Annotated in this window: 52 protein-coding genes (1 of these 52 cut by a window edge); 26 read left to right on the top strand and 26 right to left on the bottom strand. The window is 59.8% G+C overall.

From position 1 onward, the window contains the following. The 4 genes from rlmD to AOA60_RS08660 all read right to left on the bottom strand — a co-directional run. Positions 1-730, bottom strand: partial view of a 23S rRNA (uracil(1939)-C(5))-methyltransferase RlmD gene (rlmD, locus tag AOA60_RS08675; RefSeq protein ID WP_099584065.1) — the 5' portion only. The gene continues 623 nt to the left of window position 1, outside the view; 730 of the gene's 1353 nt are visible here — the first part of the coding sequence; its start codon is at positions 728-730; its stop codon lies beyond the left edge, outside the window. Continuing rightward, positions 730-1632: a cysteine synthase CysM gene (gene cysM / locus AOA60_RS08670; protein WP_099584064.1), complete on the bottom strand. Its 903-nt coding sequence runs from the start codon at positions 1630-1632 to the stop codon at positions 730-732. Before cysM ends, rlmD begins: the two co-directional genes overlap by 1 nt. Positions 1633-1839: 207 nt before the next feature. Further along, the gene (locus tag AOA60_RS08665; RefSeq protein ID WP_099584063.1) at positions 1840-2445 is read right to left on the bottom strand and encodes a tRNA-uridine aminocarboxypropyltransferase; all 606 of its coding nucleotides are present in this window, start codon (positions 2443-2445) and stop codon (positions 1840-1842) included. A gap of 6 nt (positions 2446-2451) precedes the next feature. Next, on the bottom strand, positions 2452-3345 hold the full coding sequence (locus AOA60_RS08660; RefSeq protein ID WP_003175387.1) for a LysR family transcriptional regulator: 894 nt from the start codon (positions 3343-3345) through the stop codon (positions 2452-2454). A 185-nt stretch (positions 3346-3530) separates the two neighbouring features. Between AOA60_RS08660 and speB the strand changes: the two genes are divergently transcribed. Genes speB through AOA60_RS08640 form a run of 4 tightly spaced genes read left to right on the top strand, consistent with a single transcriptional unit; the run spans position 3531 to position 7845 of the window. After that, on the top strand, positions 3531-4481 hold the full coding sequence (gene speB / locus AOA60_RS08655) for an agmatinase (RefSeq protein WP_083357426.1): 951 nt from the start codon (positions 3531-3533) through the stop codon (positions 4479-4481). After that, a complete protein-coding gene (locus AOA60_RS08650) occupies positions 4481-4903 on the top strand; it encodes a nuclear transport factor 2 family protein (RefSeq protein WP_099584062.1) in 423 nt (140 codons plus the stop codon). Before speB ends, AOA60_RS08650 begins: the two co-directional genes overlap by 1 nt. A gap of 21 nt (positions 4904-4924) precedes the next feature. Then, positions 4925-6439 (top strand): cytosine permease, encoded by a 1515-nt coding sequence (locus AOA60_RS08645; RefSeq protein WP_099584061.1) that lies wholly within the window; start codon positions 4925-4927, stop codon positions 6437-6439. A 23-nt stretch (positions 6440-6462) separates the two neighbouring features. Beyond that, positions 6463-7845, top strand: a complete 1383-nt coding sequence (locus AOA60_RS08640; RefSeq protein ID WP_099584060.1) for a sodium:solute symporter — start codon at positions 6463-6465, stop codon at positions 7843-7845. A 62-nt stretch (positions 7846-7907) separates the two neighbouring features. On the opposite strand, the gene AOA60_RS08635 is transcribed toward AOA60_RS08640, so the two are convergent. The 3 genes from AOA60_RS08635 to AOA60_RS08630 all read right to left on the bottom strand — a co-directional run bounded on the left by AOA60_RS08635 (position 7908) and on the right by AOA60_RS08630 (position 11558). Beyond that, positions 7908-10001 (bottom strand): FAD-dependent oxidoreductase, encoded by a 2094-nt coding sequence (locus AOA60_RS08635; RefSeq protein WP_099584059.1) that lies wholly within the window; start codon positions 9999-10001, stop codon positions 7908-7910. Positions 10002-10398: 397 nt separating this feature from the next. Continuing rightward, complete coding sequence (locus tag AOA60_RS33835; protein WP_003193089.1) at positions 10399-10521, bottom strand: PA1414 family protein; 123 nt, start codon at positions 10519-10521, stop codon at positions 10399-10401. A gap of 143 nt (positions 10522-10664) precedes the next feature. Beyond that, on the bottom strand, positions 10665-11558 hold the full coding sequence (locus tag AOA60_RS08630) for a LysR family transcriptional regulator (protein ID WP_099584058.1): 894 nt from the start codon (positions 11556-11558) through the stop codon (positions 10665-10667). Between the two features lie 104 nt (positions 11559-11662). Here AOA60_RS08630 and AOA60_RS08625 point away from each other — a divergent pair, with 104 nt between their 5' ends. Beyond that, on the top strand, positions 11663-12868 hold the full coding sequence (locus tag AOA60_RS08625; RefSeq protein ID WP_099584057.1) for an MFS transporter: 1206 nt from the start codon (positions 11663-11665) through the stop codon (positions 12866-12868). Here AOA60_RS08625 and AOA60_RS08620 read toward each other — a convergent pair. The 3 genes from AOA60_RS08620 to AOA60_RS08610 all read right to left on the bottom strand — a co-directional run bounded on the left by AOA60_RS08620 (position 12780) and on the right by AOA60_RS08610 (position 15707). Then, positions 12780-14222, bottom strand: coding sequence for an NCS1 family nucleobase:cation symporter-1 (locus tag AOA60_RS08620; protein ID WP_099584056.1), 1443 nt, complete (start codon positions 14220-14222; stop codon positions 12780-12782). The genes AOA60_RS08625 and AOA60_RS08620 overlap by 89 nt on opposite strands. 199 nt (positions 14223-14421) lie before the next feature. Further along, positions 14422-14820: a DUF2177 family protein gene (locus tag AOA60_RS08615; RefSeq protein WP_099584055.1), complete on the bottom strand. Its 399-nt coding sequence runs from the start codon at positions 14818-14820 to the stop codon at positions 14422-14424. Between the two features lie 50 nt (positions 14821-14870). Beyond that, positions 14871-15707, bottom strand: coding sequence for a S1 RNA-binding domain-containing protein (locus AOA60_RS08610; protein WP_099584054.1), 837 nt, complete (start codon positions 15705-15707; stop codon positions 14871-14873). Between the two features lie 322 nt (positions 15708-16029). On the opposite strand from AOA60_RS08610, the gene AOA60_RS08605 reads away from it, so the two are divergent. The 3 genes from AOA60_RS08605 (at position 16030) to AOA60_RS08595 (ending at position 18071) form a co-directional block, all read left to right on the top strand. Beyond that, on the top strand, positions 16030-16209 hold the full coding sequence (locus tag AOA60_RS08605; RefSeq protein ID WP_003193095.1) for a hypothetical protein: 180 nt from the start codon (positions 16030-16032) through the stop codon (positions 16207-16209). Between the two features lie 206 nt (positions 16210-16415). After that, entirely contained in the window at positions 16416-17138 is a 723-nt protein-coding gene (locus AOA60_RS08600; protein WP_099584053.1) for a TorF family putative porin, read from the top strand. Positions 17139-17204: 66 nt separating this feature from the next. Beyond that, positions 17205-18071 carry a DUF6279 family lipoprotein gene (locus tag AOA60_RS08595; protein ID WP_099584052.1) on the top strand — a complete coding sequence of 289 codons (867 nt, stop codon included), beginning with the start codon at positions 17205-17207 and terminating at the stop codon, positions 18069-18071. On the opposite strand, the gene copD is transcribed toward AOA60_RS08595, so the two are convergent. The 5 genes from copD to AOA60_RS08570 all read right to left on the bottom strand — a co-directional run bounded on the left by copD (position 18068) and on the right by AOA60_RS08570 (position 22440). After that, positions 18068-18946: a copper homeostasis membrane protein CopD gene (copD, locus tag AOA60_RS08590; RefSeq protein WP_099584051.1), complete on the bottom strand. Its 879-nt coding sequence runs from the start codon at positions 18944-18946 to the stop codon at positions 18068-18070. The two genes, AOA60_RS08595 and copD, sit on opposite strands and share 4 nt — an antisense overlap. After that, positions 18943-19329, bottom strand: coding sequence for a copper homeostasis periplasmic binding protein CopC (gene copC, locus AOA60_RS08585; protein WP_099584050.1), 387 nt, complete (start codon positions 19327-19329; stop codon positions 18943-18945). Before copC ends, copD begins: the two co-directional genes overlap by 4 nt. 50 nt (positions 19330-19379) lie before the next feature. After that, entirely contained in the window at positions 19380-20198 is an 819-nt protein-coding gene (locus AOA60_RS08580; RefSeq protein ID WP_099584049.1) for a copper resistance protein B, read from the bottom strand. 10 nt (positions 20199-20208) lie between these two features. Then, on the bottom strand, positions 20209-21924 hold the full coding sequence (locus tag AOA60_RS08575; protein WP_099584048.1) for a copper resistance system multicopper oxidase: 1716 nt from the start codon (positions 21922-21924) through the stop codon (positions 20209-20211). Between the two features lie 126 nt (positions 21925-22050). Then, positions 22051-22440: a transcriptional regulator gene (locus AOA60_RS08570; RefSeq protein ID WP_099584047.1), complete on the bottom strand. Its 390-nt coding sequence runs from the start codon at positions 22438-22440 to the stop codon at positions 22051-22053. Positions 22441-22594: 154 nt separating this feature from the next. Between AOA60_RS08570 and AOA60_RS08565 the strand changes: the two genes are divergently transcribed. Continuing rightward, positions 22595-22870 carry a hypothetical protein gene (locus tag AOA60_RS08565; RefSeq protein ID WP_099584046.1) on the top strand — a complete coding sequence of 92 codons (276 nt, stop codon included), beginning with the start codon at positions 22595-22597 and terminating at the stop codon, positions 22868-22870. A 49-nt stretch (positions 22871-22919) separates the two neighbouring features. On the opposite strand, the gene AOA60_RS08560 is transcribed toward AOA60_RS08565, so the two are convergent. Next, positions 22920-24266 carry a DEAD/DEAH box helicase gene (locus tag AOA60_RS08560; protein ID WP_099584045.1) on the bottom strand — a complete coding sequence of 449 codons (1347 nt, stop codon included), beginning with the start codon at positions 24264-24266 and terminating at the stop codon, positions 22920-22922. A 193-nt stretch (positions 24267-24459) separates the two neighbouring features. Here AOA60_RS08560 and AOA60_RS08555 point away from each other — a divergent pair, with 193 nt between their 5' ends. The 6 genes from AOA60_RS08555 to AOA60_RS08530 all read left to right on the top strand — a co-directional run bounded on the left by AOA60_RS08555 (position 24460) and on the right by AOA60_RS08530 (position 30786). After that, a complete protein-coding gene (locus AOA60_RS08555) occupies positions 24460-25746 on the top strand; it encodes a mechanosensitive ion channel family protein (RefSeq protein ID WP_099584044.1) in 1287 nt (428 codons plus the stop codon). A gap of 387 nt (positions 25747-26133) precedes the next feature. After that, positions 26134-27357, top strand: a complete 1224-nt coding sequence (locus AOA60_RS08550) for an iron-containing redox enzyme family protein (RefSeq protein WP_256592815.1) — start codon at positions 26134-26136, stop codon at positions 27355-27357. After that, positions 27358-27687 carry a Rieske 2Fe-2S domain-containing protein gene (locus tag AOA60_RS08545; RefSeq protein ID WP_256592814.1) on the top strand — a complete coding sequence of 110 codons (330 nt, stop codon included), beginning with the start codon at positions 27358-27360 and terminating at the stop codon, positions 27685-27687. Positions 27688-27692: 5 nt separating this feature from the next. Continuing rightward, complete coding sequence (locus AOA60_RS08540) at positions 27693-28874, top strand: hypothetical protein (protein ID WP_099584042.1); 1182 nt, start codon at positions 27693-27695, stop codon at positions 28872-28874. A gap of 12 nt (positions 28875-28886) precedes the next feature. After that, the gene (locus AOA60_RS08535) at positions 28887-30104 is read left to right on the top strand and encodes an ATP-grasp domain-containing protein (RefSeq protein ID WP_099584041.1); all 1218 of its coding nucleotides are present in this window, start codon (positions 28887-28889) and stop codon (positions 30102-30104) included. A 4-nt stretch (positions 30105-30108) separates the two neighbouring features. Beyond that, positions 30109-30786 (top strand): phenylalanine--tRNA ligase beta subunit-related protein, encoded by a 678-nt coding sequence (locus AOA60_RS08530; RefSeq protein WP_099584040.1) that lies wholly within the window; start codon positions 30109-30111, stop codon positions 30784-30786. Here AOA60_RS08530 and AOA60_RS08525 read toward each other — a convergent pair. The 4 genes from AOA60_RS08525 to AOA60_RS08510 form a co-directional block, all read right to left on the bottom strand. Then, positions 30783-31199, bottom strand: a complete 417-nt coding sequence (locus AOA60_RS08525; RefSeq protein ID WP_099584039.1) for an Lrp/AsnC family transcriptional regulator — start codon at positions 31197-31199, stop codon at positions 30783-30785. The genes AOA60_RS08530 and AOA60_RS08525 overlap by 4 nt on opposite strands. Before the next feature lie 68 nt (positions 31200-31267). Further along, the gene (locus AOA60_RS08520; RefSeq protein ID WP_099584038.1) at positions 31268-32143 is read right to left on the bottom strand and encodes a carboxylate/amino acid/amine transporter; all 876 of its coding nucleotides are present in this window, start codon (positions 32141-32143) and stop codon (positions 31268-31270) included. Between the two features lie 211 nt (positions 32144-32354). Further along, positions 32355-32957, bottom strand: coding sequence for an FMN-dependent NADH-azoreductase (locus AOA60_RS08515; protein WP_099584037.1), 603 nt, complete (start codon positions 32955-32957; stop codon positions 32355-32357). A gap of 151 nt (positions 32958-33108) precedes the next feature. Next, complete coding sequence (locus AOA60_RS08510) at positions 33109-33423, bottom strand: 3-phosphoglycerate kinase (protein WP_099584036.1); 315 nt, start codon at positions 33421-33423, stop codon at positions 33109-33111. Positions 33424-33472: 49 nt separating this feature from the next. Here AOA60_RS08510 and AOA60_RS08505 point away from each other — a divergent pair, with 49 nt between their 5' ends. From AOA60_RS08505 to aqpZ, 5 genes are all read left to right on the top strand, one after another. After that, entirely contained in the window at positions 33473-34396 is a 924-nt protein-coding gene (locus tag AOA60_RS08505) for a LysR family transcriptional regulator (RefSeq protein WP_099584035.1), read from the top strand. A 14-nt stretch (positions 34397-34410) separates the two neighbouring features. Then, positions 34411-35214: an alpha/beta fold hydrolase gene (locus AOA60_RS08500; protein ID WP_099584034.1), complete on the top strand. Its 804-nt coding sequence runs from the start codon at positions 34411-34413 to the stop codon at positions 35212-35214. A gap of 3 nt (positions 35215-35217) precedes the next feature. Beyond that, on the top strand, positions 35218-35781 hold the full coding sequence (locus AOA60_RS08495; protein ID WP_078825643.1) for a peptidylprolyl isomerase: 564 nt from the start codon (positions 35218-35220) through the stop codon (positions 35779-35781). A gap of 82 nt (positions 35782-35863) precedes the next feature. After that, a complete protein-coding gene (locus AOA60_RS08490) occupies positions 35864-37696 on the top strand; it encodes an ABC transporter ATP-binding protein (RefSeq protein WP_099584033.1) in 1833 nt (610 codons plus the stop codon). Between the two features lie 139 nt (positions 37697-37835). Continuing rightward, entirely contained in the window at positions 37836-38537 is a 702-nt protein-coding gene (gene aqpZ, locus AOA60_RS08485) for an aquaporin Z (protein WP_099584032.1), read from the top strand. Positions 38538-38669: 132 nt separating this feature from the next. Here the strand turns inward: aqpZ and AOA60_RS08480 are convergent, their stop codons facing one another. After that, positions 38670-39794, bottom strand: a complete 1125-nt coding sequence (locus tag AOA60_RS08480) for a GNAT family N-acetyltransferase (RefSeq protein ID WP_099584031.1) — start codon at positions 39792-39794, stop codon at positions 38670-38672. A 283-nt stretch (positions 39795-40077) separates the two neighbouring features. Between AOA60_RS08480 and AOA60_RS08475 the strand changes: the two genes are divergently transcribed. Further along, complete coding sequence (locus tag AOA60_RS08475) at positions 40078-41424, top strand: putative porin (protein ID WP_099584030.1); 1347 nt, start codon at positions 40078-40080, stop codon at positions 41422-41424. A gap of 120 nt (positions 41425-41544) precedes the next feature. Here the strand turns inward: AOA60_RS08475 and AOA60_RS08470 are convergent, their stop codons facing one another. From AOA60_RS08470 to hrpA, 4 genes are all read right to left on the bottom strand, one after another. After that, positions 41545-41778 carry an anti-sigma factor gene (locus tag AOA60_RS08470; protein WP_032887702.1) on the bottom strand — a complete coding sequence of 78 codons (234 nt, stop codon included), beginning with the start codon at positions 41776-41778 and terminating at the stop codon, positions 41545-41547. Beyond that, positions 41772-42386 carry an RNA polymerase sigma factor gene (locus tag AOA60_RS08465; protein ID WP_099584029.1) on the bottom strand — a complete coding sequence of 205 codons (615 nt, stop codon included), beginning with the start codon at positions 42384-42386 and terminating at the stop codon, positions 41772-41774. The genes AOA60_RS08470 and AOA60_RS08465 overlap by 7 nt, the downstream gene beginning before the upstream one ends. Before the next feature lie 16 nt (positions 42387-42402). Continuing rightward, a complete protein-coding gene (locus tag AOA60_RS08460) occupies positions 42403-43524 on the bottom strand; it encodes a beta-ketoacyl-ACP synthase III (RefSeq protein ID WP_099584028.1) in 1122 nt (373 codons plus the stop codon). Between the two features lie 219 nt (positions 43525-43743). Continuing rightward, positions 43744-47655: an ATP-dependent RNA helicase HrpA gene (gene hrpA / locus AOA60_RS08455; RefSeq protein ID WP_099584027.1), complete on the bottom strand. Its 3912-nt coding sequence runs from the start codon at positions 47653-47655 to the stop codon at positions 43744-43746. A gap of 618 nt (positions 47656-48273) precedes the next feature. Between hrpA and AOA60_RS32215 the strand changes: the two genes are divergently transcribed. Beyond that, positions 48274-48675 carry a hypothetical protein gene (locus AOA60_RS32215; RefSeq protein ID WP_143522407.1) on the top strand — a complete coding sequence of 134 codons (402 nt, stop codon included), beginning with the start codon at positions 48274-48276 and terminating at the stop codon, positions 48673-48675. A 456-nt stretch (positions 48676-49131) separates the two neighbouring features. Then, on the top strand, positions 49132-50988 hold the full coding sequence (locus AOA60_RS08450) for a restriction endonuclease (RefSeq protein WP_099584026.1): 1857 nt from the start codon (positions 49132-49134) through the stop codon (positions 50986-50988). A 52-nt stretch (positions 50989-51040) separates the two neighbouring features. On the opposite strand, the gene aceK is transcribed toward AOA60_RS08450, so the two are convergent. Beyond that, on the bottom strand, positions 51041-52753 hold the full coding sequence (aceK, locus tag AOA60_RS08445) for a bifunctional isocitrate dehydrogenase kinase/phosphatase (protein WP_099584025.1): 1713 nt from the start codon (positions 52751-52753) through the stop codon (positions 51041-51043). A 389-nt stretch (positions 52754-53142) separates the two neighbouring features. Between aceK and AOA60_RS08440 the strand changes: the two genes are divergently transcribed. The 3 genes from AOA60_RS08440 (at position 53143) to AOA60_RS08430 (ending at position 57385) form a co-directional block, all read left to right on the top strand. After that, the gene (locus AOA60_RS08440; protein ID WP_099584024.1) at positions 53143-54768 is read left to right on the top strand and encodes a methyl-accepting chemotaxis protein; all 1626 of its coding nucleotides are present in this window, start codon (positions 53143-53145) and stop codon (positions 54766-54768) included. Between the two features lie 52 nt (positions 54769-54820). Then, positions 54821-55717, top strand: a complete 897-nt coding sequence (locus AOA60_RS08435; RefSeq protein WP_099584023.1) for a DMT family transporter — start codon at positions 54821-54823, stop codon at positions 55715-55717. A gap of 102 nt (positions 55718-55819) precedes the next feature. Next, entirely contained in the window at positions 55820-57385 is a 1566-nt protein-coding gene (locus AOA60_RS08430) for a PAS domain-containing methyl-accepting chemotaxis protein (RefSeq protein WP_099584022.1), read from the top strand. The last annotated feature ends 168 nt before the right edge of the window (positions 57386-57553 follow it).

Genomic DNA, 57553 nt, shown 5'->3' with positions numbered 1-57553 from the left:
CTTCATGGAAACTGCAGAATTCTTTCAGGATCAGCAGGTCCGCTTCCGACAACGGCGCCATGTGCCGCAGCAACACGGCGACGGACGAGCCACTGAACAACTCCACATGCCCCAGTGCCTGAGGCTTGCTCAGACGCCGCAGCATGTTCGGCAGACGCTGCATGATCGGTTGCAAGGCCTGTACCAGCACCGGGCAATCGTCGATGGCGACGATGTCCTGGCTGGCCACTGCGCGGAAACCCACCTCGAGTTTTTTCGCCTTGGCATCCCAGCGCACGGCCACGCGGGCACGGCGTCGGTAACCGAACTCGGGGCCGCTTAACGGCGCGGCCCACTCTTGCGGTTCGACACCGGCCACACGGGACAGTTGCTCGGCGAGCATGCGCTGTTTCAGGGCAAGTTGTTCGTTGTGGGGCAAGTGCTGCACGCTGCAACCGCCGCAGCGGCCAACGTGGGCGCAGGGCGCCGGGCGGCGCAGTTCGCTGGCCTTGAACACCCGCTCGGTGCGGGCCTCGACCACTTTGCCGTGGGCGCCCAGCACCCGCGCTTCGACTTCTTCGCCAGCCAGCGCGCCATTGACGAACCAGGTGCGGCCTTCAAAGAACACGATGCCACGGCCGTCATTGGCCAGGCGCTCGATGGTCAGGCGCTGCTTCTTGCCCACGGGGATCTGTGGGGCCCGGCTGCCGCCCGTCGGTTGGAAGCGCAGGCCTCTCTCGTGCTTGGCCATCAGTTGGGTTCGTCGAAAATGCCGGTCGACAGGTAACGGTCGCCTCGGTCACAGATGATCGCGACGATCACCGCGTTTTCCACTTCCTTGGACAAACGCAACATACCGGCCACGGCGCCGCCGGAGGACACGCCGCAGAAGATGCCTTCTTCACGGGCCAGGCGGCGGGTGGTGTCTTCGGCTTCGCGCTGGGCCATGTCGATGATGCGATCCACGCGCGTGGCGTTGTAGATCTTCGGCAGATACTCTTCGGGCCAGCGGCGAATGCCAGGGATAGCCGAGCCTTCCATCGGTTGCAGGCCGACGATCTGGATCGCCGGGTTCTGCTCCTTGAGGTAGCGCGAGTTGCCCATGATGGTGCCGGTGGTGCCCATGGAGCTGACGAAATGGGTAATGGTGCCTTGGGTCTGGCGCCAGATCTCCGGGCCGGTGCTGGTGTAGTGCGCCTCGGGGTTGTCGCCATTGGCGAACTGGTCCAGCACCTGGCCACGGCCTTCGGCGGCCATGCGCTCAGCAAGATCGCGAGCGCCTTCCATGCCTTCTTCCTGGGTCACCAGCACCAGCTCGGCGCCATAGGCGGTCATGGCCGCCTTGCGCTCGGCACTGCCGTTGTCGGGCATGATCAACACCATCTTGTAACCCTTGATCGCAGCGGCCATGGCCAGGGCGATCCCGGTGTTACCCGAGGTGGCTTCGATCAGGGTGTCGCCAGGCTTGATCTGCCCGCGCAATTCGGCACGGGTGATCATCGACAGCGCCGGGCGGTCCTTGACCGAGCCTGCGGGGTTGTTCCCTTCGAGCTTGAGCAACAGGGTATTGCTGGTTTCACCCGCCATGCGTTGCAAGCGGACCAGGGGCGTGTTGCCGACGCAATCGGCGATTGTAGGGTACTGCAAGGTCATGGCGTATTCGCAATCCAGACTGCGGGGCGCACATCATACCGGGAAAGGCCGGCGGGCCATATCACGCAAAGTGCGGTGCTTATGGCTTAAAGGAATAAGGTGACTGGGGGGGCCTATCGGGGGCAAGCCCCCTCCCACATTTGACTGTATTCACAATTCAAGGGTGGGAGGGGGCTTGCCCCCGATGGCCGCACCTCGATGAACCTGCTAGCCAAGCCGACCGTCGCCATGATTTTTATGGAAGACCTCATCCCCCATCGCCGCAATCTGCCCTTCGATCAACGCTTCAAAGGGTTTGAGCAACAACTCGAATGACAATGGCGCTTCCAATACCTGCAACGCCTGCACGATGGCTTCAATGGTCGACAAGGCCCCCGGCCCGGGTGCCTTGCGCAGCCGATAGCGCGATACACCGCCGTCGGCCAAGGTCACCCGTGGCAACGCCGCCAGTAACGGATTGAGGTGCAGCAACTTGCGCGCCTTGCGCCAGGTGCCATCGGGTACCACCAACAACAGAGGCTGCTCCCCGGGCACATAGGCTTGCAGCGGCTGCGCGTCGTCGGCGGGGAACAGCAGGCGCGCCTGATAACCCGGCGGGTTCAATAATGTCGCCAAATCATCAAACACCTCACCCACCACCAACTGTGCATTGTTCAAGCCCAACGCCGCCAACCGCGCCGTGTTGAGCGCATGGTTGACCTCGCTCGGGTGCTGCAACAGCAATACGCGGGTGCGGCTGTCGAGGCTGGGGATCAGCGGGCACAGGCAATGGGTGACGGGCCTGAGGCAACGGGAACATTGGGGTCTGGACATGGTTTATCAGGCCTGGTTGAGCTGGGCTTTGAGCAAATCGCGGAAGGTCTGGATCAGCGGCTCGCGGCTGCGGCCACGGCGCATGATCATCGAGAACGGCGCCTGGTAACCAAAGGTGGCCGGTAGCAGCACGCGCAGATCGCCCTTGTCGGCCCAGGCCTGGGCGTAATGCTCCGGCAGGTAGCCGATATAGGCGCCGGAGAGCACGAGGATCAGTTGCGCCTCCATACTTTCCACCGTGGCGGCACTGTGCTTGAAACCGTGGCGCGCCAGTTCCGCCTGGCTCCAGTAGCCGCGTCCAACCATGCGTTGCTGGGTGATCACTTGTTCGGGAATGCGTCGTTCATTAAACAAAGGATGCCGCGTACTGCAATACAGCCAGTGCTGCTCGCGGTACAGCGGCATGTAGATCAGCCCGCTCATGCGATTGGAGAAGGCGCCGATGGCCAGGTCCAGGCGATTGTCCTGCACACCTAGCTGCAGCTCGTAAGGGCTCATCACCGATAAATGAAGGTGCACCGCCGGGTGTTCCAGGCTGTAGGCGCCAATCACTTCGGCGAACGGCAAGGCCTTGTCGCTGACGGTGGAGTCGAGCACGCCGAGCTTGAGGGTGCCGCGCAGCTCGCCTTTGAGTGCGGCGGCGTATTGCTCGAAGCCTTCCAGCTCGGCTAATAGACGCAGGGTTTCCTGATGGAACAACTCGCCCTTGCTGGTGAGACTGAAGCCACCACGCCCGCGATGGCACAGCACCAGGCCCAACGCCGACTCCAACTGGCTCATATACGTGCTGATGGCCGACGTGGACAGGTTGAGTTCGTGCTGCGCATTGGCGAACCCCTGATGCCGCACGACACTGACGAAGATGCGCAGGAGTTTCAGGTCGGGCAAGGCGTTGGCCATGAGGTCTCCAGAGGCATACACAAAATCCTGTGGGAGGGGGCTTGCCCTCCCACATTTGAACGCAGTTTACCCCAGGCATTAGTTTAGAAAAATCTGAACTAAGTATTTGCCCCTGCCGATTCTTCCCGCCACGGGCTTTTCGCAGAATCGGCCTCTAATAAACAAAACAACGATGAGGCAATCCCGTGGACAAGATTTTCCACCAACCACTGGGCGGCAACGAAATGCCGCGCTTCGCCGGCATCGCCACCATGATGCGTCTTCCCCACCTGCAATCGGCCAAGGGCCTGGACGCCGCCTTTGTCGGCGTGCCCCTGGACATCGGCACCTCGCTGCGCGCCGGCACCCGCTTCGGGCCGCGTGAGATCCGCGCCGAGTCGGTGATGATCCGCCCGTACAACATGGCCACCGGCGCCGCACCGTTCGACTCGCTGTCGGTGGCCGACATCGGCGACGTGGCGATCAATACCTTCAACCTGCTCGACGCCGTGCGCATCATCGAAGAAGCCTACGACGAGATCCTCGAACACAACGTGGTCCCCATGACCCTGGGCGGTGACCACACCATCACCCTGCCGATCCTGCGGGCGATCCACAAGAAACACGGCAAAGTCGGGCTCGTGCACATCGATGCCCACGCTGACGTCAACGACCATATGTTCGGCGAGAAAATCGCCCACGGCACCACCTTCCGCCGCGCCGTGGAAGAAGGCCTGCTCGATTGCGACCGCGTGGTGCAGATTGGCCTGCGCGCTCAGGGCTACACCGCCGAAGACTTCAACTGGAGCCGCAAACAGGGTTTCCGTGTGGTCCAGGCTGAAGAATGCTGGCATCACTCCCTCGCGCCATTGATGGCCGAAGTGCGTGAGAAAGTCGGTGGCGGCCCGGTTTACCTGAGCTTCGACATCGACGGCATCGACCCGGCGTGGGCACCCGGCACCGGTACCCCGGAAATCGGCGGGCTGACCACCATCCAGGCGATCGAGATCATCCGGGGCTGCCAGGGCCTCGACCTGATTGGTTGTGATCTGGTAGAAGTTTCACCGCCCTATGACACCACCGGCAACACCTCACTGCTCGGCGCCAACCTGCTGTACGAGATGCTCTGCGTACTGCCCGGCGTGGCGCACCGCTGATGAGCACGCAAGCGGTGTTGCAAGCCGCCGCCGAGCTGGTGGCGGCCTTCGCCCGCAATGATCGCGCCGCCTATTTCGGCGCGTTCACGGCCGACGCCAGCTTTGTGTTCTACACCCTCCCCCAGCCGCTGCTCAGTCGCGATACCTACCAGGCGTTGTGGGACAGCTGGCGCGCGGACGAGGGATTCGAGGTGCTGTCGTGTACGTCGAGTAATGCCTTTGTCAGCCAGCAGGGTGACGTGGCGATATTTGTGCATGACGTGGCCACCGAGCTGCGCATGAACGGGGAGCAATTCTCTAGCCAGGAACGCGAGACCATTGTCTTCAAAAGGCAAGGGCTACGCACAGAACAACAAGAAGGCCTGTGGCTGGCCTGTCACGAACATTTGTCCGCTGTGCCGGAAGGGCTGCCGCCCCCTTAGCCAATGTGATCGGAGCTGATCATGAATAATAAAAACAACCAAAACAGTATTCGCAAGATTGAAACCAACGGGGTCGAACAGATCCCCGACCACGAGCGTACCGCCAGCCCCAAGGATCTGTTCCGCCTGATCTTCGGCGGTGCCAACACCTTTGCCACTGCCGTACTGGGCTCGTTCCCGGTGCTGTTTGGCTTGTCGTTCCAGGCCGGTGTCTGGGCGATTGTGCTGGGCGTGCTGGTGGGTGCTGTGATCCTGGCGCCCATGGGCCTGTTCGGGCCGATCAATGGCACTAACAACGCGGTGTCTTCCGGGGCGCACTTTGGCGTGCACGGGCGGATTGTCGGTTCGTTTCTGTCATTGCTGACGGCGATTGCCTTCTTCTCACTGTCGGTGTGGAGTTCAGGCGATGCGTTGGTAGGTGGTGCGAAACGTCTGATAGGCCTGCCGGAAACTGACCTGACCCTGGGCTTGGCCTATGGCCTGTTCGCCCTGCTCGTCCTGACGGTGTGCATCTACGGTTTTCGTTTCATGCTGTGGGTCAATCGCATTGCGGTGTGGGCGGCCAGCCTGCTGTTTTTGCTGGGGATCTTCGCGTTCGCGCCAGCCTTCGACAGCCACTTCGCGGGCAGCGTCGCCATGGGCCAGACCGGCTTCTGGGCGGCGTTTATCGGCGCAGCGCTGGTAGCCATGAGCAACCCGATTTCCTTCGGCGCATTCCTCGGCGACTGGTCGCGCTACATTCCACGTGAGACGCCGAAAATGCGCATCATGCTGGCGGTGGTCGCGGCTCAGATCGCCACCCTGATCCCGTTCCTGTTCGGCCTGGCCACCGCGACCATCGTGGCGATCAAGGCACCGGACTATATCGCGGCCAACAACTACGTCGGCGGCTTGCTGGCGGTGGCGCCGACCTGGTTCTTCCTGCCGGTGTGCCTGATCGCGGTGATCGGCGGCATGTCCACCGGCACCACCTCGCTGTATGGCACGGGGCTGGACATGTCCAGCGTGTTCCCGCGCTTGCTCTCACGGGTTAAGGCGACGTTGCTGATTGGGGTGATGTCGATTGCCTTCATCTTTATCGGACGTTTCGCCGCCAACCTGGTGCAGAGCGTGTCGACCTTCGCCGTGCTGATCATCACCTGCACCACACCGTGGATGGTGATGATGATCATCGGCCTGATCGTGCGTCGCGGTTTCTACTGCCCGGATGACCTGCAAGTGTTCACCCGCGGTGAAACCGGCGGGCGCTACTGGTTCAGCCATGGCTGGAACTGGCGCGGGCTGGGGGCATGGATTCCGAGTGCGCTGGTGGGGCTGTGCTTCGTCAATTTGCCAGGGCAGTTTGTGGGGCCGCTGGGCAATTTGGCGGAGGGCATTGATATCAGCTTGCCGGTGACGTTGGGGTTGGCGTCGGTGGTGTACCTGACGTTGCTGCGGCTGTTTCCGGAACCGGCGGCCGTCTATGGCCCCTCGCCGCAGCAAGCGCCCTCGCCGCTGCAAGCTCCTTCTGCACTGCAAGTGCCTTCAGCACAATAAAAAATAATCGGAGACTCGCCGTCATGGCTTTGGATTTATTCGTCGTACTCATCTACGCCGCCGGCATGCTCGTGCTCGGCTATTACGGCATGCGCCGCGCCAAGACCCACGAAGACTACCTGGTGGCCGGTCGCAACCTGGGCCCGACGCTGTACATGGGCACCATGGCCGCCACGGTATTGGGCGGTGCGTCCACCGTCGGCACCGTGCGCCTGGGCTACGTGCATGGCATCTCCGGCTTCTGGCTGTGTGCCGCGCTGGGCATGGGGATCATTGCGCTGAACCTGTTCCTGGCCAAGCCGCTGCTCAAGTTGAAGATCTTCACCGTCACCCAGGTCCTGGAAAAACGCTACAACCCCATGGCCCGCCAGGCCAGCGCGGTGATCATGTTGGCCTACGCGCTGATGATTGGCGTGACTTCGATCCTGGCCATCGGCACCGTGCTGCAAGTGCTGTTCGGCCTGCCGTTCTGGATCTCGGTGCTGCTGGGCGGTGGCGTGGTGGTGGTGTATTCGACCATCGGCGGCATGTGGTCGCTGACCCTTACCGATATCGTGCAATTCGTGATCAAGACCGTCGGCCTGATGTTTATCCTGCTGCCGATCTGCCTGTACCGCGTCGGCGGCTGGGATGAACTGGTGGCCAAGTTGCCGGCATCCAGTTTCAGCTTCACCGCGATTGGCTGGGACACCATCATCACCTACTTCATGATCTACTTCTTCGGCATCCTGATCGGCCAGGACATCTGGCAGCGGGTGTTCACCGCCCGCGACGAAAAGGTCGCCAAGTACGCGGGCACCTTCGCCGGTTTCTACTGCATCCTCTATGGCCTGGCCTGTGCGCTGATCGGCATGGCGGCCCATGTGTTGATTCCGGACCTGGACAACGTCAACAACGCATTTGCCGCCATCGTTAAAATGTCGTTGCCGGACGGGATTCGTGGCCTCGTGATTGCCGCAGCACTGGCGGCGATGATGTCCACCGCCAGCGCTGGCTTGCTGGCTGCCTCCACCGTACTGACCGAAGACGTGCTGCCGCGTTTGCGTGGCGGAAAACAGTCGAGCCTCAACATCAACCGCCTGTTCACGATGCTGACCGGTATCGCAGTGCTGGGTATCGCACTGGTGGTGAGCGATGTGATCAGCGCGCTGACCCTGGCCTACAACCTGTTGGTCGGCGGCATGTTGATCCCGTTGATCGGGGCGATCTTCTGGAAGCGCGCCACCACGGCGGGGGCAATTACCTCCATGACATTGGGTTTTGTGACGGCGTTGGTGTTCATGTTCAAGGATGGGCTGGATGCGAACACGCCGATTTACTACAGCCTGGCGGTTGGGTTGGTGAGTTTTGTGCTGGTGAGCTTGCTGTCGCGTCGGCCGGAGGCGGTGGCGACTCGGGTGGCTTGACGTCCAACAGCATTGAAACGGTTTCTTCAGCGGGCGCGACGTCGGATGTCGCGCCCGTTTTTTTATCGCTCAACGGACAGGTTTTGGTTTGCCTGAATGATTTCCTGGACCAGGGAGGCCCAGACCAATCCTTGGGTTGTGCCCGCGGCATAGGTGCCACCGGCGGCGATTTGATGGTGGGCGGCCCAATAAACAATCGATAGTCCATCTGAGGTACCAGGCCTGGCACATTCGACTATGCGCAAATCGCCATTTTCGATTGCGCTGCGGTAAGACATTGGAAAGTGCAAAGAAACAGCGGCCAAACACGCTGCCAGGATTTGCTCCTTGTACTCCGGCGTAGAATCAGGCGGAACCTGACCACCGGAGACAAGAATACAGTCACCGTCCAAGCGGCAGTTCATGACGCCAATTGGCAGATCGTATTGCAGCTTGAGACCACGCATTTCGGCACCTTCATTACCCACAGCGCGCAGCTTGAAAAACCAGCCGATGATCGGAATAACTTCTGGTTCCTCTACGCCCATAGCAGTGATGACGAAGTGTTCTCTGCTCAGCTCAGCAATCTCGACTGAACTCAGATGCTGAATATGGAACTGAACCCCCGAGCGCTGCAGCAGCGCCTCTATTTCATCCATTAGATGGATAAATTCGACATCGTAGCCTGATACCTCAATTGCTCGACTTATTCCTGGGACGCCATAACGCGCCAGAAACTGTTGCTGACTGATTTCTGCGAATTCACCCTTAGTTTTGCCACTAGGCCACGGCCTGTTTTCGATGTCGCGTTGCTCACATATCGCAGCAGCTACGTCACTCGCGTCCTCCCTGTAACAGCGTACAACCCGCGCTCGCGCGAATTGCGCCAGCGACGGGTTGTCAGCCAGGAGCTTTTCAAACAACTCAATGCCGGCGCGGTTGCACTCAACTGCAAGACATTGATTTCCGGAAAGTAGATAGTCGTTATGTAGCGGCTTTGCAGTCGTCTCCGTCGCTGACAGATGGCGCATGTTCACACGCTTATGACTGGCACCATCACTCTCCCGACTTCTCCCATAGACGGTGACCTGATAATTCGCCAAACGACAAATCACAGCCTGGAGCAGACCGTTAATCCCTCTGCCGATAATCGATACATGCGGCGCATCGGTATTTGCATGCAGGGAAGGAATCGCCAATGAGTGTGCAAGTTTACGCCTGACAAGGCCGCGCAAGGTCATCAAACTCAGTTGAACAGAAACAGCATAATCAAGGTCGCAATGGCAGTCTTCGCCGGTTGCCGCCTGCACAGTCAGCGTCGCTGGTCTGCGCCAAGTGGTGACACTACAACCGAGCGCATGGGTACGCATGCGAAACGCGTCCAATGTTGTAGGCCCGTAATCCAAGACCAATTGGATGTCTTCAGCCATTGACAGGGCCTGTAAAGCATCGTCGCTGAACACGTCCGGTTTGGCGACGCATATCAGACGGGCATCTCTACGCATACAACGAATGAGGGCTTGGTCGATACGATGGGTGGACTCATCATTCAGGGATAAACAGATGGCGACAGCACTGGCACCCTGCAGCGCCTCGAACCAGTCCGTCACAAATGACACTCGACCATCGGTAGACGCTATTCCGGTAGGATCCGGCGCGCGGCCGCGTGGACTCAACACTTTAATCCGAACATCCCGGTCTCGATCAAGTAACCGCTTGACCAACTCTTTGCCCACATTGCCGTATCCCAGCACACTGATGTCATGGGGGACGGAACCATTGGCCAGTGTCAGCCAGTACAGAATATAAGCTGCAACATGCGGTGCGTTGACCCCGGGCGTATTGACCACTCGGATACCGTTGGATTCGCATAGATCTATCCGTATCTTATCCAGGCTTGTACCTCTTCGGATCAAACAGAGGTCTCCAAATGGGTGGGATACACGCCATTGCTCGATAACATCTCCATCAATGGATTGGTCGCCGACTATGAGGATTGACGGACGCAGTAATGCGATCTGTATGAGCAGAGCTTGCTTGGTTAATGATGGGGGAATAAAAACAACATTGCTGGGTGCGGTTGCCTTCCAGGCTCTCGATACAGGTGCGATATGCAAAACATGTTCAGCAATGGCGATAAGTGAGGCGGCAACTGGCGGGATGGGCGAGCGCATCATAACTTTGTCTCCAGCTATTTTTAATTAACTCATACATCTGCCCTCTTTAGGAAATTACAGAAACGTAAACGATACATATCTATTCCTAATAAAATTCAACCTACGCTTAGATTAAAAATAAAATAAGCCAGATAATTCTGACAACACGGTAGTCCGATTCCGATAGCTAATACAAAGACTGATACGCAAGAGGCGATGAGAAGAGAATACAAACGGATATGTCAGCGGTCACGACGCTGGATATCGCAGCCGCTTTTTCGTTTGATGCAAAGCAAATGTGGGAGCGGGCTTGCTCGCGAATGCGGTTTATCAGTCAACTTAACCATCAACTGACACACCGTATTCGCGAGCAAGCCCGCTCCCACATTTAAACCCGCTGCGGTCGGAAGATCGGGCCTTACCTACGACGTGGACGCCGCTGCTCATCATCCGTACGAATCGGCACCGGCTGCAGCGGAGGCTCGATCAAGCCCAGTGCAACACCCAGATCATGGAGCCAGTTTTGAATTTTCTCTTTCATGGTTTGCCCCCTTTGAGGGTAATGCTGGTAGGCGCATGTTCTGTCGCCCTTTCCTACATTGATAGTAGCCCTAAGTCCTACGTATTGCTTGAACGAAACCACAATGAACTATTACCAAATCCATCCAAATGCTGACGAATTGGTCAAGCAATGGCGCGACTGTCTTTCATGACCTCGGGCTGACCGAGCTGCTGCAGATCAATCCACGCATTGAGGTTAGCGCCGAGCATACCCTTTCGCCACATCAGCCAGGTGGTCGCAGTGGCAAATTGCCCGGTCAGCGGATGAACGGACACGCTGTCCTTGCCCGGCAGGCTGTCGAGCATGGATTGGGACATCAACGCCACCCCGGAACCGGCGATCACGCATGCGAGCATGCCTTGATAGGATTCGATCTCAATCGCCCGTCCCATGGCCACGCGCCCGTGGGAAAACCAGTTTTCGAGGCGTGTGCGATAGGCACAACTGCGTCGGAACGTGAACACCGAGCGGCCGGCAACATCCTGCGGACCACGCACGGGTGGGTGCTCGGCTTCGCAGATCAGCACCAGTTTTTCCTCGCATAACTGCACGCCGTCCAGTGTGGCGATGCTCAGCGGGCCATCTACAAACGCGGCGTCCAGGCGTCCCGTGATCAGACCTTCCAGCAGTTCACCGCTGGGTGCGGACTGCACCTGCAGATTCACCATCGGATAAGCCTTGTGATAACGCGCCAGCAGCTTGGGCAGATGGACCGCGCCGGTGCTGTACATGCTGCCGAGCACAAAATCACCGGCCGGCTGGCCGCCTTGCACCGCGCCGTGGGCTTCGTCGTGCAGTGCCAGCAGGCGAGTGCTGTAGTCCAGCAATATCTTGCCTGCCGGAGACAGCTGCAAGCGCTGGCGTTCACGCACGAACAGCTCTACGCCGAGTTGCTCTTCCATTTGCTTGAGACGGGTCGACAGGTTCGACGGCACGCGGTGCAGGCGCTCTGCCGCACGGGTGATGGAGCCCTCTTGCGCCACGGCCTGGAAAATCCGCAATTGACTGAACTCCATACCTTTCTCCAAAACTGAACAAGTTACTCACTATTATTCAATTTTACAGAAAGTCAATCCACCTTAGGCTGACGGTCATTCGTTTCTCAGCAGGACACCTGACCATGTCACCCCTCATTCGCTTACTCGCCAGCTCCATCGCCCTGATGATGGCCATGGGCATTGGCCGCTTCGCCCTCACCCCGCAAATGCCCCATATGCTCAGCGAAGGGCAGGTCGACCTGACCGACGCCGGTCTGATCGCCGCCGCCAATTACCTGGGCTATTTCGTGGGCGCCGTAGACTCGATTTTCGCCCGCGGCCATCGCCATGTGCGCGGTCGTCTGTACGGCGGGCTGTGGCTATGTGTGTTGCTGACCTTTGCATCGTATTGGGCCCACGCATTCTGGCCGCACCTGCTGTTGCGCTTTGGCACGGGTGTGGCGAGTGCCTGGGCCTTGGTGATGATCACCAGTTTGAGCCAGCCACTGGCACTCGCCGCCGGACGGCCGCGTCTGGGCGCCCTGGTATTTGCCGGACCGGGCCTGGGGATTCTGTTGACCGGGTTATTGGCGCTCGGCTCAAACCTGCTGGGACAAGACTCCGCCACCTTATGGTTGGTCTATGGCGCGGTGGCACTGGTGATGTTGCTCGCGATCCTGCCGTTTTTGCCGCAGCCGTGCGCCAGCGCCCCTGTCGCCAGCCATAACGACGCGGGCAGTAACGGCAGCATCAAGCACCTGTGTTGGATTTATGTCCTGTTCGGGCTGGGTTACATCATTCCAGCAACCTTCCTGTCGCAGATGGCCAGCGCCCAATTCAAAGGCGCCTGGCAAGCCGATCTGTTCTGGCCGTGCTTCGGCCTGCTCGCAGCGGTTGGAGTGGGGGTGGCGACCTTGCGTCGTAAAGACCCGGACACGACCCGCCGCTGGCTGATGACCACCCTCTGGCTGCAAGCGGCCGGGGTGTTCGCCTGCTTGCTGGGTAATGGTTGGGGGTTGGCGCTGGGGGTTCTGTTGTGCGGCGGACCATTCCTGGCCTGCATGCAGCTCGTAATGGCGCGCATGCGGGAGGTGGCACCCCACGGCTACCAGCGCAGTACCGGGCTGCTGACCGCCAGCTTTGCCATCGGCCAATTGAGCGGGCCCTTGCTGGCGTCGGTGAGCAGCCACCTCAGCGGTGGGCTGCGACCGGCATTGGTCATTGCCGGCACAGGCCTGTTACTGGCGGGAGCAATATTGGTCAGCCGGCAACCAGCGGCGCTTGCGTGCGCACCTGCTCGCGCCGTGCCAGCACCAGGAAAAACAGCCCTCCCAGGAAGCAGCCGGTAAACCAGGCGAAGTTGGCCATGCCCTGCAACGCCGGGGTGAAGGTGATCGCGACGCCCACCAGTGTCGCGGGCACCAGGGCCTTGACCGCTGTCCAGTTCACGCCACCGTCGAAGTAATAGCGGCCACTTGGGCTGTCATCGAACAGTGCATCCACGTCGATCTTCTGTTTTTTGATCAGGTAGAAATCCACCAGCAGGATCCCGAACAGAGGCCCGATAAACGCCGCGAGAATATCCAGGGTGTAGTGGATCATCAGCGGGTTGTTGAACAGGTTCCATGGGGTGATAAAGATCGAGGCGACCGCCGCGATCATGCCACCGGCGCGCCAGCTGATTTTGCTCGGTGCGACGTTGGCGAAGTCAAACGCCGGGGACACGAAGTTGGCGACGATATTGATACCGATGGTCGCGGTCACAAAGGCAAACGCACCCAGCAGCACGGCCATGTTGTTGTCGATACGCGACACCGTGGCAATCGGATCGTGGAGCATCTCGCCAAACACCGGCAACGTGCCCGAGACGATCACTACGGTCACCAGGGAGAACGCCAGGAAATTTACTGGCAGGCCCCAGAAGTTTCCGCGTCGCACATCCTGCATGCTGCGGCAGTAGCGGCTGAAATCGCCGAAATTCAGGGTTGGTCCCGAAAAGTACGACACCACGAGCGCAGTGGCCACGATCACTTGGCCGAACGCTTGCCAGCCCGACAGGGATTTTTCCGCCAGGGTAAAGCTGATGTTCGACCAGCCCGCCTTCCAGACGATCCAACCGGCCAGGGCAAACATCACTGCGTAGACCACCGGCCCCGCCCAATCAATAAAGCGGCGGATGGACTCCATGCCGGCCCAGAAAACTGCCGCTTGCAGCACCCATAAGCTGAGGAAACCAAACCAGCCCAGGTAGGACAGCCCGGCGAAATGCGGCTCTGCATACACCGCCATCTGTGGGAAGAATCGTAAAACCACAATGATCAGCGCGCTGGACGCCAGGTAGGTCTGAATCCCATACCAGGCCACGGCGATAAGACCGCGAATCACTGCAGGAATATTCGCGCCAAAGACACCAAAGGCGAGCCGGCAGATCACTGGGTAAGGAACGGCAGCCTGTTGGCTCGGCTTGGCCACCAGATTGGCGATCAGTTGCACGATGCAAATACCGGCGAGCAAGGCGATCAACACCTGCCAACTGGCCAGCCCCAGAGCAAACAGACTGGCGGCGAATACATACCCGCCAACGCTGTGCACGTCACTCATCCAGAAGGCGAAGATGTTGTACCAGTTCCACTTCTGCGGCAGCGGGCCCAGATCCTGGTTATACAGGCGTGGGCTATAGCCTTTGGGCAATTGTTCGGTCATCGCTGGGCTCCTCGTCATACCGGCCTGCGCTTCCGTCGCAGGGGTGCATACGGAAGGCGGCAAGTTTTGTATACGAAACAGTCAGCAGAATACGTGCCAATGGCACACAATCCCTCTACAACGGCGTTTCAAAGGAGATGAAGGTACCTTCGTAGCGGGGACCACGCTCAGCAACGGTGCACATAAATCCTGTACACAATCATCGGTGCACCCGATGTGCACACAGGTGCCCAACCGTGCAGCACACCGCCGTCAAAACGGTGCCCCAGGCCATGTCCATCAGCGCCAATCCAGCAGACCAGCCTTGCAGCGTGGCCCAGTTGCTCAGGTCGTAGGTGCCATAGGCCACAAGCCCCAGCAAGGCCCCCATACGCGCCGCGCGCTGCCAACTGATGCTGGGCAAGACCACGAACACCACACAACCGAGGACATACAGGAGATAGAACAGCACTGCGGGCAATAGGCGGGGCTGATCAAGCATCAGCGGACCCAGCAGGGATTTGTAGGTGGGGCCCATAAGGACACCGAGCCACAGGCCGTCGAGCACCAGGAAAGCAAGCAAGGTGGCGAGGTAAGCAAACACAGACTTCTTGGACATTGACGCACCTCTGTAGGAGCCCATTGCTCCTACAGAAGAGCAAACCCTACTCAGCTAAGTTCAATACGATCCGCATGGATCACAATCTGACCTTGCTTGTAGAGCGCACCAATAGCCTTCTTGAAGTTGCCCTTGCTCACGCCGAACAAATTGCTGATTACGGTCGGGTCGCTTTTATCGCTGACCGGCAACGTGCCGTTGTTTTCGCGCAACTTGGCGAGAATCTTCGAGTTGAGGCTGGAGGCCGCTTCCTGGCCAACCGGTTGCAGGCTCAGGCTGATGTTGCCATCGGCGCGGATCTCTTTGATGAAGCCTTTTTCTTCCTTGCCCGGGCGCAGGAACTTGAACACCTCGTTCTTGTGAATCAGGCCCCAGTGCTTGTTGTTGATGATCGCCTTGAAGCCCATGTCAGTGGCTTCGGCCACCAGCAGGTCGACTTCCTGGCCTACGACGTAGTTGGCCGGGGTCTTGTCCAGGTAGCGATCAAGACGTGCGGTGGCGGTGATGCGCTTGGTGTGCTTGTCGAGGTAGACGTGCACCACGCAATATTCACCGGCAGTCATCTGGCGTTTTTCTTCCGAGTACGGCAACAACAGGTCTTTTGGCAAACCCCAATCGAGGAATACACCAATGCTGTTGACTTCCACCACTTTCAAACTGGCGAACTCGCCGACTTGAACTTTGGGTTTCTCGGTAGTGGCGATAAGTTTGTCATCGCTGTCCAGGTAAATGAAAACGTTAAGCCAGTCTTCATCTTCACTGGGAATATCTTTGGGGATATACCGATTAGGCAAGAGGATTTCGCCATCTTGCGCACCATCCAGGTACAAACCGAAGTTAGTGTGTTTTACCACTTGTAAGCTGTTGTAGCGCCCGACTAGAGCCATTTCCAATACCCTCATTGCGTGGGCGGCATTCTACCCGAGTTGCGTGCGCCACGCGCGCGCGCCTGAAAAATCACAGGCGGGTGAGGCTTCCAAAGGGCATCGCTCCGCTCGTCCGATCATTTGGCTGAATTTTACTCCTGCGCCAGCGCTGCTTCGCCCCAGGGTTTGCAGTCAAAACAGCAAGTTACGGGCTAATTTCAACGATGAACTTCGTTTATTTCCAGCTGCGGCACTTATTCCCAGGGGATATTTGCCAAGCAATTGTCAAGTATTTCCTGTACGATGCCTGGCCAAGTTAATTTTCTACAGGTTAGTGGCCGCCATGCGCGTAAAAGCATCCAACAGCAAAGCAAAGCCAGCTCCCGCCGTTGAAACCAGCGAATCGATCAACAGCCAAATCGCTGCGTTCCTCAAATCCGGTGGTGAAATCCAGCAAATTGCCAAGGGCGTGAGCGGCCAGACTTTCGGCCCGTCCAAGCAGATCAGCCTGGGTAAAAAGTAATACCGCGCAGCACACCTGGTCCCTAAGCGTCTTGCCTTCAAGGCGCTAGGACTAGAGCCCGAAGCACCCTCCCCTAACATTCAATAGTGCGCTAATCGACGAACGGGCCTCATCGCCTGACATTCGCCGGTATCCTTGCACACGTCTAGCGCGGGCATCTGCCCGATCTTCTCCATTACTGCTCCTCGCTTTTCATGGAGTGAAGCATGCTCAAGTCCTGCATTTTTCTGGTCAGCACATTAGTGGCTTGCCCTCTTGCCGAAGCGCAGATCTTCCAGCGCGAATTGGGCGACTTCGACCTGAAATTGGGCACTACCCCCAGCCGCAGCATGGCCCAGGGCCTGGTCAAGCCGACCTCACCGGGCAGCGATTCTTTCCACGGCGGCCTGGACCTCAGCCACGACAGTGGCCTGTACTTCGGCCAATTCTCGCCCAACATGGGCCTGTCCTCAGCAAGCACCCTCGAAGTCGATTCCTACATGGGCTTTAAACACCCCTTCGACCAGACACTCGGCTATGAAGTCGGCTTGATCCACTACAGCTACCCCAAGCTCAGCCCCCTCGACAGCCAGGAGTTCTATGGCGGCCTGAACCTGTTGGGCAATCGCTTCGGCGCCTCTTTCAGCAACGACCCGGACCGCCAGGACAGCACAATTTTTGCCGATCTCGGCGGCACCCAGCCCTTCGGCATCGGCGTGAGCATGAAGTACACCACTCATCAGTTGGGCACGCCGGCTTCGGTAGACGGCGGCACCATCAGCAGTTTCAGCGACTGGTCGGTGCAATTCTCCCGTGCCTGGAAGGGCATCGACCTGGACCTGATCTACAGCGACTCCAGCCTCAGCGGCGGCGATTGCTCGGCGTACTCCGGACACAATTCGCAATGCGACGGGCTGTTGACCTTGAAGGCCGTGCGGTCGTTTTATTGATGGGCTGAACTGTCGCGCCCGACGCGGGTTCACATGCATTGACTCTCTCTGCCCAAGGACACGCCCATGCTGCATCGGCTCAAACTGCTGGTGGTACTCCTGACCCTGAGCCTGGCACTCGCCGGCTGCAATCGCGTGGGGCTGGCCTATCGCAACCTGGACGTGATCATCCCCTGGACCCTCAATGACTACCTGGACATGAACGCCGGGCAGAAGAGCTGGTTCAACGACAAACTCAAGGAGCACCTGGCCTGGCACTGCACCACACAGTTGCCCGGTTACCTGGATTGGCTCGATCGCCTGCAACAGATGGTCGACGACAACCAGGTTACCGACGCGGCGCTTAAGATGCGTACCGCCGAAGCCGAACAAGCCATTGCTGAAATCGCACGTGAGATCACTCCCTCGGCCATTGAACTGCTCCAGGGATTGGATGAACAACAGGTCAAGGAAATGAACGACGCCCTGGCCAAGGACCTGCGCAAACGCCAGGACGATTACCTGAAGCCGCCGCTGGCTCAGCAAATCAAGGACCGCGCCGAGCGCATGAATAAACGCCTGGACACCTGGATGGGCCCGCTGAGCACCAGTCAGCAGAATCGTGTCACAGCCTGGTCAATCGCCCTGGGCGAGCAGAATCAGGAATGGATCGGCAACCGCGCCCATTGGCAGGCGCAATTTATCGACGCCGTGCAGCAACGCCACAGCACCGACTTCCCGAAGAAAATGCAGCAATTGCTGGTGGACCGCGAAAGCCTGTGGACCCCGCAATATCGTGCGGCTTACGCCCAGACCGAAGCCGCGGCGCGCAGCCTGATTGTCGACGTGATGGCGGAAAGTACGCCGCAGCAACGCTTGAAACTCACGCAGAAAATCGACGGCGTACGCAGCGACTTCAACGCACTCAAATGCCTGAAGAGCGCCGAGGCCTAAGTAGGCGACAGAGTGCCCAGCCATGCCACCAGTGCAAGAATCAGCATCACGGCGCCGAACTCCAGGGCCATGCTGCGCCGCAGCGCGGCAATGGCCGGCGCCGGGTCGCCCGCTGCCAGGGCGCGTTGCAGAAACGGCGTCAGGTGGAAGCGATTGAGCGTCGCCAGCCCCAGCATCACGCCGAACACGCCTAGTTTCAGGCTCAACAGGCGCGCATAGATACCGCCGGTGAGACCGTCCAGATTCGGCCCGACCACCCACAGATAATTCGCCACGCCGCTGACGATCAGCACGACGACGAACCCCGCACCTGTGCGCTCGAACCCCGCCAGTGCGGCAGCCAATGCCTCCACGCGGCGGGCATCTCCCAATGATGCGCGCATCAGCAACAGTGCAAACGCCGCCAACGCGCCCAGCCACCCCGCCGCCGCCAACAGGTGCGCACTGTCGCTTAGCATGTGCCACGCCCCAGGCGCGCCCTCGTGCATCACGCCGTGCCCGGTCCACATCAGGGTCACCAGTGCGACACCGCCAAACAGCGTGGCCAGAGATAGGTTGACGAAGGTGACCAGCACCAGCGCCACAATGCGCAGGCACGCTGTCCAGCCCAGGTCAGTCTGCGTCAGCATCATCTGCAGGTGCGGCCATAACGTCGGCCAATCCGTGGCACCGCTCATGGCCTGGGTGATACTTAACATCGACGTGATCGAAAGCAGCACGCCAAGGCTCGCCGTCCCTCCCAGCAGCTTCTTGAAATTCAATAAAGGACGTTCTGCAGCATTGAGGCCGTAGAGGCCAAAAAGCCCCAGGCCAAACACCAGCATCAAGTCCAGATACAGCGCAAAGCGCAGCAATATTTGGCTCAGTTCACTCATGGCTGGACACTGAACACCACGTTACCGGTGATCGGATGGGTATCGGATGACACTGCCCGCCAGTCGACCCGGTAGGTGCCACCCGTCAGCATGGAAGCCGGTTTGATCAGCATCACCTTGGGGTCGACGCTGGCTGCCACGCTGGCCTTCACCGGCATCGGCGAATTGGGCATGCCGGGCATATCGGTCATGGTCAGCTTGGCGCCAGAGAACTGTGTCAGCAGGTTCTCCGAGAAACGCAGCTCAATCACGGCCGGCGCCGCGCCCTGGGCGCCGGCCGCCGGAATGGACGACAGCAGTTTCGGGTGGGCCGAGGCCGGCAGGCTGATGAGTAATCCGGTCCACAGCGCACCACCCGCTAACGCAGTTTTCAACACAGACATGCAAGACTCCGGGCCGCGCCAGGCGGCGAGTTATAGGTATAGGAAAAAGCTCAAAACCAAAGGCGCACGCCGACGACCCAGCGTACTTGGCTGATGTCTTCGTCTTCCTCACGGGCGTAGTGCGCCGTCTGGCCATAGGTTCGGTTCCAGCTGACACCCACGTAAGGCGCAAACTCACGGCGAACGTCGTAACGCAACCGCAGGCCCAGCTCGCTACCCGACAAGCCCGCGCCAACCCTGCGTTGCGGGTCGTTTTGCGCATAAAAGTTGAGTTCGGCGGTCGGCTGCAGGATCAGGCGATTGGTCAGCAGGATGTCGTAGTCCCCTTCCAGTCGTGCGGTGGTGCGCCCTGACTCGCCGACAAACAGCATCGCCTCGGCTTCGAAGTTGTACAGCGCCATGCCTTGCACGCCGAAAGCGGCCCAGGTTTGGTTGTCATCGGGCTTGAAGTCCTGGCGCACGCCGCCTACCAGATCCCACCACGGACTGATCGCATGTCCCCACAGGGCCTGGGCTTCGGCACTGTCGGTACGCCCGGCGCTGCGCTCGCCTTCACTGCGCAGCCACAGGCGGTCGACGTCACCACCGATCCAGCCCTTGGCGTCCCAATTCAACGCACCACTGCCTTCACCGCCTTGCCATTCCAACTGGTTGAGCAGCAGCATCGAATGCACGGCGCTGTCATGCACCCGATGCCCGCCCGGCTCGTGGAACACCGCCGCACGGTCCGCATCGGTCAGCACCGGGATCGGTGTGCGGCTTTCAGTCAACGCCGGCACCGCCGGGCTCATCCCTTGGAACTCTTCCTCGGCAGTCGCCAGCGGACTGAACACCAGCGCCATGCAAACCGCTAAAACACGCTGACTCATACTGGCCTCCTCATTCATGCACGCGCACTTCACGGAACATGCCCATTTCCATGTGGTACAGCAGGTGGCAGTGATAGGCCCACCGGCCCAAGGCGTCGGCGGTCACGCGGTAGCTGCGGCGTGAGCCCGGCGGCATGTCGATGGTGTGCTTGCGCACCTGGAACTGGCCGTTCTCGTCCTCCAGGTCGCTCCACAGTCCGTGCAGGTGGATGGGGTGGCTCATCATGGTGTCGTTGACCAGCACCAGCCGCACGCGCTCGCCATAGCTGAGCTGCAAGGGCTCGGCATCGGAAAACTTCACACCATTGAATGACCAGGCGAATTTTTCCATGTGCCCGGTAAGGTGCAGCTCGATGGTCCGCGCAGGATCGCGTCCGTCAGGGTCCTCGAACGTACTGCGCAGATCGGCGTAAGTCAGCACCCGCCGGCCGTTGTTGCGCAGGCCGATGCCAGGGTCGTCGAGCTTGGGCACCGGGTTCATGGCTTGCATGTCCACCAGCGGGTTGTTCGCTTCGCTTGCCGGGTGGGCCTGCATCGCAATTGCGCCCATGGCGCTGTGGTCCATGCCTTCCATACCGGGCATATCCGCCATGGCTCCGTGGTCCATGCCGCCCATGGCCATGTCTTGCATGCTCAGCCAGACACGCGGGTCAAGCGCCGGCACTGGGGCCATCGCGCCTGCCTGACGGGCCAGGGTGCCTCGGGCAAAGCCGGTGCGGTCCATCGACTGGGCAAACAGTGTGTATGCCTCAGCGGTGGGTTCCACCAGTACGTCAAAGGTTTCGGCGACAGCAATGCGCAATTCGTCGACGTCGACCGGCTGCACCGGCTGGCCGTCGGCGGCGATGACGGTCATTTTCAGGCCCGGAATGCGCACATCGAAATATGTCATCGCCGAGCCGTTGATGAAGCGCAGACGGACCGTCTCCCCGGCCTGAAACAGCCCGGTCCAGTTCAGGCCCGGCGCTTGGCCGTTGAGCAGGTAGGTGTAGGTTTCACCGCTGACGTCGGCAAGATCGGTAGGGTTCATCTTCATCTGCGCCCACATCCGGCGGTCGGCGAGGGTGGCCGACCAGCCCTGCTTGCCCACGTCGCGCACAAAATCACTCACGGTGGGTTTGTGCAGGTTGTAGTAGTCGGACTGCTTCTTGAGCGTCTTCATCAGGGCGACGGGGTCTTCGTCAGTCCAATCCGACAGCATCACCACGTAGTCGCGCTGGTAGGCGTAAGGCTCGGGCTCCCTGGGGTCGATCACCAAGGGGCCGTACACGCCCTGTTGTTCCTGGAATCCAGAATGGCTGTGGTACCAGTACGTGCCGTGCTGCTTGACCTTGAACTGATAGACAAACACGCCGCCCGGCTCGATGCCCTTGAAACTCAGGCCCGGTACGCCGTCCATGGTCGACGGCAGGAGAATACCGTGCCAGTGGATCGAGGTCGGCTCGGCCAGGCGGTTTTTCACTCGCAGGGTCACCGTGTCGCCCTCGCGCCAACGCAACAGCGGGCCCGGCAGGCTGCCGTTGATGGTCAACGCGGTGCGTGCCTGGCCGGTGAGGTTGACCGGCGTCTGGTCGATAGACAGATCGAAGTCAGTGCCGGCCAGCACCGTGGGTTGGCCTGGGCTGCTCAGCGCCCAGACCGGTGGGCGCCAAATCCCGAGCCCGCCCAGCAGGCCGCCGGCGGCCAGGCATTTGACGAAGGTACGTCGAGAAGTGAGAGGGTGCATGCCAATTCAAGCCCGTCAGTTGAATGGCAGCAGATTAGGCGGCGCCGGCTGTCAGCAACCTTAGCGGCAGATTACCGATCCGACAGTTTCGCCCCAGCGCCCTGGGGCGCCGGGGCGTGAAAAGAATCAGGCGATCTGTGCTTTGGACGCCACGTCAGCAAAGGTCTGTGGATCAAGCGCATCGTCCTGCTCATCCAGTACCTGGCGCGGATGATCGTTGCCGGGAATGGAGCTGTCGATCAGCGCCAGCAGTTGGGCACCCAGCGGCGTGAGAATGAAATTCTCGCCATTGCCGCCCTCTTCCTCGGGGCGCGATTCAATAAAGCCGCGTTTGAACAGCAGCGCTTCATAATCTGCCGCAGTCTTTTTCAACACATCCAGATTGCCAGTGTCCTGGCCCGCCGTGGCCTTCTCGGCCGCTTCCTGTTCGGCGTATTTACGCGGGGCAAAGCTGCCTTCGCCATTCTGCACTTCGTGCAGCAAACGCTCGATCAAATCCCAGTTGTAAGTCGTCATCCTGATTCCTCCTGCGGGCATGCAAAAGTGTCCCGTCAAAAGGTGTGACTCGTACCGTCATCCGCCGTTCACCCCATCGGACGGGCGTCATTTCTCTGAACTTTCCAGACGTTCGCCCCCTCAACCGTACATCATTGCCAAGGAGGTCCGAACCATGAATACCCTGAGAAATCTGGCCATCGCCGCCACCCTGCTAACCGCCCTGCCCGCCTGGGCCTGCACGCCCGACGAGGCCACGGGCAAACGGGAGCAGTTAGCCACGCAAGTCGCCAAGCTCACCGAGCAGAACCCCAGCAAAGCCAAAGAGATGAACGAAGAGCTGCAGAAGATGGACCTGGACACCGAGAGCGCCGAATTCCCTGACAAGTGCCAGTTGATCGACGCCCGTCTTGAAGAGCTGAGAGAGGCTGCCGCAAAAGCGAAAAATTGAAGGCATAAAAAAACCGGACGACGTCCGGTTTTTTCACATCAGCCCCGGCTTATTCGGCGGCCGGTGCTTCTGGTTTGCGGCGCTTGAGCGGGGCCATGCCGTCTTTGCTGACGAGCGACAGGTTGTCGGTCTTCGGACGGTTGGCGATCTTGCGCTTGGTCGGCGACTTGGCGCCGGTTTTCTTCTTGTCGCCCTTGGCGTCGGTCTTTTTCTTCTTCACGCCAACGGCCTTGCCGGACGCTTTGACCTTCTTCGGCCCGGTGTAGGTGCCTTTGACTTCCTTGATGGTGCGGCGCTCAAACGACTGCTTGAGGTAGCGTTCGATGCTCGACATCAGGTTCCAGTCGCCATGGCAGATCAGCGAGATGGCCAGGCCATCGTTGCCGGCACGCCCGGTACGGCCGATACGGTGCACGTACTCGTCGCCGCTGCGTGGCATGTCGAAGTTGATCACCATGTCCAGGCCATCGACGTCCAGGCCGCGGGCAGCTACATCGGTAGCAACCAGGATTTTCACGCCGCCGGCCTTGAGGCGGTCGATGGCCAGCTTGCGGTCCTTCTGGTCTTTCTCACCGTGCAGGACAAACGCTTTGTAGTCCTGGGCCACCAAGCGACCGTAGATGCGGTCAGCCGCAGCACGGGTGTTGGTGAACACGATGGCCTTCTGATAGGTCTCGTTGGCCAGCAGCCAGTTCAGGATCTGCTCTTTGTGCACATTGTGGTCAGCCATGACGATCTGCTGGCGCGTAGTCGCGTTCAGGTCGCTGACGTTGTTGACCTGCAGGTGCTCCGGGTTGTTCAGCACCTTGGCGACCATCTCACGAAGGGTCGAACCCCCGGTGGTGGCGGAGAACAGCATGGTCTGCTGACGGTTTACGCATTCGGCGACCAGACGCTGCACATCGTCGGCAAAGCCCATGTCGAGCATGCGGTCGGCTTCGTCGAGCACCAGCACTTCGACTTCCTTGAGGTCGAGGTTGCCGGCGTTGAGTTGCTCGATCATGCGGCCCGGGGTGCCGATCAGGATGTCCGGCACCTTGCGCAGCATGGCGGCCTGGACCTTGAAGTCTTCACCACCCGTGATGATGCCGGACTTGATGAAGGTGAACTGCGAGAAACGCTCCACTTCCTTCAAGGTCTGCTGCGCCAGCTCACGGGTTGGCAGCAGGATCAGGGTCTTGATACTCACACGGACTTTGGCCGGGCCGATCAGACGATTCAGAACCGGCAGGACGAAAGCGGCGGTCTTGCCGCTACCGGTTTGAGCCGTCACCCGCAGGTCACGCCCTTCGAGCGCGAGCGGGATGGCCGCTGCTTGCACAGGCGTAGGCTCGACAAATTTAAGCTCGGCCACGGCTTTGAGCAGGCGTTCGTGCAGGGCGAATTGGGAAAACACGGGTGCTACCTCGAAGAATTACAAAATATCAGCTGCATAGGGTAACGGTTTCGGGCGCCCAAACCGAGTTTCTTTACGCGAACGGCGCTAATCAGCTGCTTTTTTGTTAGGGCTTTTGTCCGTGACGCCAACTTTGTCGCACTTAGATGCTCTAATCGCCCCGTCTTGTCTTACAGAGGAATCGGTTTCACCCATGGATATCAAACAGCTCTGGCTCAACGTCCAAGACCTCTGGGGCGCCCTCGACGAACACCCGTTGCTGCATGCCAGCCTCGGTTTCCTGGTGTTGCTGGTGGTCGCCCTGCTGCTGGGACGGATAGCGCGATACCTCATCCTGCACGCCGTCAAATTGCTCGGCCGCCAACCGGCGCTGCACTGGCTCAATGACCTGCGGCACAACAAAGTCTTCCATCGCCTGGCGCAGATGACACCATCCCTGGTGATCCAGTTCGGCCTGTACCTGGTGCCGGCCCTGAGCAAAACCGCGATCCTGTTTATCGGCAACGTGGCACTGGCCATCTCCATCCTGTTCCTGGTCCTGGCCATGAGCGCCCTGCTCAACGCCCTGCTGGACATCTACGCCCGCACCGAACATGCGCGCACCCGCTCGATCAAGGGTTACGTGCAGTTGGCAAAGATGGTGCTGTTCGTGTTCGGCGCGATCATCATCGTCGCTACCTTGATCGACCGTTCGCCGCTGTTGCTGCTGTCGGGCCTGGGTGCGATGTCGGCGGTCATCCTGTTGGTGTACAAGGACACGCTGCTGTCGTTCGTCGCCAGTGTGCAACTCACCAGCAACGACATGTTGCGGGTTGGTGACTGGATCGAAATGCCCCAGGTCGGCGCCGACGGCGACGTGGTGGATATCACCCTGCACACGGTCAAGGTGCAGAATTTCGACAAGACCATCGTCTCGATTCCTACCTGGCGCCTGATGTCCGAGTCGTTCAAGAACTGGCGCGGCATGCAGGCTTCCGGTGGGCGTCGGATCAAGCGCAGCCTGTTCATCGACGCCAGCGGCGTGCGCTTCCTGCGCGATGACGAAGAGGTGCGCATGACCCAGGTGCACCTGCTCACCGACTACATCGGGCGCAAGCAGGCCGAACTCAAGGCCTGGAACGAAGCCCAGGGCCATAGCGCGCAACTGCTGGCCAACCGCCGCCGCATGACCAACCTCGGCACCTTCCGTGCCTATGCCCTGGCCTACCTGAAAAGCCATCCGGACATCCAGCCGAACATGACGTGCATGGTGCGCCAGATGCAAACCACCGCCCAAGGCGTGCCGCTGGAGATCTACTGCTTCACCCGCACCACGGCGTGGGCGGATTACGAGCGGATCCAGGGCGACATCTTCGATTACCTGTTGGCGGTGTTGCCGGAATTTGGACTGAGCCTGTATCAGCAGCCTAGTGGCACCGATCTACGTAACGGGATACTGGCACTGACGCCCACCTCCCAGGTCTCGCCAGCCCTGCAGTAGTGAAACCGGCGAGGCGCAAATGAGCGCCTCGCCGGACCAGTATCCCGGTAAAGCCGGCAACTATGTGTAGCCGCTGCCGCCGAATAATCAACTGACAGGACCAATAAAGGAAATTTCTCCCTACGCCTTTAGTGAATTTCACTACTTGCGCGCACTATTTCTAATCTGTTTTAAAAAAAACCAACGCCTTAGCATCTGGCCATCAAACAACGCCAGATAAAGGCCATCCTCATGTTATGGACAACTCAGCTTTCTGATAATGCGGCAGACTTTGTATTAACTTCGAATGCCGAAGCGTTGACCCACTATTGTGGTGCTGCTGCCTTTGCTCAACCTCGCGGCTTTTATACCCAAAGTCCCTACCAGCGCCCTTCCAGGCCGCAGGACGTGACCGATGCAATCATCACCACCAGCCTGACCAGCGACCAACTTTCAAACAGTCAACATCTGTTGGCGCAACGCTTGTTATTGAATATCTACGAGCAAGACTTAGTCTTCTTACCCACGCCGCCCTTGGAACTCGACTTCAAGGCATTCAAACAATTCTATGATCCCCAGCACGCCGCCAGTGGCAAAAAAATCCGCCCCTTACTGGAACACTACTTATACAACTGGCTCAAGGAAGAAGTGCACATCAATGGCCCTTGGTGCCTGGACTCGTTTATCGCCCACACCGATAAAGTCCTGGATGACGTGGCCCAGGCCGAGTCAAAACTGCATGAGGTACTCACCACCAGTCGCCACCCCCAGCGTGCCGCCCGGTTTTTCATGACCCAATGCGCGGGAGACTTCCTCAGCGAAGCCTCGGCCATGGCCCGCAACGTGTTGGGCAACTGCGGCCTGTACACCAGCGAGTTGTTCAAGATCCTGATCGACGAATACGGCTACGGCGTCGACAAGAAGAAGCACAGCACCATCTTTGAAGACATGCTCCAGGACATGGACATGTCGCATCACGTGCACCACTACTGGCAGTTCTACACGCCGGCGTCGCTGTCACTCACCAACTATTTCCACTATGTATCGGCCAACCATGGCGAGCTGTTTCGGTACATCGGCGCCATGTACTACACCGAAGCCACGCTGGCGCTGACGACCAAGCACCAGTCACGCGCGATCAAGACCCTCTTCGACGGCCAGGTCTCCACGGCCTATTTCGATGAGCATGCTCACATCGATGTGCACCACGGCAGAATGGCCCTCCAGCGCCTGATCATTCCCATGATCAAGCAGTTCGGCACCAAGATCATCCCCGACCTCATCCGTGGCTTTGAAGAGTTCAAGCTCCTTCAAGACCTCGCCGACGAAGAAATGTATGCCCATATCAAATGGCATGACGAGATAGATGAACACCGCGCCAAGGCCACGGCCCTGCAGGGTCTCAAGCCGGTGGACCTGACAATCACCGAAGCGGAACACGAACTTTCAGTGCTGCACACCCACCCCAATGACGAGCTGTTCTGGGTCGAATCCGGCGAGTTGGAGTTTGTCGCCAGCCCCGAACTGACCCTGCGCCTGACTGCCGGCGAAGGCGTGGTGATTCCCAAGGGAATGCTCCATGGCACGCGCATCGTCAGCCCGTCCTGCACGTACACCGTCACCGCCATCTGAATGGGCCACCCAATGAAAGCCATCAGCCTGAATATCACCCACGCCCATTACGTGGCCGTGGAGGACAGAACCTACTTTCTGAAGCGTCATGCGTATTCGACGCAATTGCTGCCCACGGCGTGCCCCCATCGTGGCGGGCCGCTGCACATGGGCGAAATGACGGGCGACGGCCAAAGCGTGATCTGCCCCTGGCACGACAACGCCTACAAGGTCTGCAACCTGGAAAAGAAGGCGCTGCCCACCGTGCGCGTCAGAAACCAGATCAGCACCGTGGTCGGCGACACCGAACGGTGCGTGCCGCTGCTTAAACTCTCCCGTTACGACGGATGAAGCCCATGAAGACTAAATCGACATTGACCGCGTTCTATTCAATCGTGACCCTCTTCACCGGCCTCGACATGGCCATTGTGATCGCGATGGTCTGGTTCGGCCTGGAGACCACCGGCTCGACATTCCTGGTAGGCGCCACCTTGTGCGTGGCGACCGTAGTGCCCTATTTATGCGAACAGTACATCGGCAAGTTCTTCACGATTGAGCTGAGCCTGAAACGGCTGCTGTACATTCGCCTGGCTGCTTTTGCCGCCGTACTGGGGCTGTCGTTTACCCAAGCCGCCATGCTGCCGATCGGCTTTCTGGCGATCGCGTTTGTAGTGGGCGTCACCGACTACTTCACCATCAGCACCCTGGAATCGAAAAACACCAAGCTGGTGCTGGCCGGCCTCACCGACAGCGACACCTGCGCACGGTTGATGCAAACCTCCATCCAGATCGGCGCCTTCGGCGGCGCGCTCCTCGGCGGCTTGATCGTGGATGTGTTCTCGGTCAACCAGACGCTGCAGATCATCAGCCTGGCGGCAATTGTGTCACTGGCCGGCGTCTACCTGGTGGCCGACAGCCCCAGCGCCGGAGCCGCCGACCAGACCGCAGCCGCCACCAGCGCCGCGCCGCTGGACTTGCCGCGCAACCTCTACATTCTGATCATTGTGCTGAGCATGATCGGTTTCCATATCGGCGCGTTCAACAGCCTGGTGCCGATCGTTTTCCAAAAGCTCAATGATTGGAACGCGACCCTGTTTGGCGTCGCCAGTGGCCTCGCGGGCCTGGGGGCTTTCAGTGCCGCCGTGTTGCCGCGCATCAAGCTCAACAGCTACGGGGCCATCGCGCTGGTGATATTGGCGGACGTGGCAATCGTCTACTTCCAGCACCTCTACGTGATGATGGCCGCTGCGCTCCTGCTGGGCTTCTGCATCAACAGCCTGCGGATCCAGCTGCGTAAAACCCTGATCGAATCGGCGCCCAACGCCCGGGTAGCCGACGTGATCGCCGCAAAAAGCTCGCTCTACTACCTGCTGGTCAGTGGCTCGGCGCCAATGATCCTGACGTTCTTTACCACCTCGGGGTTCCTCGGACTCGAAGGCGCACGCCTGTTGATGATCGTTTCCGCCGGCTTGCTGGCCACTGCCGTACTGGCATGGAACCTGACCCCCGCCGCCTCGCCTGCCGCCACCACGGAATAAGGATTGCACGACGTGAAAACCGTACTGATTGTTGACCCATTCTCCACGGGCAAACTCTATGCGCCCTTGCTCAACGCGCAGGGCGTACGCTGCATCGCCGTGATCTCCACACGCGACTTGCCTGAACACTTTACCAACGACCTGGTCGCCGAAAATTTCCATGAGGTGTATCACTGGGAAGAAAGCCTGCTGATCACCCTGGAAAGCTTGTCACTGAGCGCCGTGATCGCCGGTTGCGAAACCGCGATCTACCTCACGGACTACCTGACGGAGCTGCTCAGCATTCCCGGCAACAGCCGCATGACCAGCGACCTGCGCCGTAACAAATTCTCCATGCAAGAGGCGTTGAAAAAGCACGAGTTGGCGCACATCGACTCGTATCTGTTGAGCTCGCCGAGTCGCATTGGCGAAGTCGTGGCCAAGCTGGAGGAGTCGGCCACTTATGTGGTCAAGCCGCTGAATTCGGCCGCCACTGAAGGCGTGGTGTTTGCCCAAGGCAAAGGCGAAGCAGAGACCGCCTTGAGAAACGCGGCCTGGCAGCAGAAAAACGACCTGGGTGAAACCAACCTCGGCTTCATCGTGCAGTCGTTTATCGCAGGGCCGGAGTACGTGGTGGACATGGTCGCCTTCAACGGCATGTACATCATTGCCAGCGTCTGCAAGTACACCAAGGTCCAGAAGAACGGCAGCATGTTTGTCTACGAAAGCCTGGACACCCTTGATCCCCAGGCTGTTGAGCTCAAGCCGCTGACCGATTATGCCCGCCAGGCAGCGGCGGCTCTCGGCGTGCGGGTCGGGCCGATTCACATGGAAATCATCTGGTCTGACGCTGGCCCGGTGATGATTGAGGCCGGTGGCCGCTTGCACGGCGGCATCGCGCCCCTGTTGTTCCAACAGGTATATCTGCCCGACCTGCTGTCGCTGTCGATCGACAGCTACCTCGGCCAGCCGCGCCCCAAAGCCGATGCAGTCAGTGAGATCAGCCATGGCCGAATCGGTTTCTTTTGCTCCGACGCACGCCGCACTTTTGCCCCACCCTTAACCCAGGCCCTCCAGAGTGCCCAGGCGGACGAAGCCTATTGCGGCCATCGGTACTTCATCGCAGCCGGCCACACCACGCCGGTCACGATTGACTTCGCCACCTGTCCGGGACTGTTCTGGCTACAGAGCCCTTCGGCGCTGCAACTGGACGCCAGTACGGCGAACCTGCGTAAACAACTGTGGGGCTAAGGTTATGCAAAGTCGCTTGATCATCAAGAAATCGGCCTGTGAGCTGGGTATCAATAATGCGTGCGCCGCCGTTATCGAAGACATCACCGTTTCGGACGACCAGTGTTTCGTCGGCGTGTTGCAAAGTAACCTGAACCACGTGGCATCGCGCCTCAATGAGCTGGACTCGAACATCGTGTATGAAGGGTTTGCCAGGCAGCTCAAAAAGCTCGGCTACGAAAACACCGTCAGCGCCAACGAAAAACTGCTGCGCCGCTTCATCGCCAAGGGCGTATACCCCATCAACAACATCGTCGACGCCTATAACGCCGTTTCGATCCGTCATGGGGTCAGCATTGGTGTGCATACCTATCATCAGAAGGACGACATCTACGTGATGCGCTCGGAAAAACCGAGGGTGCTACGCCCGCTGTTCGCCAAGAAGGCCATCACGATTCCGGTGGGCGATATCGTCTATACCTGTGGGGATGTGCCGTTGGCGAGCATCGGCAAGGTGGACGCCGATGCCCATGATTTCCGCCTGACGAAGGACTCGTCGAGGTTATTGGTGGTGATCCTGGGGCATGACGACACATCGCTTCAATTCAACCAGGGCGTCATCGAAGAACTGGTGGACACGCTTCGTCAGAAAATGCCGAACCTGAGCCATCACTTTCTTGAAACCGTTCGCGATCATGCCTAGCGCCAGGCCTTCAGCACGGGGTTGACCACGACTTCCTTCACATGTTCGATGTTCAACAGGCTTTCCTTGAAGACCATCAATTCTTCAAAGTTCCTGTAGCGGACATCGAGCATCATGTCGACGTCGCCAAACAGGGAGTAGGCGTGCACCACTTGGCTGAACTGCTGGATCTTCGGAAACACCAGATGGCAATTGCTGCCATTGAGGGTCAGCATCAAAAACGCCGATTGCAGCGTCTCGTCGTCCTCGGCGACGTTGATGGTGAAGCCCAGGATGATGCCCTTCTCAATCAACTTCTGGACACGCGACTCCACCGCCGTTCGCGACTTGTGAACTTGCCGCGCCAATTGCGCCAGGCTGACCCGGGAGTCATCCTTCAAGGCTGCAATGATCAGTTCATCAATCTTGTCCACTCTGCCGCCCCCACACCGTTCTTTTCTATAACAGACTTTCATAGCCGCTCACGCATGCCTTGGGGCCATCACGTCGCAGACTTTACGCCAGGCACGGGTTTTATGCCCAATCGACTGATCCACACCGCCCCCAGAATCACCAACCCGCCCAACGCCAAACGACCCAGCGGCTCGTGCTGGTTCCAGATCAGCAGGTTCAGCAACAACCCTACCGGCACGTGCAGGTTGTTCATCACCGCCAGCGTGCCGCCATGCACCAGGCACGCGCCCTTGTTCCACCAGTACATGCCCAGCGCCGTGCTGACCAGCCCGAGGAACACCAGCACACCCCATTGCAGTGGCGCCTGTGGCAGGAAGTCGGCCTTGGCGAACAGCAGGAACGCCGGCAACACCACCAGCAGCGCGCCGAGGTAGAAGTAACCGAAGCGCCGGTAGTGCGGCAGGTCACTCGGATAACGCGCCACCAGATGCTTGTACATCACCTGCCCGGCGGCATAGGTGAAGTTGGCCAGTTGCAGCAGCAAAAAGCCCATCAGGAAGTGCGGGGTGATCTGGTCGAAACGGATCACCGCAGCGCCCGCCACTGCCACCAGGGCGGCAACCAGTGCCCAAGGGTTGAAGCGCCGGTTCAGCGCGTCTTCGATCAAGGTCACATGCAACGGCGTGAGGATGGTGAACAGCAATACCTCCGGCACCGTCAGCACGCGAAAGCTCAGGTACAGGCACACGTAGGTCACGCCAAACTGCAACGCGCCGATCACCAGCATGCCCCGCATGAAGGCCGGTTCTACCGAGCGCCAGCGGGTCAGCGGGATAAATACCAGACCGGCCAGCACGACGCGCACCAGCACCGCGAAGTAACTGTCGACATGACCGGCGAGGTATTCGCCGATCAAACTGAAGGAAAATGCCTGAATCAGGGTGACAACCAGTAGATAGCCCATGTACGCCTCGCTTCGAATGGGCGCGACATTAAAGGTTTTCAGGGTTTGAAGAAACTCAGGGCAAAAAAAACCCGACCTCGCTAAAGCGTCAGTCGGGCAGGAGCACTTAGGAGCAACAAGTGCAAAGGGAGGTTCGTACGCGTACTTGAAGGGTTTGCGTGGAGCGATATAAACACCGCGCGATTATCTGACGATTAAAGGATCAAGCGGCTCATGCCACGAGCTGTACCAACTGGGCCTTGGCGTGGTTGACGCCCTTTTCATGGAAGTCACCGCTCAGGTTCACTCCTTCCGCGTGAATGAAAGTGACGTCATGAATCCCGATAAAGGCCATCACCTGGCGCAGGTACGGTTCCTGGTGATCGGAGCTGGCGCCGCTGTGGATGCCGCCGCGTGCGGTCAGGACGATGGCACGCTTACCGGTCAACAGACCCTGAGGCCCGGTGGGGGTGTACTTGAAGGTCACACCAGCGCGCAACACGTGATCCAGCCAGGCCTTGAGGGTGCTGGGGATGGCGAAGTTGTACATCGGCGCAGCCATCACCAGCACGTCGGCGGCCAGCAATTCGTCGGTCAGTTCGTTGGAGCGATCGAGGGATACCTGCTCGCTGTCGTTGCGCTGATCAGCAGGCTTCATCCAACCGCCCAGGAGGTTGGCGTCCAGGTGCGGAACCGGGTTGAGGGCCACGTCACGCACGGTGATCCGGTCCGCCGGGTGGGCGGCTTGCCATTGACTGATGAACTGCTGGGTCAATAGGCGGGAGATAGAGTCCTGCTGGCGAGCACTGCTTTCGATGATCAGAACGTTGGACATGGCTTCGTAGGCTCCATCTGTAATTGCTGTAAGTCGATGGAGAAAAGATTAACCAGGGCTCATTCGATTAAAAAGCGCAAAAAACTGCTATAACCCATCTAGAAATCTGTTGATAAGCGGAGTATTCCTGTGGACATGCTCCGCTGCCGCTTTATTTAGGCGCGCAGGTCAATGCGATACGCATCTTGATAATGGCGCGGTTGAACTTGACCGTAGTGTTGGTGCTTTTGCCCGCAGGCACGGTGACCGTGCGCCGACGTGGCGACTCCGGGCCGTTGGTGAAGATTACTGAACACACCGCATCAGTGGTGCCGTAGTTATTGAGCTGAATCGAACTGATGTCCTTGTCGACGTCAGTCGCCGTGTAATCAATGCTGACACCGTCAATCTTTTTGGTGACGTCGGTGGGGTAGGCAAACGCGCTCATCGGCAGCAGCGCCAGCAACACACAACAGAATTTTCTCATTCGGCAGTCTCCAATAAGGACTGCCAGCTTAGGACAAGAGGAACCCATCTTGAAAGCGCCCCGCGTTACCCTCGATCAATGGCGCACGCTGCAAGCCGTGGTCGACCATGGCGGCTTCGCCCAGGCGGCCGAAGCCCTGCACCGTTCGCAATCCTCGGTGAGCTACACCGTGGCCCGTATGCAAGACCAGCTGGGCGTGCCGTTGCTGCGCATCGACGGGCGCAAGGCCGTGCTCACCGATGCCGGTGAAGTGCTGTTGCGCCGCTCGCGGCAACTGGTGAAAAACGCCAGCCAGCTGGAAGACCTCGCCCACCATATGGAACAGGGCTGGGAAGCCGAAGTGCGGCTGGTGGTGGACGCTGCCTACCCCAACGCGCGCCTGGTCCGCGCCCTCACCGCCTTTATGCCGCAGAGCCGTGGCTGCCGCGTGCGCCTGCGCGAAGAGGTGTTGTCCGGCGTCGAGGAACTGCTGATGGAAGGCGTGGCCGACCTGGCGATTTGCGGCTTCAGCATTCCCGGTTACCTCGGCACGGAAATGAGCGACGTGGAATTCGTCGCCGTGGCCCACCCCGAACACCCCTTGCACCGCATGAACCGTGAACTGAGCTTCCAGGACCTGGAAAGCCAGATGCAAGTGGTGATCCGCGACTCCGGTCGCCAGCAGCCTCGCGATGTGGGCTGGCTCGGCGCCGAACAGCGCTGGACTGTCGGCAGCCTGGCCACCGCCGCAGCCTTCGTCGGCAGCGGCCTGGGCTTTGCGTGGTTGCCGCGGCACATGATCGTGCGCGAACTCGCCGAAGGCGTGCTCAAGCAGCTACCCTTGGAACAGGGCGGCAGCCGCCACCCCACGTTTTACCTGTACTCGAACAAGGACAAACCCCTGGGGCCGGCAACGCAGATCCTCGTGGAGTTACTGCGCACGTTTGACACGGCGCCTCTGGATGCGCCTTTCGCCGCCCCCCAACAAGCCTGAAACGGAGTTCATCCATGGCCTGGTTCGACCACGAAGGCTGCAGCCTGCACTACGAGGAATACGGCCACGGCACACCGCTGGTACTGATCCATGGCCTGGGCTCCAGCAGCCAGGATTGGGAATTGCAGATTCCGGTACTGGCCAGGCACTACCGCCTGATCGTGGTGGACGTACGCGGGCATGGTCGCTCCGACAAACCCCGCGAGCGCTACAGCATCCAGGGTTTCACCCATGACCTGGTGGCACTGTTCGAACACCTGAGCCTGCCGCCCGCCCATGTGGTGGGCCTGTCCATGGGCGGCATGATCGCCTTCCAACTGGCGGTGGACGAGCCCGACCGGGTCAAGAGCCTCTGTATCGTCAACAGCGCACCCGAAGTCAAGGTGCGCCGCCCCCATGAATACTGGTGGTGGGCCCAGCGTTGGACCCTCGCCCGCGTGCTCAGCCTGGCCACCATCGGCAGGGGCCTGGGCGACCGACTGTTCCCCAAGCCCGAGCAGGCCGACCTGCGCCGCAAGATGGCCGAACGCTGGGCAAAAAACGACAAACGTGCTTATCTCGCCAGCTTCGATGCGATTGTGGGCTGGGGCGTGCAGGAACGGCTTTCGCGGATTGCCTGTCCAACCCTGGTCATCAGTGCCGACCACGACTACACCCCCGTGGCGCACAAGGAAAACTATGTAAAACTGCTACCCGATGCGCGACTGGTGGTGATCGAGGATTCCCGCCATGCCACGCCTTTGGATCAACCCGAAGTCTTTAACGCCACCCTGCTCGATTTTCTAAAGACAGTCGAAACCACTACCCAGGATCACTGACCCATGCTGAAAAAAATCGCCTTCTTTGCCGGTTCCGTTCTGTTCGCTGCCAACCTGATGGCGGCTGAACCCGCCAAGGCGCCTCACGTACTGATCTCCACCACCAACGGCGACATTGAAATCGAACTGGACCCGGTCAAGGCGCCGATCAGTACCAAGAACTTCCTGGCCTATGTCGACAAGGGCTTCTACACCAACACGATTTTCCACCGTGTGATCCCGGGCTTTATGGTCCAGGGCGGCGGGTTCACCCAGCAGATGTCGCAAAAGCCGACCGAAGCACCGATCAAGAACGAAGCCAGCAACGGTCTGCATAACGTACGCGGCACGCTGTCGATGGCCCGCACCTCGAACCCGGACTCGGCCACCAGCCAGTTCTTTATCAACGTGGCTGACAATGCCTTCCTCGATCCAGGTCGCGATGCCGGCTACGCCGTGTTCGCCAAAGTGGTCAAGGGCATGGACGTGGTCGACATCATCGTCAACTCCCAGACCACCACCAAGCAGGGCATGCAGAACGTGCCAATCGATCCTGTCCTGATCAAGTCGGCCAAGCGCATCGACTGAGGTCTGCAGGAAACTCCGCACGCGGCCCATAAGGCCGCGGGCGCATTTGAAAGGAGAGCCCGCCCGGCGGGCGTCAACCCTAATGCTCTATCGTCGTTTTGAACAACTGATCGATATTTTCCGCGACGCGCCCAGCGAAGCCCCTCCCGATAAAGTCCTGCCCTTCTACCTCTACTACCTACGCCAGGTGTGGCCGCACTTTGCCGCGCTGCTGGTGGTGGGCCTGATCGGCGCGTTGATCGAAGTCGCGCTGTTCAGCTACCTGAGCCGCATCATCGACCTGGCCCAAGGCACGCCACCCGCCGACTTCTTCCAGGTGCACAGCACCGAGTTGATCTGGATGGCCGTGGTCGCGCTGCTGCTGCGCCCGATCTTCGGCGCCCTGCACGACCTGCTGGTGCACCAGACCATCAGCCCCGGCATGACCAGCCTGATCCGCTGGCAGAACCACAGCTACGTGCTCAAACAGAGCCTGAATTTCTTCCAGAACGACTTCGCCGGGCGCATCGCCCAGCGCATCATGCAGACCGGCAACTCCCTGCGCGACTCCGCCGTGGCGGCGGTGGATGCCATCTGGCACGTGGCGATCTACGCCATCAGCTCGCTGGTGCTGTTCGCCGAAGCCGACTGGCGCCTGATGATCCCGCTGGTGACCTGGATCATCGCCTACAGCCTGGCGCTGCGCTACTTCGTGCCACGGGTGAAGGAGCGCTCGGTGATTTCCTCCGAGGCGCGCTCCAAACTCATGGGCCGCATCGTCGACGGCTATACCAACATCACCACCTTGAAGCTGTTCGCCCATACCCAGTCCGAACAGGAGTACGCCAAGGAAGCGATCATCGAGCAGACCGAAAAAACCCAACTGGCCAGCCGCGTGGTGACCAGCATGGACATCGTGATCACCACCATGAACGGTCTGCTGATTGTCACTACCACGGGCCTGGCCTTGTGGTTGTGGACCCATTCGCTGATTTCCGTGGGCGCGATTGCCCTGGCCACCGGTCTGGTGATCCGCATCGTCAACATGTCCGGCTGGATCATGTGGGTGGTCAACGGGATTTTCGAAAACATCGGCATGGTGCAGGACGGTCTCAAGACCATCGCGCAACCATTGGCGGTGATCGACCGCGCCAACGCCCCACGCCTGACAGTGCCCCGTGGCGAAGTACGCTTTGAACAGGTGGATTTTCACTACGGCAAACAGAGCGGGATCATTGGCGGCCTGAACCTTGAGATCAAGGCCGGTGAAAAGATCGGCCTGATCGGCCCGTCCGGTGCGGGCAAGTCGACCCTCGTCAACCTGCTGCTGCGCCTGTACGACCTGCAGGGCGGGCGTATCCTGATCGACGGCCAGGACATCGCCGAAGTGGCTCAGGAATCCCTGCGCGCACAGATCGGCATGATCACCCAGGACACCTCGCTGTTGCACCGCTCGATCCGTGACAACCTGCTCTACGGCAAGCCCGACGCCACCGACGAAGAACTCTGGGCCGCCATCCACAAGGCCCGCGCCGATGAGTTCATCCCGCTGCTGTCGGACGCCGAAGGCCGTACCGGGCTGGACGCCCACGTGGGCGAACGCGGAGTGAAACTCTCCGGTGGTCAGCGTCAGCGTATCGCCATCGCCCGCGTGCTGCTCAAGGATGCGCCGATCCTGATCATGGACGAGGCGACTTCGGCCCTGGATTCGGAAGTGGAAGCCGCAATCCAGGAAAGCCTGGAAACCCTGATGAAGGGCAAGACGGTGATCGCGATCGCCCACCGGTTATCGACGATTGCGCGGATGGATCGCCTGGTGGTGCTGGAGAAAGGCCAGATTGCCGAAAGCGGCAGCCATGCTGAGTTGCTGGCCCATAAGGGCCTGTATGCGCGGTTGTGGCAGCACCAGACAGGTGGGTTCGTCGGCATCGACTGAGGCCCTCACATTGGTCGCCTGGATTTGTGTAAAAACCCTGCTGTACTCAGTGCAGTGCCCAGACGGGCGCTGAAGTAAATCTGCAGGGAGCATCACTGATTTACGGATTCGGTAGAGCGATCTATCAAGGACGTGCGGCATGTCTTTGTTCAAGCGTTCAGTCACAGAGGGGCTGGGTACGTTTTGGCTGGTGTTGGGCGGTTGCGGGAGTGCGGTGTTGGCCGCCGCGTTTCCTGCTGTCGGGATCGGGTTGTTGGGCGTGTCCCTGGCGTTCGGGCTCACGGTGCTGACCATGGCGTTTGCCATCGGGCATATCAGCGGTTGCCATCTCAACCCGGCGGTATCGGTGGGGTTGGTGGTCGGTGGGAGGTTTCCCGCCAAGGAGTTGCCGGCGTACATCGTGGCTCAGGTCATCGGTGGCGTCGTCGCGGCCGCCTTGTTGTACTTCATCGCCAGCGGCAAGCCGGGCTTTGAACTGGCCGGCGGGTTGGCCTCCAACGGCTATGGCGAGCATTCGCCGGGGGGTTATTCGATGGCGGCGGGGTTGGTCTGCGAACTGGTGATGACGGCCATGTTCGTGCTGATCATCCTCGGCGCCACCGATCACCGCGCCCCGAAGGGCCTCGCACCCATCGCCATCGGACTGGCGCTCACCCTGATCCACCTGATCTCCATTCCCGTGACCAACACCTCGGTCAACCCGGCCCGCAGTACCGGCCCGGCGCTGATCGTGGGCGGGTGGGCGATCCAGCAACTGTGGATGTTCTGGCTCGCGCCGATCCTCGGTGCGGTGGTGGGCGGTTTTGTCTATCGATGGGTGGGCCAGGAGGACCCGGCCTGAAACGTCCCGAGTCGTAGCTGCCGAGCGCAAGCGAGGCTGCGTTGCGGTGTGTCAGGCAAACCGTAAACGCAGCCTCGCTTGCGCTCGACAGCTGCTACGACCCGAAACTTGCGGTTGCCCATCAGGCGCTGTTCAGGCTTGTCGATACGGCAGCGCTGCCCTTGCCTCTTCGGCGTACGCCAGGATCCCAACCCGCTCACGTTCCAGGAAATCCTCCACGGCATTCTTCAGCCCCGGATGGCGCAAGTAGTGCCAGGAACGAGTGATCACCGGCTCAAACCCGCGAATCAATTTATGCTCGCCCTGCGCGCCGGCGTCGAAATGTTGCAGGCCTTGGGCGATGGCGTAGTCCATGCCCTGGTAGAAACAGGTTTCGAAATGCAGGCGGTCGAATTCCGCCAGGCAACCCCAGTAGCGACCGTAGAAGCTGTCGCCACCGATCAGGCTGAACGCCATGGCCACCGGCCGCGTGCCTTGCTTGGCCAGCACGACGCGGATCGCCTCGGGCATGCGTTCGGCCAGCAGGCTGAAAAACGCGCGGGTCAAGTAGGGTGATTGGCGGCGTACTGCGTAGGTATTGGCGTAGCAGGCGTAGACGAAATCCCACTGCGCTTCGCTCAGTTCATGGCCTTGCAGCCATTCGAAATCGATGCCCTGCCCCGCCACTTGCTCACGCTCTTTGCGCATCTGCTTGCGCTTGCGTGAACTCAGGGCGTCGAGGAAGTCCTGGAAGTCGCGGTAGCCACGGTTCTGCCAATGAAACTGGCAGCCCAGCCGTTGCATCCAGCCCGCCTGCCGGGCCAAGGCCTCGTCGGCCAAGGTGTCGGTGAAGTTGATATGCGCACTGGAGAGCCCTTCGATTTCCAGGTAGCCCGGCAGGCTGTTGAGCAATTCAAAACCGTCTTCGGCATTGGCCGCCAACAGGCGCGGGCCGCTGACCGGGCTGAACGGTACGGCCGTCAGCAACTTGGGGTAATACTCGATACCCGCCCGCTGGCAGGCATCGGCCCAACCGTGATCGAACACGTACTCGCCGTAGGAATGCCACTTGCGATAACCGGGCAGTGCCGCCACCAGCCGATCACCTTCCCAGTGCAGCAAATGCTCAGGCTGCCAGCCCGAGTGCGGGCCGACGCTGCCACTGTCCTCCAGCGCGCTCAGGAACGCATGCCGCACGAACGGTTGGGCCTGCGGCACCAAGGCGTCCCAGGTCTGCGGGGCTATTTCGGACAAGCTTTGCAGGCGTTGCAACGGCATCGGCATCCTCACTGCATCAGGGCGTAAAAGCCTCGCGAGTATCGCTTATCGCCGCCCCCAGCACACCCTCAAATCGCCCGACAAGGCGCTAAAGCAATAGTTCCGATCCCCACGCACTTGTCATCTAGATGACATCACTTAGCCACCGTTGCGTCATAAACCATCGCGATACTGACGCCTGTTTTTAGAGCGCCTGGTTCTACCGGGTGGCTATTTTTCCGTCCGTCATCGGTCGGTTGTGTCCTGGATGGTTTGCCATCCCTCCTCACTTTCGGAGATTGATATGCGTCTTGCTTCCACTAAAACTGCGGCGGCCCTGTGCGGCGGCCTGTTACTGGCCCTGAGCGTTCCGGCCAGCGCTGCAGTCGACGCTAAATTGCTCGACATGCTCAAGGCCAACGGCCAGATCACCGCTTCGCAGTACACCGAATTGCAAAGCGAGTTGGCCAAAGACCAGAAAGAACAGCAGATCGCCCGGCAAGCTCAACAAGAGACCAACGAACAGATCGCGGCCACCGCGAAGAAAACCAACGAGCTGAGCAGCTTCGACCAGAAGCTGGCGTGGGCCGCCAAGACTCAGTTCAAGGGTGATGTGCGTTTCCGCCACGAGACCGTCAAGATTGATGGCACCCCTAACAATGGCGGCAAGGACAAGGACCGTGAGCGCATCCGTGCGCGTCTGGGCGCCTACACCGAAATCAACCCACAAGTGGACACCGGCATCCGTATTGCGACCGGCAGCAGCGACGACGCCCGCTCCACCAACCAGGACCTGGATGGCTACTTCAACAAGAAGTCGATCTGGCTGGACCTGGGCTACATCGACTACCACCCGGACCAGATCAAAAACCTGCACGTGATCGGCGGCAAGATGCTGCAACCGTGGGTGAGCATGGGCGACGTGATCTGGGATAGCGATATCAACCCGGAAGGCCTGGCCCTGACCTACAAATACCCATTGGGGAGCAGCGCCGAGCTGTTCGGCAGCCTGGGTAACTACAACCTCAAAGACAACGTCAATGGCGACGGCGTGCAATTTCGCAATGACCTGCGCATGACCGCAGGCCAGTTGGGCTCGCGTTTCGCCCTGACCGACAACCTGAAGCTGACCCTGGGCGGCAGTGTGTACGCTTTCCAGAATGACGAAGACAGCCGCTGCCCGACCGCTGGTTCGACCGCTTGCCTGACCCCAGCCGAAACGGTCGCCAACACCACCGCAGGCAATGCCAGCGAGTACCGTCTGTACGAAGGCTTCAGCCAAGTGGATATCGGCGGCCTGGCCGTACCGCTATCGTTCTACGGCCAGTACGTGCAAAACACCAAAGCCACGGATAAAGACCAGGACACCGCCTGGCTGTTGGGTGCCAAGTCCAAGGTATTTGGCCTGAACCTGGACTACAACTACCGCGACGTACAGCGCTACGCAGTGGTCGGTGCCCTCACCGACTCGGACTTCGCCGGCGGCTTCACCGGTGCACGGGGTCACAAGTTCAAGGTCGGTTACGACATCGACAAGAACTTCGCCATCGGCGCGACGTACTTCCTGACCAAGGCGGATTACGCCAGCGTCGCGGGTTACCGCGATGCCAACGCCAATACCCTGCAGTTGGATGCAGAAGCCAAGTTCTGATAGTACGTGTAATACGCCTTGGGCCAGGACGGCCCGAGGTAGCTGCAACAGCCTTGCGTGGCGAGATCGGTCCCCATCATCCGTTCGATCCAGCCACGCGAGCCTGCTTCCACCCCGCCTTTATTGATCCTTGAGCCGCTCGGCAGCCAGCCGCTGCGCCAAGGCATCCACATCCTTCACCGGCTCATCCGGCATGATCTTCAGCGTCGCCTGCATCAGGCGCATCTGACGGATAAACCGGCGGCAGTTCGGGCAGAACATCAAGTGATGACGCACCAGCAAGCGTTCGCGAAAGGTCAATTGCCCATCGAGATAGTCACTGGAACGTGCCACTTGTTCTTTACAGGTCAACATTCGCCCGTTTCCTCAAAATGCTCCACCGTGGCGAAGACTTTAAGCCGTGCTCGATGCAACAGCACACGAACATTGGACAGAGAGAGTGTCAGGAGATTACAAATCTCTTCCAACTCCAGGCCCTGGCGTTCACGCAGCACCAGCACGCTGCTTTGCAACTGCGACAAACTCAGCAACGTATGCTCCAGGCATTCGCGCAGCTCATCCTCGGTCAGCAAGGCTTCCGGGGTGTCCTGATGCCAGGCAAACGGGGCGACTGCCCAGTGGCCGTCGTCGGGGGTAAAGCGCTCATCGCCGATGGTGCCGTGGGGCGAAGGCAAATCGTCGAGCAACACCTCGCGACGATTTTGCTTGTAGCGCCCCTTGGCGGCGTTGGCGGTGATGGTCAGTAGCCAGGTCTTGAGGCTGGAGCGCCCTTCAAACCTGGCGACGTTGCGGACCACCGACAGCCAGGCGTCCTGCACCACCTCATCGGCATGGCGCTGGCCAACGATCGCATAAGCCACCGCGCGCATGGCGCTCTGGTAGGTGCTGACCAATTCCTTATAGGCCTGTTGCTCGCCCTTGAGCAGCCGTTCAAGCAGGTGCGTGTCGTCCGCTGCTGCCATTTAGACCTCGATTGTCTTAGCGCTTGCGCAGGATCACGCTGCCGATCGAATAGCCCGCGCCAAACGAACTGAGTACCGCGACGGAGCCCTTGGGCAGATCATCCTGGTACGTGTGAAACGCGATCACCGAGCCTGCGGAGCTGGTATTGGCGTAAGTATCGAGGATCACCGGGGCTTCTTCCACCGTGGCTTCGCGGCCGAGCAGTTTCTTCACGATCAGGTGGTTCATGCTCAGGTTGGCCTGGTGCAGCCAGAAGCGTTTCACATCGGCCACGTTCAACTGGTTTTCTTCCAGGTGCACGCCGATCAGTTCGGCCACCATCGGGCACACGTCGCGAAAGACTTTGCGGCCTTCCTGCACGAACAATTTGTCGGGGGCGCCAATGCCCTCTTCTGCCGCACGGTTGAGGAAGCCGAAGTTATTGCGGATGGTGTTGGAGAACTTGGTCAACAGCTTGGTGCTGACCACGTCGAACTGGTGCTCGGACGTTGCCAGGTCGGCACGCTCCAGGACCACAGCCGTCGCGGCATCACCGAAGATGAAGTGACTGTCGCGGTCGCGGAAGTTCAGGTGGCCGGTGCAGACCTCCGGGTTGACCATCAGGATCGCCCGCGCCTGGCCCAGTTGGATGCTGTTGGCGGCGTTCTGGATGCCGAAGGTGGCTGAAGAGCACGCCACGTTCATGTCGAAACCAAAGCCTGCGATACCGAGGGCTTCCTGGACTTCGATGGCGATGGCCGGGTAGGCGCGCTGCAGGTTGGAGCAGGCGACGATCACGCCGTCGATGTCGGCGGCGGTCCTGCCGGCGCGCTTCAAGGCTTGTTCAGCGGCGCCGACAGCCATCTGGCAGAGCACCGACCATTCGTCGTTGCTGCGCTCAGGCAGGCGTGGGGCCATGCGCTGCGGGTCGAGAATGCCGTCTTTGTCCATCACGAAGCGGCTCTTGATGCCGGACGCCTTTTCGATAAAGGCCGCGCTGGACTCAGTCAGCGCCTGCACCTCGCCGCGCTCGATGGCAGCGGCGTTGTCAGCGTTGAACTGCTGCACGTAGGTATTGAAAGACTGCACCAGCTCTTCGTTGGAGATGCTGTTGGCAGGGGTGTAAAGGCCAGTGCCGCTGATGACGACGTTATGCACGGTCGTTCCTCTAAATCTGTCAGGCAGAAGATATTGGTACCGTCGTACCAAACTTTAAGTAGTTTTATTCCGTCCAGCGGACATCAAACTGGCATCGCTTTATTCCATCGCGTCGCAGTACTTCACGACAATCCCGGCATTTATGGGCGCGAAGTTTGCCACAAACCCAGGGATTTGGCGCCACTTCCAGACAAACACCGCTTAAATGTGGGACAGAAATCAGGCCTCGACCAGCGTCCACTGCTTACTCAGGCGCTTGTCGGAAATCGGCACCTTGGTGCCCAACTGCTGGGCAAACAACGACACCCGATACTCCTCCAGCCACCAGCGGTAGAGCTCCAGTTGAGGATCGCGCTTGCCTTCCTGGGCGTGTTTGTTCAGGCGGTTCTGGTACTGCGCCCATAGCCCACTCAGCTCGCCGCTCCACACCCGGTCTTTTTGCACCTGGCTCGGCAGTTTTTCAAGACGCAACTCGATGGCCTTGAGGTAACGCGGCAGTTCCTTGAACCACTGCGCCGGGGTTTCCCGTACAAAACCCGGATACACCAGGTTACTCAATTGCTGCTTGATGTCATTCAAGGCCACCGCCTGGGCCAGGTCGATCTTGCCTTTGAAGCGTTTTTGCAAGCCATGCCAGAGCTTCAGTACTTCCAAGGTCAAGCGCGCCTGGCGTTCGGCGTGCTCGGTCCAACTGCCGCGCTTGCGTTCGGCCAAGGCGGCCAAGCCTGCGCCATCACGCGGCAAGCTGGCTTCGCCTTCCAGCACGCAGGTGTCGAGGCTGGCCAGCAGGATGTCTTCCACCAGCGCGTCGATCCGCCCCAATTCGCGGTACATCAGCCCCAACTCGGTGAGACCGGGTAACTTGCCGCGCAGGAATTTCGCCGGTTCCGCCAGTTGCTGCATCAGCAGGCGCTGCAAAGCGCGGCGATGCTCGAACTCAGCCTCGGCGGCGGTGGAGAAACGGCCTTCCTTGACCGTACCGTTTTCTTCCACCAGCGCCGGATACACCGTCATCGACAGCCCGGCGATCTTCTGTTGGGTCTTCTCGGCCACGGCGGCGAACACCTTGGCTTCCACCGGCTGCTGGCTTTTCGCTGTTTGCGGCACGGCCAACGCAGCCTGGCTAGCTTCGGCAAAACGTGCGGTCAGCTCGGCCAGGTCGCGACCTTCGCCGAGGAACTTGCCTTGGCCGTCGACCACTTCCAGGTTCATCTTCAGGTGGTTCTCCACCTGTTGCGCCGACTCGGCCCATGCCTCATCGCTGACCCGCGCGCCCGTCATGCGCAACAGTTCGCGCCCCAGCGCCTGGGGCAGCGAGCCCTGGCCAAATTCGATGCGTTGCAGCGCGGCCTTGACGAAGTCCGGCACCGGCACGAAGTTCTTGCGCAGCGCCTTCGGCAGGTTGCGCACCAGGGCGATGCACTTGGCTTCTATCACCCCCGGCACCAGCCATTCCAGGCGCTCCGGCGGCAAGGCCGGTAGCAGCGGCGCGGGTACGCGCAGGGTCACGCCATCACGCGGGTGGTTGGGTTCGAAGTGATAACTCAGGGCCAGTTCCAGGTCGCCCAGGTGCAGGGTGTCCGGGTAATGGGTCGCAGTGACTTCACTGGCCTCGCGGGCGAGCACGTCTTCTTCGCGCATGATCAGCAACTGCGGGTCTTTCTGGCTGTTGACCCTGTACCAACTGTCGAAGGTCGCGGTCTGGTGGATCTCTGCTGGCAGGCGTGCGTCGTAGAAGGCGTACAGGGTTTCTTCGTCGGCCAGGATGTCGCGGCGGCGCGCCTTGGCCTCCAGTTCGTCGAGTTGTTCCAGCAGTTGCTGGTTGGCGGTGAGGCACTTGGCCCGGGACTGGATCTCACCGCGCACCAGGCCCTCGCGGATAAACAGCTCGCGGGACACCACCGGGTCAATCGGCCCGTAATGCACCGGCCGGCGCCCGACCACAATCAGCCCGAACAGAGTGATCTGCTCAAACGCCACCACTTGGCCGCGCTTTTTCTCCCAATGCGGTTCGAAGTGATTTTTCTTGATCAGGTGCCCGGCCAGCGGCTCGATCCAATCAGCGTCGATCTTGGCGACCATGCGCGCATACAGTTTGGTGGTTTCCACCAGCTCGGCCGTCATCAGCCATTGCGGACGCTTCTTGCCGATGCCCGATGACGGGTGAATCCAGAAGCGCCGCTGGCGCGCCCCCAGGTAATCGCCGTCTTCGGTTTTCTGGCCAATCTGGCTGAGCAGCCCGGAGAGCACCGCTTTGTGCAGTTTCGGGAAATCCGCCGGTTCTTTGTTGATCGTCAGCTGCATGTCGCGACAGATCAGGCTCAACTGGCGATGGGAATCGCGCCACTCGCGCAGGCGCAGGTAGTTGAGGAAGTTCTTGCGGCACCAATTGCGCAGTGGGCTGGCGGTCAGTTCCTGGCGCTGTTCTTCAAAGCCGCGCCACAGATTGACCAACCCGGCGAAGTCCGAGTCCGGATCTTTCCACTGGGCATGGGCCTGGTCGGCGGCCTGTTGGCGCTCCGGCGGGCGCTCACGCGGATCCTGGATCGACATGGCGCTGGCGACGATGAGCACTTCCTGCAAGCTGCCAAGTTTGGCGGCCTCCAGCAACATGCGGCCCATGCGCGGGTCCACCGGCAGACGCGCCAACTGGCGGCCCAAGGGCGTCAGTTGACTGTTGCGGTCCACTGCCGACAACTCTTGCAGCAGATTGAAGCCGTCGCTGATCGCCTTGCCGTCCGGCGGCTCGATAAACGGGAAGTCGGTGATTTCACCCAGGCGCAGGTGCAGCATCTGCAGGATCACGGCGGCGAGGTTGGTGCGCAGGATTTCCGGATCGGTAAACTCCGGGCGCCCGATAAAGTCCTCTTCGCTGAACAGCCGGATGCAGATGCCCGGCTCAACTCGCCCGCACCGGCCTTTACGCTGGTTGGCACTGGCCTGGGAAATGGCCTCGATCGGCAGGCGCTGCACCTTGGCGCGGTAGCTGTAGCGGCTGATGCGCGCGGTGCCGCTGTCGATCACATAACGAATGCCCGGCACGGTCAGCGAGGTTTCCGCGACGTTGGTCGCCAGCACCACGCGCCGGCCCGGATGGGACTGGAAAATCCGTTGTTGCTCGGCTGGCGACAGGCGCGCGTACAGCGGCAGGATTTCGGTGTGCTTGAGCTGGGCCTTGCGCAGCATCTCGGCGGCGTCGCGGATCTCGCGCTCACCCGGCAAAAACACCAGTACATCGCCGGGGCTGCGCCGTTCGCTGCGCTCGTAGGCGGCGATTTCATCAAGGGTGGCGAGGATCGCCTGGTCGACGGTCAGGTCGTCCTCGACGCGGTTGCCGTCTTCGTCCTGCTCCAGGGTCAGCGGGCGGTACCAGGTGTCCACCGGGAACGTGCGGCCCGAGACCTCGACAATCGGCGCATCGTCGAAGTGCTTGGAAAAGCGCTCCAGGTCGATGGTCGCCGAGGTGATGATGACTTTGAGGTCGGGGCGACGTGGCAGCAGGGTTTTCAGGTAACCGAGCAGGAAGTCGATGTTCAGGCTGCGTTCGTGGGCTTCGTCGACGATGATCGTGTCGTAGCGTTCCAGGTAACGGTCGTTCTGGGTTTCCGCCAGCAGGATGCCGTCGGTCATCAGCTTGATCAGGGTGTTGGAATCGCTCTGGTCTTCAAACCGCACCTGATAACCGACCAACGCACCCAAAGGCGTGGCGAGTTCTTCGGCAACCCGACTGGCCACGCTGCGCGCCGCGATCCGGCGCGGTTGAGTGTGGCCGATCAAACCGTACTGGCCGCGGCCGATTTCCAGGCAGATCTTCGGCAACTGGGTGGTTTTACCCGAGCCGGTTTCGCCGGCAATGATCAGTACCTGATGCTTGTTCAGCGCGTCTTTGATCTCGTCGCGCTTGGCGGCAATCGGCAGGCTGTCATCATAGCGAATCACCGGCAGGCTGGCGCGCCGCGCCGTGACCTGGGCGCAGGACGCCTGCATGCGCGTGACCCACTGCGCCAGTTTTTCCTCGTCGGGCTTTTTGCGCAGCTCAAGCAACTGCCGCCGCAAGCGGTGGCGGTCGGCGAGCATGGCGTGATCGAGGTTCTTGAGCAGTTGGTCGATAGCGGGCGCTTGGTCAGTCATCAGGGCGGCAAGGGTCTTTTGGGTGAGGCAGGTGAGGCCTGCGCAGCATGAGTCGATGGAATGGAAGCGATTGTCGCAGATTTCGACACGACTGGAGACGTTGCATCATCGGGTAGCGGCGCTGGCAACCGAATCACAACGACTGCTCCTACAAAAAACAGGCCTCCTTTCCGACTCTTTAAAAGCTGAAGTCCGATGTATTGGGTTAGGTATGTGCAGTTCAAATACACCGTCCAGATTCATCTGGACAGTCAGAATATTCCACCTTGAACTCGGAGCGTTATATGCCCATCGATTCCTCCACTTCCACACCAAGACTTCCGAGCTACACAGATGCCATGAGGGCGCAACCACGCTCAAGCGAATCGCTGCAGCCGCCGCAATACGAATTCCCTCCACCCTATACGCAAAAATCCTCGTCGACTTCGAACGACCGGACGTCATCGGCGCCTGCAACTAATTTGACGGCCGCTCGGATCTCGAACTACCACACGACGAGCCAGACCAATCGGGGAATGAACTTTATGAGCGGTCTTTGATACTGCCGCTGAACGGGCCAACTCATTTTTAGCAGTGCCTATTTTTTAGCGCGCTCCAACATTACCAATCGGAGTTTTTATGCCTATAGATCGTATGTCTTCTTCTCGCGTGGGTGGTTATGGTCATTCCTTTGCGGAAAAGCACCAACGCACTCCAGAACAAGCACCACAGGGTGCATCGGCTTCTTCTAGCTCATGGAAAACAATCGAGACGCTTAAGAAGCTTCCCACAGACTTCCCTACGTCTAGCATCAAGCAAAGCTCCCTGGATAGGCCTATAGGCTTGTTACAAAGAAAACTAGAACTGGAAAGCAAGGGCGGCTCGACCAAAAATATCGATCAATCCTATAAAGATTCCATGAAGGACTTGTACAAGGAAACTTCGAACGCGCAGAGCAAGGCCCCCAACGAGACAGACAGGAACCGAGCGAGCAATTGGAGTGACATTGTATTAAAAAGCATAGTAGATGGTAAGCGGTAAACCAACGTCGACCAGTACTTGCGTCAACGTGTAAATGACTGCCCTTTAAACTACTGATACACGATGAGTTAGCGTTTCAAGAAACTCCGCCCCACCTGCGCCGGCAAGACAATACATCGATGAACTTACCGGCGCGGATCACGTCCTACAGGCCTTTCAACATAAGCGGCCTGGCATCCCGTCTTCGCATTTAAGGGCTATCGCGTCCGCTTAAAAACAGGCGGATACCCCCGCCCTTAATTTGGGTGTTCGTTAAGCTCACCGCCAGCTGACACAGCGATGAACTTTCTTACGTCGGAAGACGGCAGATTCCTCAATTCACTCAGAGCAATCCTTGCGGCTGTTCCGGGAGAAATCGCTTTAATGAGGCGTTGATCCTCGCACCCCTGTGATTCCCAGCACCAAGGATGAGTACTTACGCCTGCGGATGAGGCCTTTCAAAATAGGATTATCCCGATGCTTCTTGGAAAAAATTTGTATGCTTCCCAACCCTTGCAGCAGTCACACAGGCCGATAGGCGCCCAAGCCCTTGGCAACACCGACGCCCCACTGAACCCTCAACGGGTGCGTGATCTGACAGTTGTGGGCGTGGGCAGCAGCGTCGCCTACCTGATCAACGAATTAAACCAGCGGGTTTCCTCAGACGGCCGCACTAATCCCTTGCTGGGAAAAGTCAGCATCATCGGCCAGGAAGATCCCTGGTCGGCCAATGTTCGCGGTCTCGGCTACATCAACCATCAACATGAAATTATCGACCAATGGGGCTCAACGGTACCTGCTTACAATGCGGGTTATGCCGACCGGGGCGAATTTTCAGCAAGTAACCAGTTGCAACTGGAACGCGTGAAAGCGTTAGGCGCGGAACATGTGCCGGAGCAGATAACCGGTATAAGCCGCTTGAAAAATGGCCTCTACCGGATCAGCTTAGGCAACGGCCAGGCCATAGAAAGCCGCCAAGTGGTATTGGGCATGGGAGCGGGTCCGCATACAAGCCTGTTGAAAACCGACTGCACGCAGACCCAGGCAGAAAAACGCTTGGGTAATATTCGTCTGCATAAGCAGGAGGCCTTGCAGGGCAAAGTCATGGACTTGGATGAGTTCATGCGGGCCACCGACCGCACCCCCGAAAAATTCGCAGGCAAACATGTGGTGGTGCACGGCCCCAACGCGGGCATTGATGCCGTGGAGCGTGCGAAAGAGCTGGGAGCAAAGGTCAATTGGCTGATCCGCAGTACCAAGCCGGTCCTACTGGACGGCCATCAACTGAAATTTGCGCCGCAAGTGGCCCAGGACAATCTGGTCTGCGTGGACGCGCTCGATATCCGTCCGAACCCGAGCCCTGATGGCGCGCCTTTACAATTGAGCTATAGCAAGCCCGGCAGCGACCCGCAGGCCCCTCATAGCGTTCTGGATGCCGACTACTACGTCTATGCCCTTGGCCAGGATATCGACAAGCCGGGAAGCAGCGGCGCCATACTCGGCGATCTGCGGCATCAGCTCGAACCCGTCTACGACTACGATCAAGTCTATGGCGACCAGCCTTTCAAGACTGTCCTGGGCCTGCAAACCCGGGGCAGCAACAGCAGCAGCGGCCTGTTGATTGTCGGTGCCGCCGTGGCGCAGTTGGCCGCCAATGTTCAGCACAGCTACCAGGATCATGCAGCTGATCGTATTTTACAGCAGTTGGAAAAACTACCAGGAGAGGCCGGTGAAGAGCTATCACGCCTGATCATGCAAGGCGCAGAGAGTCCTGCCATCACGGCGCAGTTACAGGCCTGGCCGGCCCAGACCGCGCACGCGTCAGCCCTGCAGGTTTTAAGCAACCACGTGTCGGACTATCTGGCGGCCCGCGAGTATTTCCAGCAACAGAGCACGAAAAAAGGTGTTCGCGGCGTCGTTGGCGAAGTAGAGAACCAGGTCTCGAACCAAGTGCCTTCCGTGGTCGTTTCCCCTCAGTTGGGCACGGTGAAAGGCTCTGCAGCCGCCCTATCAGGCCTGATTCCCGCTTACGTAGCCAACGGCGAAAACAATTACACCACCGACGACCGCACCATGCTGCGCGCAGGTATCGCAGACCGGTACCCCAACATCGACAATGCCAGAGCGGGCCGCTTCATTGATGAGGTCATCAATCTGCGCCATCTTGGCAGCGATGCATTCATCGCCAAGGCAAAGTCGGAAGGCACGACGCCGGTGCATACGCCAGTCGTCGGCATGCCTGCATCCGTCAGGAAAGGTTATGAAGCGTACCTGCAAGCCCTGGACGACGGCGCCGAAAACACCCCGCTCAGCCGCCAGTGGGCGCTCAAATAAGCCGGTTTTCTGGGGCAGCGGTTGTATGTTGCCCCGCTAAACATCCAGCCCCTTAAGCTGATTTGCGCCGATACGGAAACACATCAATCACCTTCCCCTCCCGAATCGCCTCTTGCAGTCCCTTCCAATAGTCGGCGTTGTACAACTCACCATGCAGCTCATCAAACAACTTGCGCTGGCCGGCATCGGCAAACAGGAACGGCGGGAACTCCTCCGGGAACACATCCAGCGGGCCGATGGAGTACCAGGGCTCGGAGGCCATCTCATCTTCGGGCGTACGCGGCGCCGGGATATGCCGGAAGTTGGCTTCAGTGAGGTAGCAGATTTCGTCGTAGTCGTAAAACACCACGCGACCATGACGGGTAACACCGAAGTTCTTCAGCAGCATGTCGCCGGGAAAGATATTCGCCGCCGCCAGTTGTTTGATCGCCAGTCCATAGTCTTCCAGGGCTTCGCGCACCTGGGCCGGGTTGGCGTTTTCCAGGTAGAGATTGAGCGGGGTCATGCGCCGTTCGGTCCAGCAGTGGCGAATGAGCACCGTGTCGCCTTCCACTTCGACCGTGCCGGCGGCCACTTCCAGTAACTCGGCCAGGCACTCGGGCTCGAACTTGCTCAAGGGGAAGCGGAAGTCGGCGAACTCCTGGGTATCGGCCATGCGCCCGACGCGGTCGACGCTTTTAACCAGGCGGTATTTCTCGATCACCGTGGCGCGGTTGACGTTTTTCGACGGCGAGAAGCGGTCCTTGATGATCTTGAACACGGTGTTGAAGCCCGGCAGGGTAAACACGCTCATGACCATGCCGCGCACGCCGGGGGCCATGATGAACTGGTCGTCGGTGGTGGCCAGGTGATTGATCAGCGCACGGTAGAACTCCGACTTACCGTGCTTGTAGAAACCGATGGAGGTGTACAACTCGGCGATGTGCTTGCCCGGCAGGATGCGCTTGAGGAAGCCGATGAATTCCGCCGGCACCGGCACGTCGACCATGAAGTAGGAACGGGTAAACGAAAAGATGATCGACACCTCGGCTTCGTCGGTGATCAGCGCATCGATCTGGATGCCTTGCCCTTCGCGGTGCAACAACGGGATCACCAGGGGCCATTGTTCGTCGCGGGTATAAAGGCGCCCTACCAGATAGGCGCCTTTGTTGCGGTAGAGCACCGAGGAAAACAGCTCGACCTTGAGGTCCGGGTCCTTGCAGACCCAGTCGGGCAGGCTTTCCCGCAGTTGCGCTTCGAGGCGCTGCAGGTCGGCGTTCAGGTCGGCATAGGGTTCGCTGAAACGGTAGTCGGCAAACATCTGCGCGAGCATCTCACCGATGTTGCCGGCGGGCAGGTAGGTGCGGGTCTGCGCGGCCCGCGCCTTGCGCAGGCTTGGCCGGGTGGTGTGGATAAACATGCAGCCGTCGCTGATCAGGTCGTGGCTGAACAGGCCGCAAAAGATCGAGTTGTACCAGGTCTCGGACAGCTCATCGTCGAAACGCGGGTCGATCAGGCTGATGTAGGCGCTTTTCACCAAAGGCCACAGGTCGATATCCAATAAGTCCACGTCATCGAAGCGGGCGTGCAGGCCTGCGATCACCTCAAACACCTTCTCTTCATAGAGGTTGATCCGCGCCGCCGAGGCGGCCTGGCCTTGCTGCCATTGGGCCTTCTCGAACCGCTCGCGGGCGCCATCGGTGATCTGGCGAAAGTGCTCACGGTAATCGTCGAAGCCGTCGAGGATCTTGCGGGCAATCGCGAGGGCGGGCGTGGGTTGCGACATGCGGGAAACCTCGAACGGGCATCGGGAAGCCCTGAGCTTAGCCAGTGTACGTAAGCAGGAGAAGGGTGAATTTTTGCGCGGCGTTGTACCCCTTCGCTGACTTTGTACATTTGTTTTCAATTTATTTAATTCGACCATACGGTCAATAAAAACACCGTGTTGTCGCCTTGCGTTCGCCCAATAGCCGCTAACGGCGGGGCTTGGCACCCCGGCAGCAAAAATAGCAGACCCGATTCCATTACTGATTCCACCTCAAGGATTGGATCCAACTAAGGGAAACCCCGATTACCACGGTAGTGGCACTTTGATATATAGCGCGCCCTCTCCCACCCTAACAAGGTCAAAAGACCGATCCGGGAGCAGGTTCTAATCGCACAAGGAGCATTGAGATGTCATTGAGGAACATGAGGATCGGTCTGCGTGCCAGTCTGAGTTTTGGGGTGTTGGCCAGCTTGCTGGTGATTGTCGGGCTGTTCGGCCTGGGGCAGATGGCCAAGCTGCGCGAAAGCGCGCTGGTCATCGAACGGTCGTGGATGCCGAGCATCGAGAATATCCACGACAGCGCCGCCTTCGTGGCCAGCATCCGCCTGGAGGCCTTGCGCCTGGTGACCACCGATGAATCAAGGGTGCGCGACACGAGCAGAAACCTGATCACCCGCCAGCGCAGCGACCTGCAAACCCTGTTGGATCACCATGAAACCCTGCTGACCAACGACGAAGAGCGCGAGATGCTCAAGCAGGTGAAAACCGACGTGGCCGGCTACCTGGCGATCGTCAGCCAGATGGTTGATTTGATCGACAAGGATCAGCAGCAAGACGCCATTGACCTGCTCAACAACCGTCTCGCCCCTCAAGGCACGCTGCTCAGCCAGAGCCTGGAAAAGCTGATCGTCTTCAACCAGAACGGTGTCGAAGCCGCCGCCGATTCCGCTGCACAGATGTATTCGAGCGCGCAATGGGTGGTCGGCCTGATCATTGTGTTTGCACTGATCGCCACCTTGCTGCTGGCCTGGCTGCTGACCCGCAGCATCACCGCGCCGCTCAGCCAGGCGCTGACCGTGGCGCGCACCATCGCCGCCGGCGACTTGAGCCAGCCGATTATCGTCAGCGGCCATGACGAACCGGCCCAATTGCTCAGTGCCCTGGCCACCATGCAGACGCAGTTGCAGACCACCATTCGAGGCATCAGCGAGTCGGCGCAGCAACTGGCCTCGGCCGCTGAAGAGATGAGTTCGGTGATGGAGCAAAGCACGCGTGGCCTGCAGGCGCAGAACGATGAAATCGAACAGGCCGCCACCGCCGTCACCCAGATGAGCGCGGCCGTGGACGAAGTAGCGGGCAATGCGGTGTCCAGCGCCGAAGCGTCCCAGGCCTCGGATGAAGACAGCAAGCACGGTCACTACCAGATCAGCGAAACCATCAGCTCGATCCAGAACCTGGTGGACGAAGTGCTCGGCGCCTCGAACAAGGCCGAAGGCCTGGCGGTGCAGGCCCAGGACATCAGCAAGGTGCTGGAAGTGATCCGTGGCATCGCCGGGCAAACCAACCTGCTGGCCCTCAACGCGGCGATTGAAGCCGCGCGTGCGGGTGAAGCCGGGCGCGGTTTTGCGGTGGTCGCCGATGAGGTGCGCTCCCTCGCGCAGCGCACCCAGGACTCCACCGAAGAAATCGAGCAAATGATCAGCGGTATCCAGCAAGGCACCCAAAATACCGTCGAAGCGCTGAACAGCAGCGCCGATCACGCCGGCCAGACCCTGCAACGGGCCAACAGCGCGGGCAACGCCCTGGAGAAAATCACCGCGGCCATTTCACAAATCAGCCAGCGCAACCTGGTAATCGCCAGCGCCGCCGAGCAGCAAGCGCTGGTTGCCCGTGAAGTGGACCGCAGCCTGGTGAATATCCGCGACCTGTCCACCCAGACCGCCGCCGGTGCGACCCAGACCTCGGCCGCCAGCCAGGAACTGTCGCGCCTGGCCGTGGACCTGAATGGGCTGGTGACGCGGTTTGTTCTGTAATCAGTCAAAGCGGCGTGCAACACTCGCCGCCTGATTGATGTAGGAATATTCCGTGAGACCTGTCGACACCCTTTACCTGCTGGGACTGGCTGCCATCTGGGGCGCGAGCTTTCTGTTCATGCGCATCATCGCGCCGGAAATCGGCCCCATCCCGACCGCATTTTTTCGCGTATCCATAGCCGCCGTCGGCTTGCTCGTAATGCTGGCGGTGATGCGAGTGAAGTGGGACTTCCAGGGCAAATTCAAAACCGTCCTGCTACTGGGTGTGATCAACTCCGGCATCCCGGCCACCCTGTATTCAGTGGCCGCCCAAGTGCTGCCGGCCGGTTACTCGGCGATCTTCAACGCCACCACGCCGTTGATGGGGGTGTTGATTGGCGGGCTGTTCTTCAGCGAACGCCTGACCGCGTCGAAAATCGCCGGGGTCAGCCTGGGCCTGCTTGGCGTTGGTGTGCTGACCCGTGCGGGACCGGTGGCGTTTGACCTGGAATTGTTGATGGGCGCCGTGGCCTGCCTGCTGGCCACCACCTGCTATGGCTTTGCCGGTTTCCTCGCACGGCGCTGGCTGGACCAGCGGGGTGGGTTGGACAGTCGCCTGTCGGCCTTGGGCAGCATGCTCGGCGCGACGTTGCTCCTGTTGCCGTTGTTTGCCTACAGCGCAATCAGCCATCCGCCTGCGAGTTGGGGCGGCGGGCAGGTGTGGGTGTCGTTGCTGGGGTTGGGATTGGGGTGTACGGCGTTTGCGTACGTGTTGTATTTCCGCTTGCTTACCGCCATTGGGCCGGTGAGATCGATGACCACGACGTTCCTGATTCCGCCGTTTGGCGTGCTATGGGGCGCGCTGCTGTTGGATGAGCCGTTGTCCATGGCGCATGTGTATGGCGGGGTGCTCATCGCGGGGGCGTTGTGGCTGGTGCTGCGACCGGGGAAGCTGGCTAGGGCGCTGTAGACAGGTTTCATGTGGGTGCTGGCAGCTGATTGTTGCAAAAATAAGTTAAATAAACCTCCGTTCCGGCCGATACCCCCTGAAAGCCTTGCGGATTGAACAACCATGCGTAATAACCAACCCGTTACCCAGCGCGAACGTACCTTCCCCGCTCAGCAACGGTTGATCTCAACCACAGATGCCAAAGGCGTGATCACCTACTGCAACGACGCTTTCGTCGAGATCAGTGGGTTCACCCGTGAAGAATTGCTGCGCGCGCCGCACAACCTGGTGCGTCACCCGGATGTGCCGGCGGCGGTGTTCGGGCATATGTGGACCACGCTCAAACAAGGCTTGCCATGGATGGGCATCGTCAAGAACCGCTGCAAGACGGGCGATCACTACTGGGTTAACGCCTATGTGACGCCGGTCTTCGAAGGCAACCAGGTGGTCGGCTACGAATCGGTGCGCATCAAGCCCACCGCCGAGCAGATCCGCCGGGCCGAAGCGCTCTACCAACGCATCAACCAGGGCAAGTCGGCCGTTCCCCAGCGGGACAAGTGGCTGCCGGTGTTGCAGGACTGGCTGCCGTTTATCCTGGTCAGCCAGTTGAGTTTCATGATCGGTGCGTCGCTCAATTCCCACTGGGGCTTTGCCCTGGCGGCAGGGTTGTCGGTGCCGTTGGGCCTGCTGGGCCTGAGCTGGCAACAGCGCGGCCTCAAGCGTCTGCTCCGCCTGGCCGAGCAGACCACCTCCGACCCGTTGATCGCGCAGATGTACACCGACAGCCGTGGCGCACAGGCGCGGTTGGAGATGTCGATCCTCAGCCAGGAAGCACGTCTGAAGACCTGTCTTACGCGCTTGCAGGACACTGCCGAGCATCTGAATGAGCAGGCGGCGCAGTCCAACACCCTGGCGCACAACAGCTCCAGCGGCCTGGAACGCCAGCGCGTGGAAACCGAGCAGGTGGCCACGGCGGTCAACCAGATGGCGGCGACCACCCAGGAAGTCGCCAGCCATGTGCAGCGCACGGCTGATGCCACCCAGGAAGCCAATCGCCTGACCGGTCGCGGCCGCGACATCGCCGGGGAAACCCGCGAGGCGATTCAGCGCCTGTCGGTGGCTGTGGGTGAGACCGGCGTGACCGTCACCCAACTGGCCAAGGACAGTGACGAGATCGGCGGCGTTGTCGACGTGATCAAAGGCATTGCCGACCAGACCAACCTGTTGGCGTTGAACGCCGCCATCGAAGCGGCGCGTGCCGGCGAGATGGGCCGAGGGTTTGCCGTGGTGGCCGACGAAGTGCGCCAGCTGGCGCAGCGTACGGCCGAGTCGACCGGGCAGATTCATGCCCTGATCGCCAAGCTGCAACAAACCGCCGCCGCGGCCGTGCAAACCATGGACGCCGGGCATCGCCAGGCTGAAGAAGGTGTGGCGCGGGTGATGGAAGCGGATCAGGCGTTGGTGGGAATCAGCGAAGCGGTGGCGCATATCACTGACATGACGACGCAGATTGCAGCAGCGACTGAAGAGCAAAGCTCGGTGGCTGAAGAGATCAGCCGCAACATCAGTACGATTGCGTTGTTGGCGGACCAGACGTCGGAGCAGGCGCTCAATTCGGCGCAGTTGAGTGAAGAGCTGACGCATACGGCCAATACCCAGTATTCGCTGGTAGAGCGGTTTAACCGGTAGACCGCTATCGGGGGCAAGCCCCCTCCCACATTGGACCGAGTTCCAACTTTGGAATGTGGTCAAAATGTGGGAGGGGGCTTGCCCCCGATAAGCATAGCTATCTACACAACTCTCAAAGGCTTATACATAACTCTGTGGTGAGCGGGCTTGTCCCGCGCTGGGCTGCGC

Origin of the sequence: Pseudomonas sp. 2822-17, from assembly GCF_002742485.1 — a bacterium.
GTDB classification, from domain to species: domain Bacteria; phylum Pseudomonadota; class Gammaproteobacteria; order Pseudomonadales; family Pseudomonadaceae; genus Aquipseudomonas; species Aquipseudomonas cyclaminis.
Note: the sequence above shows the minus strand (reverse complement) of the source record. Positions and strands in the feature narration are given on the sequence as shown.

Excerpts from the sequence above, each read along its gene's own strand:
- cysM (WP_099584064.1), bottom strand. The coding sequence starts at position 1,632 with ATGACCTTGCAGTACCCTACAATCGCCGATTGCGTCGGCAACACGCCC.
- AOA60_RS08665 (WP_099584063.1), bottom strand. The coding sequence starts at position 2,445 with ATGTCCAGACCCCAATGTTCCCGTTGCCTCAGGCCCGTCACCCATTGC.
- AOA60_RS08660 (WP_003175387.1), bottom strand. The coding sequence starts at position 3,345 with ATGGCCAACGCCTTGCCCGACCTGAAACTCCTGCGCATCTTCGTCAGT.
- AOA60_RS08650 (WP_099584062.1), top strand. The coding sequence starts at position 4,481 with ATGAGCACGCAAGCGGTGTTGCAAGCCGCCGCCGAGCTGGTGGCGGCC.
- AOA60_RS08645 (WP_099584061.1), top strand. The coding sequence starts at position 4,925 with ATGAATAATAAAAACAACCAAAACAGTATTCGCAAGATTGAAACCAAC.
- AOA60_RS08640 (WP_099584060.1), top strand. The coding sequence starts at position 6,463 with ATGGCTTTGGATTTATTCGTCGTACTCATCTACGCCGCCGGCATGCTC.
- AOA60_RS08635 (WP_099584059.1), bottom strand. The coding sequence starts at position 10,001 with ATGATGCGCTCGCCCATCCCGCCAGTTGCCGCCTCACTTATCGCCATT.
- AOA60_RS33835 (WP_003193089.1), bottom strand. The coding sequence starts at position 10,521 with ATGAAAGAGAAAATTCAAAACTGGCTCCATGATCTGGGTGTTGCACTG.
- AOA60_RS08630 (WP_099584058.1), bottom strand. The coding sequence starts at position 11,558 with ATGGAGTTCAGTCAATTGCGGATTTTCCAGGCCGTGGCGCAAGAGGGC.
- AOA60_RS08625 (WP_099584057.1), top strand. The coding sequence starts at position 11,663 with ATGTCACCCCTCATTCGCTTACTCGCCAGCTCCATCGCCCTGATGATG.
- AOA60_RS08620 (WP_099584056.1), bottom strand. The coding sequence starts at position 14,222 with ATGACCGAACAATTGCCCAAAGGCTATAGCCCACGCCTGTATAACCAG.
- AOA60_RS08615 (WP_099584055.1), bottom strand. The coding sequence starts at position 14,820 with ATGTCCAAGAAGTCTGTGTTTGCTTACCTCGCCACCTTGCTTGCTTTC.
- AOA60_RS08610 (WP_099584054.1), bottom strand. The coding sequence starts at position 15,707 with ATGGCTCTAGTCGGGCGCTACAACAGCTTACAAGTGGTAAAACACACT.
- AOA60_RS08605 (WP_003193095.1), top strand. The coding sequence starts at position 16,030 with ATGCGCGTAAAAGCATCCAACAGCAAAGCAAAGCCAGCTCCCGCCGTT.
- AOA60_RS08600 (WP_099584053.1), top strand. The coding sequence starts at position 16,416 with ATGCTCAAGTCCTGCATTTTTCTGGTCAGCACATTAGTGGCTTGCCCT.
- AOA60_RS08595 (WP_099584052.1), top strand. The coding sequence starts at position 17,205 with ATGCTGCATCGGCTCAAACTGCTGGTGGTACTCCTGACCCTGAGCCTG.
- copD (WP_099584051.1), bottom strand. The coding sequence starts at position 18,946 with ATGAGTGAACTGAGCCAAATATTGCTGCGCTTTGCGCTGTATCTGGAC.
- copC (WP_099584050.1), bottom strand. The coding sequence starts at position 19,329 with ATGTCTGTGTTGAAAACTGCGTTAGCGGGTGGTGCGCTGTGGACCGGA.
- AOA60_RS08580 (WP_099584049.1), bottom strand. The coding sequence starts at position 20,198 with ATGAGTCAGCGTGTTTTAGCGGTTTGCATGGCGCTGGTGTTCAGTCCG.
- AOA60_RS08575 (WP_099584048.1), bottom strand. The coding sequence starts at position 21,924 with ATGCACCCTCTCACTTCTCGACGTACCTTCGTCAAATGCCTGGCCGCC.
- AOA60_RS08570 (WP_099584047.1), bottom strand. The coding sequence starts at position 22,440 with ATGACGACTTACAACTGGGATTTGATCGAGCGTTTGCTGCACGAAGTG.
- AOA60_RS08565 (WP_099584046.1), top strand. The coding sequence starts at position 22,595 with ATGAATACCCTGAGAAATCTGGCCATCGCCGCCACCCTGCTAACCGCC.
- AOA60_RS08555 (WP_099584044.1), top strand. The coding sequence starts at position 24,460 with ATGGATATCAAACAGCTCTGGCTCAACGTCCAAGACCTCTGGGGCGCC.
- AOA60_RS08545 (WP_256592814.1), top strand. The coding sequence starts at position 27,358 with ATGGGCCACCCAATGAAAGCCATCAGCCTGAATATCACCCACGCCCAT.
- AOA60_RS08540 (WP_099584042.1), top strand. The coding sequence starts at position 27,693 with ATGAAGACTAAATCGACATTGACCGCGTTCTATTCAATCGTGACCCTC.
- AOA60_RS08530 (WP_099584040.1), top strand. The coding sequence starts at position 30,109 with ATGCAAAGTCGCTTGATCATCAAGAAATCGGCCTGTGAGCTGGGTATC.
- AOA60_RS08520 (WP_099584038.1), bottom strand. The coding sequence starts at position 32,143 with ATGGGCTATCTACTGGTTGTCACCCTGATTCAGGCATTTTCCTTCAGT.
- AOA60_RS08515 (WP_099584037.1), bottom strand. The coding sequence starts at position 32,957 with ATGTCCAACGTTCTGATCATCGAAAGCAGTGCTCGCCAGCAGGACTCT.
- AOA60_RS08510 (WP_099584036.1), bottom strand. The coding sequence starts at position 33,423 with ATGAGAAAATTCTGTTGTGTGTTGCTGGCGCTGCTGCCGATGAGCGCG.
- AOA60_RS08500 (WP_099584034.1), top strand. The coding sequence starts at position 34,411 with ATGGCCTGGTTCGACCACGAAGGCTGCAGCCTGCACTACGAGGAATAC.
- AOA60_RS08495 (WP_078825643.1), top strand. The coding sequence starts at position 35,218 with ATGCTGAAAAAAATCGCCTTCTTTGCCGGTTCCGTTCTGTTCGCTGCC.
- AOA60_RS08490 (WP_099584033.1), top strand. The coding sequence starts at position 35,864 with ATGCTCTATCGTCGTTTTGAACAACTGATCGATATTTTCCGCGACGCG.
- aqpZ (WP_099584032.1), top strand. The coding sequence starts at position 37,836 with ATGTCTTTGTTCAAGCGTTCAGTCACAGAGGGGCTGGGTACGTTTTGG.
- AOA60_RS08480 (WP_099584031.1), bottom strand. The coding sequence starts at position 39,794 with ATGCCGTTGCAACGCCTGCAAAGCTTGTCCGAAATAGCCCCGCAGACC.
- AOA60_RS08475 (WP_099584030.1), top strand. The coding sequence starts at position 40,078 with ATGCGTCTTGCTTCCACTAAAACTGCGGCGGCCCTGTGCGGCGGCCTG.
- AOA60_RS08470 (WP_032887702.1), bottom strand. The coding sequence starts at position 41,778 with ATGTTGACCTGTAAAGAACAAGTGGCACGTTCCAGTGACTATCTCGAT.
- AOA60_RS08465 (WP_099584029.1), bottom strand. The coding sequence starts at position 42,386 with ATGGCAGCAGCGGACGACACGCACCTGCTTGAACGGCTGCTCAAGGGC.
- hrpA (WP_099584027.1), bottom strand. The coding sequence starts at position 47,655 with ATGACTGACCAAGCGCCCGCTATCGACCAACTGCTCAAGAACCTCGAT.
- AOA60_RS32215 (WP_143522407.1), top strand. The coding sequence starts at position 48,274 with ATGCCTATAGATCGTATGTCTTCTTCTCGCGTGGGTGGTTATGGTCAT.
- AOA60_RS08450 (WP_099584026.1), top strand. The coding sequence starts at position 49,132 with ATGCTTCTTGGAAAAAATTTGTATGCTTCCCAACCCTTGCAGCAGTCA.
- aceK (WP_099584025.1), bottom strand. The coding sequence starts at position 52,753 with ATGTCGCAACCCACGCCCGCCCTCGCGATTGCCCGCAAGATCCTCGAC.
- AOA60_RS08440 (WP_099584024.1), top strand. The coding sequence starts at position 53,143 with ATGTCATTGAGGAACATGAGGATCGGTCTGCGTGCCAGTCTGAGTTTT.
- AOA60_RS08430 (WP_099584022.1), top strand. The coding sequence starts at position 55,820 with ATGCGTAATAACCAACCCGTTACCCAGCGCGAACGTACCTTCCCCGCT.